The organism is Variovorax beijingensis, from assembly GCF_007828835.1.
Classification (GTDB): Bacteria; Pseudomonadota; Gammaproteobacteria; order Burkholderiales; family Burkholderiaceae_C; genus Variovorax; species Variovorax beijingensis_A.
In genome coordinates, this window is record NZ_VIVL01000022.1 from 1 (window position 1) to 51,024 (window position 51,024).

Consider the following 51,024-nt stretch of genomic DNA (forward strand, 5'->3'; position numbering starts at 1 on the left):
GCCCTGGAACATCGAGCTCGTCGAACCGTAGACCTCTGCGCGCGCATCGATTCCGGCGCCGCGCGCAAGGGCGTGGTTTATTGAGCGCTTACGAATCGTCGGCACGACGGCCGTCGCTCATGCGCAGCCTGACGGCTATACCCTCATGTTGGCGCTGCCGGAGACAAACGTGCTGAACCCGATGGTGTACAAAAACATCAGCTACTCCTCGAAGGATCTCGACCCAGTGGCATTCATAGGCGTCATGCCTTTTGCGCTCGTTGCCAACCCGAGTTCGAAGGCTGCCACTGTTCCGGATCTCGTTCGCGCGGCCAAGCAAAAGCCCGGCTCAGTGTCGGCAGCAAGTTGGGGGATCGGAAGCACTGCGCACGCCGCTATCGCATTGATGGAGCAGACCGCACGCGTGGAACTTCTGCACGTTCCCTTTCCGGGAACGGCTCCTGCGATGACCCAAGTGTTCAGCGGACAGATCGATCTCATGTTCCTGTCGGCGCTGAGTGCCGTTGAGTTCGAAAAATCGGGCAAGGTGAAGGTACTCGGAGTCACCGTGGACAAGCGGATGGACGCCTTCCCTGACGTCCCAACGCTTGCGGAACAGGGCCTCCCTGGAATCGACGTCGCACTGTGGTATGGCATCACGGCGCCCGCCAAGACGCCCTCGGCCATCAAGGATTACCTGGCGAAGGAAATTCTGGAAGTCTTGAAGGACCCCACGGTGCTGCAAGACCTGCGAGGCAGGGGCATGGTGGTCCAGCCCAAAAATGCCGCCGAGTTCTCTCGCTTCATGGCGGCCGAAGAAGAACGATGGTCCAGCCTGATCAAGGCGAAGAACATTCGCATCGACAACTGAGGCCAACTCGCATGGTGATCGATTACCTACTTGTCGGCGGCCAGGTTGTCGCCAGCGAGGGCCAAGCGGAGCCCTTCATCGGCACGGTGGCAATCGCAGGCGAACGAATCGTGTGGGTGCAGCAAGGCATCGTTGACGCACCTGCGCGTCAGAGGATCGACTGTTCCGGCCTGATCGTTGCACCTGGGTTCATCGATATTCATACCCACTCGGATGCTGCGTTTCTCAAGGATTCAGGTGGCCAGAGTCAGATCACTCAAGGAGTCACGACCGAGATTGCCGGCAACTGCGGTCATAGCTGTGCACCTTGCGCCGACCCAATCTTGCTGAGGAAGCACCTTCTCGCGGTGCAAGATTCGACAGAGATCACCTGGAGGACGTTCGCCGAGTACCTCGACGTGCTACAGGCCACGCGCCCCGTATTGAACGTCGCTTCATACGTTGGCCACGGTACGGTTCGCCTTGCTGTTAAGGGAACAGCCAGTTCCGCAGCCGGCGCGGACGAACTCTCGGCGATGGGGAAGTATCTGCGCCAAGCGCTTGACGACGGCGCGATTGGTATCTCCACTGGGCTGGAGTACGCGCCAGGCATGCACGCGACCGCCGTGGAACTCTTGGAGGCAGGTGCGATTGCGGCGGAGTTCGACGTGGTGTACGCCAGTCACGTGCGCAACCGCGACTGGTTGATCGAAATGGGGGTCGGTGAGGCGCTCGGCATCGCTCGCACGACCCAGTCCAAACTCCAGCTGTCTCACATAGCTCCGAAGTACGGCGCGCCGCAGGGCGCGGCGGATCGTCTGCTGGAGATGGTGCGCTGGGCGCGCGAGGATGGCGCCGATGTGGGCTTCGATGTCATTCCCGATGAATGGGGGCCCACGAAAGTCATTGCGTCTCTCCCGGCTTGGGCACTTGAGCTGCCAAGTGACGAACTGCGGTCCCTACTGCGACCCGGACCTTCCCGTGCACGCTTGCAGGAGAACGCATTTCCCAACTGGAAGTTGCTCGCCGACCACCGATGGGACTGGCTGGTTCTCTACCATTGTGGAGCGAACCCGTCCTACATGGGAAAAACCATTCAGCAGATTGCCGTCGAGCGGCAATCCACGCCTTGGGATTGCATCTGCGACCTCCTCCTGGAAGAAGGCGCCGAGATGTCTCGCTTGATGTGGTGCGGACGGGTATCGAGCCAAGCAGACATTGATACGTTGATCCGGCAGCCTGACTGCATGGTGATTTCCGATGGCGTGTCCGTCAGTGAAGTGGGCGCTTTGAAAGACCTGCGGTTCTCGCCGATCGCTTTCTCGTGGGCAGCGTCGTTCCTTCAGAAGTACGTGAGAGATCAGCGCGTCCTGGATATCGTCGAGGCTGTAGGACGCCTGACCTGGACTCCTGCACGGCGTTTCCGGCTGGAGCATCGGGGAGAACTCCGGGCTGGATACTACGCGGACCTAGCAGTCTTCGATCTCGATCGAATCCACTGTCACTCGACGTTGGAGAACCCGAACGTCAGGTCGACAGGTGTGACTCACGTTTTTGTCAACGGCGCAGCCGTGATGCGCGACGCCGCGATGACTGAAGCGCGACCCGGCAAGGTCCTGCGGCGCGGGGCGTAACAAAGCCCGCACCATGGTCATCGCAAGAGCGCGGAGCTTCATTCTGCGAATGGGGCGTTCCGCTCCGCCGGCGCAGGGCTGTCAAAGGGGGCGTCCGTTGGCCGCTCGGACTATCGCTTCTATCTGCTGCACTGATTTCGAATTGCATTCGGTGCGCGCCGCAACCAGCAGCCTCGTGCGCTCGCTCGGATGGGAAGCGCGCGGGTTCGCGTCGGGCCCGGCATTCCTTGCCTCCGGCATGGCGGCCCGTACGCGCTGCCTGGTGTGCGATGTGCAAATGCCGGCCATGGACGGCATCGAATTGCTGGACAGGCTCCGGGGCCAGGGCATTCATGTTCCCACGCTGTTCATCACCGCGTTCGCATCGACCCGTGTGTGCGAGCGCGTGCAGGCCAGCACGGCGCTGTGCCTGATCGAGAAGCCGATCGATGCTCGCGAGCTGCAGACCTGGATCGACCTCGCACTCAAGCACGGCTGACCACCGTCTTGGAGTTCGATCGCTTGGCACGCCGCTTCGGTCAATGCATCGATGCCCCATGCGCCAGCAAGATGGTTCTCAGCGCACGCTTGCCACGCGCGTTCTGAGCTCTATAGGCCTGGCGGGCCAGCTCGACAAAGCGCTCCTCCCCCGGGTCCGGCAACGGCTCGGCGCTTTGCGGCGCATCCAGCCAAAGTGGCTCCTTCCCACAACGGTTCTCGATCTGCCGTGCGAGCTTGTCGGAGATGACACGGCCCTTCTTGATCTGGCTCCACATGCTCGCGGAGATCTGCAGCTTCTCCGCGAACTTTGCCGCCAGGCCAAGCGGCTCCGCCCCATTGGACGCACGCTCCGCAACGAAGTCGCCGAAGAGGATCAGGACGTTGTGGCGACGAATGGCTGGTAGTGACATGCTTGAAGCAGCGGAGCAAATCGTCCGTGCGAAGGACGTGAAGTGAGAAAAAAACACAACACCCAAAAAAAGTGTTGCGCCTCGCAGTAAACCCAGTTTACATTACATCCACCGACGAAATGGATTCGTCCCGTTTCTTCCGCAATCAACTTCGATTCATCGAGAACTCGCCAACCACTGGAACCATCGTGAACGCAAACCTGAGCTCACTGAACAATCGACCCGCATCGGGCCGGGCGTTCGTGCGCGTCTCGTTTTGTGGTGGTCGCAGCCTGACGACATCCAAGATGCATTCGCAGCTGAACGCCCTCCCCGCGATCCCGGCCAGCTTGTGGCTCGGACAGCAATACGAGGATCAGCCGCACCCGGGTGGAGGTAGCGCGTAAGCGCACACCTTCCAAGCTCTCTCACCAGAGGCCCGGATTCCCAAGTGGATTCCGGGCCTTTTTGTTTTTCCGTGCGGAGCGATCCGCACACAACCGCGAACGGCACCTGGTGCCGGCCGCCACGGCAGTGATCGCGCTGCCGTGAACTCACCCGCCGAGTGGCGCCGGTGGGTGATCCTTAAAAATTTGCCGCGAGTCGCGCCCCTCACTGGTGGAGCCAACGACTCGCAAGAACTTGCAGCCGTAGCTCAGCCAGGTAGAGCGCAACGTCGCCAACGTTGAGGCCGAGGGATCGAAGCCCTCCTGCTGCTCCATTTCGGGTGTGCCTTTGCAGCACCTCCAGAGGCCAACCGCGTCGGCGGCCTGGAGGGATGTGCACGGTCGGACCCGACCATGTGCAGCGATGTCGACGTGGGCGCGCAAGCGCTCGAATCGCGTGAAGACACAACCGAAATGGAAACACCCCCCGATGGCGGAATTGGTAGACGCACCGGACTCAGAATCCGGCGACGAAAGTCATGCAAGTTCGAGGCTTGCTTGGGGGACCAGCACAGGGTGTCTAGTTCAATTGGCAGAACGCCGGTCTCCAAAACCGGAGGTTGCAGGTTCGAGACCTGCGATGCCCGCCACGTCATGGCAAGAGAGCTCGCAGTTCGCCCGCATAGCTCAGCTGGTGGCAGCGCTCGCCTTGTAAGCGAGAGGTCGTCCGTCGATCCGGACTGCGGGCTCCATCCCGATCTAGGTCGTATTCGTCTAGTGGCTCAGGACACAAGGTTTTCATCCTTGTAGACGCGGGTTCGAATCCCGCATACGACTCCAGTTTCGCGCAGTAGGGGAGCCCGGTCGTCCCCGGGAGTTTCATACGCTCGAGATCGGCAGTTCGAATCTGTCCTGCGCAACCAGAATGAAGGCGCTTAGCCAAGCGGTCTACGGCACTGGGTTTTGACCCCAGCATTCCAAGGTTCGAATCCTTGAGCGTCTGCCATTCATTCATCTGACTCCCGTGTTTGGCGCAGCCTGGTAGCGCATCTGGTTTGGGACCAGAGGGTCGCAGGTTCGAACCCTGCAACACGGACCAACAAAGAGCGGGATGGGCAATACTGTTGTTCTCCCGTGGAAATCGGCCTCAAAGATTGGGAGGCGCCGGAACCCGTACCCGGACACATTGGAGCATTGGCCGAGAGGTCCAAGGCAGCGGCTTGCTAAGCCGTGGTCGCGCAAGCGGCTCGTTCGTTCGAATCGAACATGCTCCGCCAGGAACGATGGGGATGTCGCTCAACGGGGAGAGCACCTGCTCTGCAAGCAGACGGTTGTCGCATCGAAGCCGACCTTCTCCACCACCATCAGTGATCCGTTAACTCAGTGGCCAGAGTGCCTCCCTGTCCAGGAGGAAGCCAAGGGTTCAACTCCCTTACGGATCGCCACCATCAAGCCGAGATAGCTCAGGCGGTAGAGCGTCGCGTTGAAAGCGCGAGCGTCGCAGATTCGATTTCTGCTCTCGGCACCATCTTCACCGGAAGGCTGGCAGAGCGGCCTGTTGACACTGTTTCGAAAACAGATGGTCGGGTCCGCCGGCACGAGCGTTCGAATCGCTCCGCATCCGCCACGTCCCCAACCACTTTTCTTTCCCGCGTTAGCTCAACTGGATCAGAGCACTGGCCTACGAAGCCGGGGGTTGCACGTTCGAATCGTGTGCGCGGGACCATGCACCTGGAGTGCGAGCAGCATAGGTGACTGCACTGGACTGTAAATCCGGCGTCTCCCGACATACGGGGTTCGAAGCCCTGGCACTCCACCATTGTCGCGAACGACAAGTTATGCCGGAAATCCGCAGTTGACAAGAATTGCCGGAATTCAGTCCAATTTTTCAACGAGGTAGCCAAGCGGTCGAAGGCGCCGGTTTGCAAGTCCGGTGAGCATTGCTCCACATGGGTCCAAATCCCATCCTCGTTTCCATCTCGCCACCCTGCCCTGCTAGCTCAACTGGATAGAGCAGCCGCCTTCTAAGCGGCAGGTGGACCTTCGACTGGTCCGCAGGGCGCCATTCTTGTCTCGGCGACGCGACGTGTGATCTGGATCCGCGCGTGCGCGAGATCGGCGAGTGGTAGGCAGCGGCGCTGTCGTGCGCGCAGTCTTTTGCAAATTTTTCCTCGGTAGCTCAGTTGGTAGAAGCACCGCACTGTTAATGCGGGTGTCCCTGGTTCGAGCCCAGGTCGAGGAGCCAACATCTTTCAGCCGCATAGCTCAGTGGTAGAGCGCCGTCTTGATAAGGCGGAGGTCGATGGATCGTTCCCATCTGCGGCGACCAGTTCAACGGTGCGCGTAGCTCAATGGCAGAGCCGCTGGTTGTGGTCCAGCTGACGACGGTTCGATCCCGTTCGTGCACCCCATTTTCTTCACGCACCTTGCTTCCCCGCATGGCGGAACCGGTAGACGCGGTTGCCTCAAAGCAGCTGTCCGAGAGGGCGTGTCCGTTCGAGTCGGACTTCGGGGACCACCGGCTTCATTCGGTGCAGTAGCTCAGTGGAAGAGCGCGTCCCTCATAAGGACGTGGTCGATGGATCGTTCCCATCCTGCACTACCAGAACAATCGCGGGTATAGCTCAGAGGCAGCAGCAACCGGCTTTTAACCGGTAGGTCGAGATTTCGAAATTCTCTGCCCGCACCATCCACTCATCCAACCGGGCCCCTAGCTCAGAGGCAGAGCAGCGCCCCTACAAGGTCCAACCGGCTGGCCCAACACACAGGAGATTTTAGGACAAGCGCTCGGCCATGAAAGGAGGCCGCCACCATGAAACCCCAAGTACTTCAGCTCGATATCCAGGGAACGCCGCAGGCCTGGATCTCGCTCGAACAGGCCGCATCGCACTACGCCACCGGCGCCGTCGTCTGGGAAGATGGCGCGGCTCCGCTGGCCATGATGCGCGGGGGTTTCAATGTGGCGCGCGGCGCCGAGTCGAGACTGGTGATTTCGCCCATCATCGCTCTCAAGGGCTGCGCGAAGGTCAACCTGTTCGATCACACGCCCGCCTTCAACCGGCGCAAGCTCTTCGTTCGAGATCGCTTCATCTGCGCGTACTGCGCCCAGCGATTCCGTGAGCAGGACCTCACGTGCGAGCACATTCTTCCGGAAAGCCGAGGCGGCGGCTGGGACTGGATGAACCTGGTCGCAGCCTGCCGCGCGTGCAACTCCGAGAAGGCGGACCGGACGCCAGAGGAAGCCGGCATGAAGCTGGTCTATCTTCCCTATGTTCCGAGCCGATGGGAAGACTTTCTTCTGGAGGGACGGAACGTGCGAGCCGACGTGCACGAGTGGCTGGCGAGCCGGCTTCCGAAAGGCTCCAGGCTCAACTGAAAGACGAAGGGGCGCTTCCGCAAGGGAGCGCCCTTTTTTTTGCCCGCCGTTCGCGCCTCAGCGCGCGAACCGCGTGAACACGTAGTCGTGGTTCTTCACCAGCGCCTGGTGGCAGGCAAAGCAGGTCTGGTGCTGCGCCAGGTCCACGGGCTTGCCATCGACGAAGCGGCCGAATCCCCATCCGCCGGTGGCCGCGTATTTCTTCGAGTCCTTCACCATCACCTGCACGGTGGTCGCCGCGCCTGGGACCGACGCGGGCGCGAACTCCGGCGACTGCGCATGCTTCCATGCCAGCTTGGTGAGGATGGTTCCGTCAGGGAACGGCAGCGTGCCTTGGTCGTAGGCCTGGATCGCCTTGGCATTGCCGAGCACCACGCGCAGTTCGTTCAACGGCTCTGCCTCGATCGCCGGCGCGATCAGCTGCCACTGCCGATAGCCCTTGGGAATGGTGACGCCATACAAGGGCGAGGCATCTGAAATCTTCACGTCCTCCGCGGCGCTGGAAGTCGCGGCGAACACGCCGGCCGCCGCCGCGAGCGCAAGCAGGCCGAGGCCGCTGAGCTTCGCCAGCGTGCCTTGGCACGAAGCCAGGCGTGCATGGCGCGTTGTGGCGTCCGGGGCAGACACCTGCTGTGTGTTGTTTCGATTCATGGGACGGACCTTGTGCGTTGGAAATTGCCGCCGGGCGCGAAGGCCCCGCAGCGCCTGAACGCGTGGATTGTTCAGCGCCCCTGTCGCTTCCAAACGGGGTTCCGTATTCCTGTGTATCTGCACGGCCGGACGCCCACACTACGTTTCATCGGCGTGGCCTTCGTGTAATTCTTCATGTCGCCCTGTCCGGCCGACACAGTGGCATACAGACATCCGCAGCACATGTGGAGGCGCGCCCTATAAACGCGGCCGTGCCTTGCCCCGCCGCACTCGTCATGAGCTGCAGAAGGCAATCACTCTTCATTGCCCTTCACTTCAACCGCAGGAAAAACCAAATGAAAAATCTCAGCCGCCGCTTCGCCCGCACCATGGCCGCCGTGGGCCTCATGGCATTGGCTGGCGCCTTCACGTTCAATGCTTCGGCGCAGACCCCAAGCACGGCACAGCAAGCCAAGCCCACCATCGTGCTCGTGCATGGCGCCTTCGCGGAATCGTCGAGCTGGGATGGCGTCATCCGCAAGCTCGAGGCGAAGCACTATCCGGTGATCGCCGCCGCCAATCCGTTGCGTGGCGTCAAGTCCGACGCAGCCGATGTCGCGAGCATCGTCGATGCGGTCAAGGGACCGGTGGTGCTGGTGGGCCATTCCTATGGTGGCTCCGTGATCTCCAGCGCCGCCACCGGCAAGAGCAACGTGAAGGCACTTGTCTTCGTCGCTGCCTTCGCGCCTGAAGCCGGCGAGTCGGCAGCCGATCTCGCCGCCAAGTTCTCCGGCAGCACGCTCGGGCCCGCGCTGGCACCGCCGGTCGCACTCGCCGACGGCGGCAAGGACCTGTACATCCTGAAGAACAGGTTCCACGACCAGTTCGCCGCCGACGTTCCGGCCGCGGCTGCGCGCCTGATGGCCGCGACCCAGCGCCCCATCGCCGAGTCGGCGCTCGGCGAGCCCGCGGGCGCACCCGCGTGGAAGACGGTGCCCTCGTGGTTCGTCTATGGCGACGCCGACAAGAACATTCCGCCCGCGGCGCAGGCCTTCATGGCAGAGCGTGCCAGGTCGGTGAAGACGGTGGTCGTCAAGGGCGCCTCGCACGTCGTGATGACGTCCAGGCCCGAGGTGGTCGCGAAGCTCATCGACGAAGCGGCCAGCCGATAGAGGACGCAGAGATTTCCGTTCACCAGCACAAGGCAAATGACCATGACAGATTCCGACGCATCCAGCCGCCGCGCGGCGTTCCATCCCACCCTGACGCGCCGCGGTGCGCTGGTGGCCACTGCGGGCCTTCTCGCAGGTTCGGCGGCCGCGAGCTTCGCGGCCACACCCGCGGACAGGAGCGCCGCAGCGCAAGGCGACGCGATACGGCCCTTCCGCATCGACATTCCCGAGGAGGCGATCACCGATTTGCGCCGGCGCCTCAGGGCCACGCGATGGCCCGACCGCGAGACGGTCGGCGACACCTCGCAAGGCGTTCAGCTGGCCAGGTTGCAGGCGCTGGTTCGCTACTGGGAAACGGGCTATGACTGGCGCAAGGTCGAGGCCAGGCTCAATGCGCTGCCGCAGTTCATCACCGCGATCGACGGCGTCGATATCCAGTTCATCCACGTGCGCTCCCGCCATCCGGACGCATTGCCGCTGATCCTGACGCATGGCTGGCCCGGCTCGATGCTGGAGTTCCTGAAAACCATCGGTCCGCTCACCGACCCGACCGCCTTCGCAGGCAGTGCCGCCGACGCCTTCCACATCGTGATCCCGTCCATCCCCGGCCATGGCTTCTCCGGCAAGCCCAGGGAGACGGGCTGGGGCCCCGAGCGCGTGGGCCGCGCGTGGGACACGCTGATGAAGCGGCTGGGCTACACGCACTACGTGTCCCAGGGCGGAGACCATGGTTCGGTCATCTCGGATGCGATGGCACGCCAGGCACCGCAAGGCCTGCGGGGCATCCACCTGAACATGCCCGCCACCGTGCCCGCGGAACTGGTCAAGCCCATCAACAACGGCGATCCCGCGCCGGCCGGACTGTCGGCGTCCGAGCGGGCGGCGTTCAACACGCTCAGCGCCTTCTTCAAGACCGGTGCCGCATACGGCGCCATGATGGTGACGCGCCCCCAGACGATCGGCTATCCGCTGGCCGACTCGCCAGCGGGCCTGGCCGGCTGGATCTACGAGAAGTTCGCGCAATGGACCGACAGCGGCGGCGAACCCGAGCGCGTGCTCGGCCGGGACGAGATGCTCGACGACATCACCCTCTACTGGCTCACCGACACGGCAGCTTCTTCCTCGCGGTTCTATTGGGAGAACAACAACAACAACTTCAGCGCGGCGGCGCAGAAGACGCAGGACATCTCGATCCCGGTCGCCATCACCGTGTTCCCGGGCGAAATCTACCGCGCGCCGAAAAGCTGGGCCGGGCGCGCCTATCGAACGCTCTCCTATTTCAACGAAGTCGGCAAGGGCGGCCACTTTGCCGCCTGGGAACAGCCGCAGCTGTTCAGCGAGGAACTGCGCGCGGCGTTCCGGCCGCTGCGACAGCCCGCCTGAGCGCGCGCGCATTGCGCGGCGGCACCGAGCGCCACGGCAAGGACTGGACCCGGGCCAGCCCATCCGCATCAGCCACGGCTACGCCTGGCCGCCCTCGACCGGCAGCGGCGCCAACTGCACGTTGTTGCGGCCGGCCCGCTTGGCGCGGTAGAGCATCTCGTCCGCCTGCTTCACCAGTGCGGCGGCGGTTGTTCCGCCACCCTGGTAGAACGCCACGCCGATGCTCGCGGTGACACGGATCGTCGGCTGCTGCTCGATGTCGAACGGCGCCTGCATGGCCACGACGAGCTTCGCGGCGGCCGACACCGCGATGTCGGCATGGGGCAGCCCCTCCATGATCACCGTGAACTCGTCGCCGCCCAGGCGCGCGCGCACGTCGCTCGAGCGCAGCCCCTGCGACAGCCGGCCCGAGAAAGCCTTCAGCAGCTCGTCGCCGGTCTGGTGCCCGAACTGGTCGTTGATCTGCTTGAAGCCGTCGATGTCCAGGTACATCAGCGCCATCAGCGCCCCCGCGCTGCGGCTGCGGTCCATCGCTTCGCGCAGGCGCGCTTCGAAGCCCGCGCGGTTGGCCAGGCCGGTGAGCGGATCGATCTGCGCCAGGTTCATCAGGCGCTTCTCCTCGAGCTTCTGCCGCGTGATGTCGGTGATCACGGCGTGGAAGCCGACGATCGCATCGGCATTGGCCGCGGGCTGCGGGATGTACTGGGCCTCGTAGCAGTTGTAGCTGTCGCTCTGGCTGACTTCGCTCTGGAAGGTGACGGCTTCGCCGGCCAGCGCGGCACGGATGTGCGGCTTCAAGGATTCGTAGGCCGGCTCGCCCAGCAGCTCCTGCACCGTGTGCCCCTGGATCTGGTCGCGCGAGAGCCCGAACTCGCGTTCATAGGCCAGGTTGTTGAAGCGGTAGCGCTCGTCGGCATCGATGTAGGCCACGCGCATCGGCAGCGCGTCGGCCACGGTGCGCAGGCGGGCTTCGCTTTCCTGCAGCGCTTCCTCGGCCTCGTGATGCGCGGTGATGTCGCTGTCCAGCGTGTAGAGGCCCACCACCTCGCCCGCTTCGTTGCGCTCCGGCACCAGCGTGGCCTGGATGTCGCGGCGCCCGCCGGACCCTGTCACCCGCCGCTCGTAGGTGACCTGGCGCCCGCCCAGGGCCGCGCGGATGTACGGCTCCATCTGCATCCACGCCTCCTCGCCGTAGAACTCGCGCAGGCTGCGGCCGAGCAGCTGCTGCGGCTCGATGCCGAACCAGTCCTGGTAGGCCTTGTTGACAAAGCGGAACCGCAGGTCGCGGTCCAGGTGGGAGATCAGCGCCGGCAGGTGGTCCGTCACCATGCGCAGGCGCTGCTCGCTCTCGCGCAGGGCCTGCTCCGCGGCCTTGGCCGCCGAGATGTCGCGCATCAGCCCCGAGAAATACTCGAGATCGCCGTGCTTGTCGCGGTGCGCGATCACCATGTGGCTGACCGGGAACGGCTGCTTCTGCGCATCCCACACCAGCGACTCACCCACCCAGACGCCGGTCGCGACCGCAGTGGGCACCACCTCCGACCTGAACCGCTCCAGCGTCTGCGGCGGATTGAAGTCGGACACTCTCAGCGTCTCGACCGGGGCATCGAGGTCCACGCCGGTGCGGCGCCGCGCGGCGGGGTTCATGTAGATGAGCCGCCCCTTCGCATCGTTCTGGATGATGTAGTCGGTCGTCGTGTCGAAGATGGCCGTCAGCGTACGAAGGGCCCGCTCGGCGCGGGTGCGCTCCGTGATGTCGGTCACCGTTCCGACGTGGCCCATGACACGGCCTGCGGCCAGCACGGGCCGGCTGCGCAAGGCCACCAGCACCTGCGTGCCATCCTTGCGGTGCAGCCGGCGCGTGGCGTTCAGCGGTTCGGCCGCGCTGACGATGCGGACCCAGTCCTGGCGGACCTTCTCGCGGATCTCCTCGCGCACCAGCGTGAGCCAGCCCTCCTGCGCCTCTTCGCGCGCCAGCCCGTGGATCGCCAGGTACTCGTCGTTCACGTAGGTCATGCGGCCATCGCTGTCGCAGCGGAACAGCCCGACCGGCGATGCATCGGTGACCGCCGCCACCTCGAGCCGCTGTTCGCGCAGCTCGCCCATCAGCGCATCGAATTCGCGCGCCAGGTCGCCGCGCTCGTCGTTGGCGACGACGTCGAGCTTGACCTGGCTGTCCGGTGATTGGCGCAGGGTGCGGATCGCATTGCTCAGCGCTTCGAGCGGGCGCATGACCCAGGCCGTGCCCAGCCACACCAGCAGCGCGCAGCCCAGGCCCAGCCAGAACAACTGCATCCGCAGGTTGCGCCGTGCCTGTTCCAGCGGTGCGTAGGCGGCGTGCGCCGGCACGACCAGGCGCAGGTCCCAGTCGGCGCTGCGCACCGTGGCGTGCGTTGCCAGGTCGCGCTCGGGATCGCTGGCGAAGGCGTCGGTGGCCGTGTCGGCCGGCTTGAGCAGCAGCTTCGGGTCCGGGTGCATGACGATGCGGGGCGACTCGCCGCGCGTGACGATCTCGTAGTGGCCGCCCCGGCCGATGCTGGCGCGGCTGAGATCGCCGAGCACGTTGGCGCGCTGCAGGTTCAGCGCCGCACCCAGCACGCCGACCAGGCGGCCGTCCGCTCCTTCGACGGGAACCGCCATCACCACGGCGGGCTGCCGGCCACCCTTGGTGAGCAGCGGCGCGGAGATGGCGGGCTGGCGCCGATCGCGCACCTGCTTGAAATAGTCGCGGTCGGCCACGTTCGGCGGCTGGCCTGCGGCCGGATGGATCGCGACGATGGCGCCGTCCGGCGTGGCCACCGCGGCGTTGTCGAACATCGCGCGCAAGTCCTTGTCCGCAAGGAAGCGCTGCTGTGCCACGGGGTCGGCGATGCCGGCCGCGCCGAGTTCCCGGGCGGCCCGCGACAGCGCAGCCAGATGAACGCCCAGCTTGTAGTCGAGATCCGCCGCGGCGCTCTCGGTCAGCGCCTGCTGCTGTTCGCGCATCAGGTTGACGTACTCGCTGGAGAGGCTCCGGTACTGCCAGCCGCCCGTTGCACCCACCAGGGCGAGCACGAGCAAGGTGATGAGCAAGGCTGTCTTCGTTCTCAGCTTGAGCCGCACTGGGTTTCCTTCGCTGGGCACGACGGCCCGGTCGTTCGGGACTGCGTTTGCCGATGATAGCAATGGGCTGCGCTATGTCTCCTGCGGAATAGCTGATGTACACCGGGGACGCTCGCCGCCATGGAATGCGGCTCGTAGACTGAGCCGCGGCATTTCAAACCATGGCATCAGGAGACATCGTGGACAACTTCTTGCAGCTCAAAGTGGCCATCGCCGATCACGTCGCAACGCTGACGCTGAATGCGCCACCGGTCAATGCGCTGACGCGCGTGCTCAACGACGAGCTGACGCGCGCGCTGGACCAGATCTCCGAGATGGACGAGGTGCGCGCGGTGATACTGACCGGCGAAGGCAAGGTGTTCTGCGCCGGCGCCGACCTGAAGGGACGCGCCGAAGTCATCAAGGGACCGGGCGACCTGATGGCCCATTCGCGCCGCACGCGCGAATGCTTCCACGCGATCCGCGAATGCGCCAAGCCCGTGGTCTGCGCCATCAACGGTGCCGCGCTCGGTTCCGGCCTTGCCATGGCGGCTTCGAGCGACATTCTCATCGCCTCGGAGAAGGCCTCGCTCGGGCTGCCCGAGGTCGACGTCGGCCTGCTCGGCGGCTGCCGCCATGCGATGCGGCTGTTCGGCCATTCGCGCCTGCGCCGCATGATGCTCACCGGCATGCGCGTGCCGGGCGCCGAGCTGTACCGGCTCGGCATCGTCGAGGCGTGCACCGCGCCCGAGGACCTGATGCCCGCGGCCCGCGAGATCGCCGCCGCCATCGCGTCCAAGAGCCCGGTGTCCACCCGCATGGGCAAGCACACGCTCAACGTGATCGAGGACATGAGCCTGCGCGACGGCTACCGCTACGAGCAGGACATGACGGCGCAGATCGCGAAGACCGACGATGCGAAGGAAGCCCAGCGCGCCTTTGCCGAGAAACGCGCGCCGGTATTCACGGGGCGCTGAACCCTCGGGCCGGCGGAGCCGAAGCGCACCTTGCGCGTCGCTTGCGGGACGGCATCCACCAGCTTGCGATGTTCAAATCTTCTGCATGCGAGCGGTCTGGCCGGGTTGCTCGCCATCAAGAAAGGACGCTCCCCATGTTTGCCGAACCCTCCGCGAAAACCCGCGAGCTGCTCGAACGCCTCAACAAGTTCTTCGACCAGCACATCTATCCGAACGAAGCGCGCTACCACCACGAGATGGACGCCTTCCGCCGCCAGGGCAATGCCTGGCAGGTGTCGCCGCTCATCGAGGAGCTCAAGCCCGTGGCGCGCGCGGCGGGCCTGTGGAACATGTTCCTGCCGCATCCGCACCGCGACGTGCCCGCCATCTCCAATCTCGACTACGCGCCGCTGTGCGAGGTGATGGGCCGCGTGTCGTGGTCAGGCGAGGTGTTCAACTGCTCGGCGCCCGACACCGGCAACATGGAGACCATCGAACGCTACGGCACCGAGGCGCAGAAGGACGAATGGCTGGCACCGCTGCTCGCGGGCGAAATCCGCTCGGGCTTCCTGATGACCGAGCCGGCCGTCGCCTCGTCGGACGCCACCAACATCCAGTGCACGATCCGCCGCGAAGGCGACGAGTACGTGATCAACGGCCGCAAGTGGTTCTCTTCGGGCGCGGGCAGCCCGCGCTGCAAGATCTTCATCGTGATGGGCAAGACCGACCCCGATGCGCCGCGCCATGCGCAGCAGTCGATGGTGCTGGTGCCGCGCGACACCAAGGGCATCACGGTGCTGCGCCACCTGTCGGTGTTCGGCTACGACGATGCGCCGCACGGCCACATGGAAGTGCTGCTGGAGGACGTGCGCGTTCCCGTGTCGAACATCCTGCTGGGCGAAGGACGCGGTTTCGAGATTGCGCAGGGGCGGCTCGGCCCGGGACGCATCCACCATTGCATGCGCTCCATCGGCGCCGCCGAGCGTGCGCTCGAACTCATGTGCGACCGGCTGCGCAGCCGCGTGGCCTTCGGCCGTCCGCTCGCGGAGCAGTCGATCTGGCACGAGCGCATCGCCGAGTCACGCTGCCTCATCGACCAGGCCCGCCTGCTCACGCTCAATGCCGCCCACAAGATGGACACCGTGGGCAACAAGGAAGCCCGCGCCGAGATCGCGATGATCAAGGTGGTGGCGCCCAACATGTCGTGCAAGGTGGTCGACTGGGCGATCCAGGCGCACGGCGCCGCCGGCGTCAGCCAGGACTTCTGGCTGGCCGAGGCCTATGCGCACCAGCGCACGGTGCGCATCGTCGACGGACCCGACGAAGTGCACCGCAACGCCATCGCCAAGCTGGAGCTGGCCAAGCGCGCCGCGCCGGCGCGCGCCTGAACCCGCCGAGGCGCAGCGCGCCCGGGCTCAATCGAGCTTGGCGCCCACCGCCTTGGCCAGCGAGCCCCAGCGTTCCGACTCCGCTGAAATGAACCGTCCGAACTCCGCGGGCTTGCTGCCGACGACCTGCACGCCCTGCTGCTCGAACTGCTGCTTCAGGTCGGGCGAGCGCAATGCGGCGCCCACGGCACCATGCATCTTGTCGATGACTTCGGCCGGCGTGCGTGCCGGGGCGAGCATTCCGTACCAGTTGTAGGCCTCCACCTTCGGCAGGCCGAGCTCGCCGACCGTCGGCACGTCCTTGAGGACCGGAATGCGCACGGCGCTGGTCACCGCCAGCGCGCGGACCTTGCCTGACTGGATGAACGGCAGGGCCACGGGAATGTCGACCATCATCATGTCCACCTGGCCGCCCATCAGGTCGGTCAGCGCGGGCGCCGCGCCGCGGTAGGGAATGTGGGTGATGTTCAACCGGGCCTCGCGCTTGAGCAGCTCCGCCTGCAGGTGCGGCGTGGTCCCGCTGCCGGCCGAGGCGTAGTTGACCTTGCTGGCGTCGCCGGTGGCGGTGGCCTTCAGGTCCGCGAAGGTCTTGAATCTTGAGTCGGCGGCCACCACCAGCACCGCCGGCACCTTCAGTGCCTGGGTCACCGCGACCAGGTCCTTCTGCGGATCGTAGGGCATCGAGGGCGCGATGTGCGGCACGATGGCCAGCGCACCGGCCGAGGAGAACAGCAGCGTGTAGCCATCGGCCGCCGACTTGGCGACCGCGTCGGCACCGAGCAGGCCGCCGGCGCCGCCCTTGTTGTCGATGATGATGGATTGGCCCAGGGAGGCGCTCATCCTGGCGCCGAGTGCGCGGGCCGTCTGGTCCACCGGCCCGCCGGCCGGAAAGGGAACGACCACGCGGATCGGCTTGGCGGGATAGGCCTGCGCCCAGCCCGAGGCGGCGGCCAATGCGAGGGCGAGCGCGGCTGCGGATTTGAAAAGTCCGTTCATGTCGATGTCTCCGATGTCTTCGAATGTCGTGCCCGGACTTTAGGCATGGCACCGGGCCGTGCCACCGCATCCGGGCGCATAGCTGCTATGCGATGCGGGCCGTTATGCGCCGCCGCGCATCACAGCCTTGCGGGCCCGCCTCTAGCCCGCGGCCGGACCGGATTCCAGAATTCATCCAACACAAGGAGAATCCGAATGAGCATGACCAAGGGGCCGCTGTCGCACGTCAAGGTGCTGGACCTCAGCCGCATCCTCGCCGCACCGTGGGCCAGCCAGATCCTCGCGGACCTGGGCGCCGAAGTGATCAAGGTCGAGCGGCCCGGCGCGGGCGACGACACGCGGACCTGGGGACCTCCGTTCCTGAAGGATGCCGAAGGCCGGGATACGAAAGAGGCGGGCTACTATCTGGCCGTCAACCGCGGCAAGCGCTCGATCACCGTGAGCCTCGACAAGCCGGAAGGCCAGAAGATCATCAAGGAACTCGCCATGCGGGCCGACATCGTGCTCGAGAACTACAAGGCCGGCACGCTGGCGCGCCATGGCCTGGACGAGGCCTCGCTGCGCCGGATCAACCCGCGCCTCATCTACTGCTCGGTCACGGGCTTCGGCCAGACGGGCCCCCGGCGCGACCAGCCGGCCTACGACTTCCTGATCCAGGCGATGGGCGGCCTGATGAGCGTCACCGGCGAGAAGGACGGCCGCCCCGGCGGCGGCCCGCAGAAGGTCGGCATCCCGATCGTCGACCTGATGACCGGCATGTACACCGCCGTCGCCGTGCTTGCCGCCCTCGCGCGCCGCAATGAAAGCGGCGTGGGCGACGCCATCGACATCGCGATGCTCGACGTGCAGGTGGCGGCGCTTTCCAACCAGGCGATGAACTACCTGGTGTCGGGCCAGGTGCCGCAGCGCAACGGCAACGCGCATCCGAACATCCAGCCGCAGGACGTGTACGGCTGCGCCGACGGCGACGTGATCCTCGTGGTCGGCAACGACACCCAGTTCGCCCGGCTCTGCGAAGTCTTCGGGCGAAACGACTGGGCCGCGGACGAGCGCTTTGCGACCAATGCGCAGCGGGTCCGCAACATCGGCGCGTTGTCCGCGATGCTGCGCGAGGCTTTCGCAAAGTGGGAGCGCGGGCAACTGATTGCCGCACTCGACAAGGCCGGCGTGCCCTGCGGTCCGATCCACACGGTTGCCGAGGTGTTCGAGGAGCCGCAGGTCAAGGCGCGCGGAATGCTGCGCCATGTGCCGCATCCGAGCGGCGTCGACGCACCGCAGGTCGCGAGCCCGATGCGCTTTGCGCAGGCGGCGCTGCAAACGCCGGCCGCACCGCCGCTGCTGGGCCAGCACAGCGACGACATCCTGTCCGAGCTGGGCTACAGCGCGGCCGGCATCCATGCGCTGCGCGAGGCCGGAGCGATCTGATGGCCGCCGCGATGAAGCTGCACTGGTCGCCCAAGTCGCCCTATGTGCGCAAGGTGATGATCTGCGCCCACGAGCTCGGCCTGCTGCCCCGGCTCGAGCTGGTGCGCTCGGTCGCTGCGATGCGCACGCCCAATCCGGCCCTCATGGCGGACAACCCGCTGTCGAAGATCCCGACCCTGGTGCGCGAGGACGGCTCGGCGCTGTTCGATTCGGTCGTGATCTGCGAATACCTCAACGAGCTGGCCGGCGGGTCGTTGTTCCCGCCGCAGGGCGAGGCGCGCTGGCAGGCGCTGCGCTGGCACGCTTTCGGCGACGGGTTGCTCGACGCGCTGATCCTCTGGCGCAACGAGCGCGAACTCGAGGTGCCGCTGCAGGCGCTGCTCGATGCGTTCGAGCTCAAGACCCGCGCCTCGCTGCAGAGGCTCGACCGCGAAGCGGCGGCCTTGCGCCAGGCACCGTTCTCGATCGGCCAGCTGACGCTCGGCTGCGCGCTCGGCTACCTCGACTACCGTTTCGGCACGCTCGGATGGCGCAGCGCGGCGCCGGCGCTCGCGGACTGGTTCGAGACGCTGCGTGCGCGGCCCTCCTTCGCCGCGACCGAGCCGGCGGAAGGCTGAGCACTTCAGCTCAGCGGTAGAGCACCGCCGGATTGTCCTGGAGCACCTGCCGGACGACGTCGTCGTTGCCGGCCCAGTCCTTGAACATCGCGAGCAGCGCGGCCGTGTCCGGGGCCGGCGCCACGCGCAGGTGCGGCCAGTCGCTGCCCCACACGAGGCGCTCCGGATTGGCCTCGACCAGCTTCTGCTGGAACGCGCGGCCGGCCTGCCAGTCGGGCGCGTTCAGCAGATTGCGGTAGGCGCACAGCTTGACCCATGTGCGGCCCGAGGCCAGCAGCTCGAGCAGCACGCGGAAGCCGGGCGCGTCGACGCCCGCTTCCACGTCGAAGCCGCCCATGTGGTCGATCACGACCGGCACCGGCAGCGCCTTCAGTTCGGCGGCGATGCCGGGCAAGGCCTGGCCGTCGGTCCACAGCTCGGCGTGCAGGCCGGCATCGGCCAGTGCCGGGGCCAGTGCCCGCAGGTCGTCGAAGGAGGCGCTGCCCGCGAAGTTGCTGCCGGCGCCGCTGCGGTGGCTGAAGCGCGCACCGCGCACGCCCTTGCCGTGCAGGCCGTTCAGCGCCAATCGGCTGCCGGGCTGCACGACCACCACGCCGCGCAGGTTCGCATGGGCCGCCAATGCGTGCAGCAGCAGCGCGTGGTCTTCGCCATAGGCGCTCGGATGCACCAGCACGCCGTGGCCCAGGCCGAGGCGCGCCAGCAGCGCCAGGTATTGCAGCGCCACGGCCTCGGGCGGCGTGTAGCTGCGCTCGGACGCCAGCGGAAAGCGGTCGTAGGGGCCGAACAGGTGGGCGTGGCAGTCCCATCCGGCCGGCGCATGCGGCGCGCCGTTCATTCGGCAAGCGCCGCGTGCTGCGGCAGGGCAAAGGCCGGCGCCACGCCTTCGGGCAGCGGAATCTCGTGGCAGTTGAGCGTCATCGCGACCATGGTGTAGTAGCCGACCAGCGCCGTGAGCTCCACCACGGTGCGCGCGCCCAGGCGCGCCATCGCCATGTGGTACGTGGCATCCGAGACCGAGTTGTGGCGGTTGAGCTCGACGGCGTAGCGGTAGACGGCGGCATCGTCCGCCGACAGGCCGGGCGGCTCGGCGCCGGCCAGGATGGCTTCGATCACGGGCTGCTCGATGCCCGCCTTCTCGGCCTCCGCGCGGTGCGCATACCACTCGAAGGGCGAGTTGCAGGCACGGCCCGTGACCAGGATCGCGAGCTCCGACAGCCGCGGCGGCAAGCCCGTGCCGTAGCGCAGCAGCGCGCCGAGCGCCTGCCACTTGTCGGCCAGCTCCGGGTTGTGCAGCGCGGCCCGCAGCGGACCCTGGATCCTGCCGCGCGGGCCGGAGACGATCCTGTCGTGGACCGCGCGCTGTTCGGGGCTCATGGAGTCGGTCGGAAAAAGGGGTATGCGTGGCATGAGGTGCTTCCTTCAAAGTGTCCGGTTCAGGGCGGCAGCGTGCCGATCCAATCGGCAATCGCCTGGGCCACCTCCTCCGGCTGTTCGGGGATCAGTGCATGGCTGGCGCGTGGAACGATCTTCACCTGCACCTTGTCGCCCAGCACGTCCTTGAGTTCGTTACGCGTGGCCGGCGGGCGCCAGGGGTCTTCGGCGCCTTGCAGGTCGAGGATGGGCGCGTGGCTCACCGGCCACCATACCTCCTTGGCCGGCGTGCGGCCGGCGCGGCTGTAGGCCTCGCGCAAGGCCGGGTGCCAGCCCTCGAGCCAGGGCGTGGGATCGTTGCCGGGCGCGAAGAAGGCCTCGCGCAGGCCGCGCAGCCGCGCGTCGCGCGATTGGGCCGGATCGCTGGCGACCGCGAGCGACCGGGCCATGCCGAGCGGGAAGGTGCGCGCCGCGCCCGCCGCGACAACCACGCCGCGCACGAGGCCGGGATGGTCGAGGTCCGCGACCCGCGCCACGAAGTGGCCATAGGCGTGGCCAACCAGCACGGCCCGGCCGCCGGCCAGTTGCCGCACGGTGGTCGCGACATCGCCCGCGAGCACATGCAAGGTGAGATCGTTCATCGGCCCGGCCGATGCTCCCATGCCGCGCGGCTGCGGACGCAGCACCTTGAAGCCGGAGGCGGCCAGGCGTCCTGCAAGGCCGCCGAAATCTTCGGAGTCGCGCTGCGAGGACGGCAGCAGCACCACGGCAGGCCCCTGGCCCTCGACGATGACATCGATGCGAACGGCGCCTTCGCTCAGCAGCACGCGCTGGCGGGCGGCTCGCGCCGGTGCGAAAGGCGCGCAGGCGCCCACCGCGAAGGCACCGGCCAGCGCGCCCAGGGCGGCACGGCGCCGGCGTGATGCGGGGAAATCGAATGGCATGGCCTGTGGTCTCCTTGGCCGCTCGCCTCCAGCCCCCCAGGCAGGACTGCGGCGCGGCCTGTGCGTGGAGGGTAGGCCAGGATGCGCGTGCAACCTATGCACCGGCGGGGAAGGCTGCTATGCAGTCCGGCGCGCGGCCGGCGGTTCTTCAGGCGCTTTCCGCGCCCGGGCGCCAGAGCCCCTGCCGCGTGCTTTCTTCCACGGCCTGCACGATCTGCGCGGCCACGGACAGGACCGCCTTGCCCGGCCCCTTGCTGCGCGCCATGATCATCGAGACGATGCGCTGCAGGCCGGGCGAGACGATCTTCGAAGCCTGCAGGCGGCCCTCCTTCACCTCCGCCCAGACCGCATGCAGCGGCAGCACCGTGTAGAGCCGCTCCTGCGCCACGACCGAGCGCATCAGCGGCAGGGAGTCGGCTTCGAGCACGGGCGACAAGGAAATGTGCTGCTGGCGGGCGAGCGCGTCGAGCGCGCTGCGCAGACCGTTGGGGGCGCTCGGAAGGATGAACGGAAGCCCGTCGAGTGCGCTGAACGGCAGCTCCGGCTTGGCGGTCAGGCGGTCGCCGGCAGGGCCGATCAGGTAGCTGTCCACCGTGGCGAGCGCCTGCTCCTGCTCCGGCAGCACGGCGCCGTAGCGGTAGAGGATCGCGATGTCCACGCGCCCGTCCGCCAGCCACTCTTCCACCTGCCCGCTCGATCCCTCGAGAATCTTGAGCTGGATGCCGGGATGGCGTGCCTGCAGCCGATTGAACAGCTTGCCGACGATCGGATTGGTGACCGAAGGCAGCGAGCCGATGGTGACGCGGCCGGCCGGCTCGCGCGCCTCGCCGCGAATCTCCAGCTGGAGCTGCTCGGCGTCCGAGAGCAGCGCCTTCACATGTGGAAAGAGCCGCTGCCCCACCTCCGACAGCTGCACGCCGCGGCCCGTGCGATTGAACAGGCGCGCGTTGCATTCGCGCTCGAGCGCGTTGAGGTGGCGGCTCAGCAGCGACTGGCTGCTGTCCAGGAACAGCGCGGCGCGCGTCAGGCTTCCCAGTTCGGCAATCGCGAGGAAAGCGCGCCACTTCTGCAGGTCCGAGGCAATGTCGAGCTGGATGTTCGTGGCTTTGCTGGGCTGCATCTCGGCGGAGGAGGGAACGAGGGAGATGGGCCGCATTCTGCCTTTGCCTGCCCGCCCCAGGGTTTGTCCCGACAATGCAAGGACGCAAATGTCGTCCGCGCTACAAACTCCGCGAGCCGGTGTGCCCTAGGATTCGCCAGCCCAAGGAAATTCGCCATGCGCGTTCGATCCGGTTTGTTCTTCGCCCGCGCCGAGGGCCCCGCCCGGCACGGTGGTGACGCATGCTGCCTCTGAAGGATCTCCACGCCTTCTTCGAGCGCTGCATCTGGCCGCGCGCGCTGACGCAGGCCGAGCGGACGAAAGCCTTCGAAGCCCTGTACGTTCGCCGCCATGAAGCGCACTCCTACGTGTGCCGGCGCGACGAGACCGCCGACAGCTGGATCGGCGTGCTGGAGGGTTTTCTGCGCGTCCAGGACACCACGGTGGACGGCCGCCTGATCATGTTCACCGGGGTCGCATCGAGCGGATGGATCGGCGAGGGATCGCTGCTGAAGCCGGAGCAGCGCAAGTACGAGGTCATGGCGACGCGGCCGACCGTCACCGTGCATCTGCCGAGGGCCACGTTCTCCTGGCTGCTCGATCGAAGCATTCCGTTCAACCACTTCATGCTCTCCCATCTGAACGAGCGCCTCGGACAGTTCATCGCGATGGTGAAGTTCGACCGGCTGCTCGAACCGACGGCGCGCGTGGCGCGGGGGATCTCGAGCCTGTTCCATCCAGTGCTCTATCCGAACACCGACTCCACGCTGCGGATCAACCAGGAGGAGATCGGTTCGCTCGTCGGCATCTCGCGCCAGCGCGTCAACGCCGCGCTGACCGAACTGGAAGCCGCCGGCCTCATCCGGCGCGGCTACGGCTACATCACGGTGATGGACCGGCAGGCGCTTGCCAAGTACCCCTGACCGGCCTGCGGTGCATCGTGGGAAACCGAAGGGTTTTTCCTTAGAAATCAGTGGCCCGAATGTCCGTCCCGGAACAGTTGCCCGGGGTCTCGCCTTTCAGAATCACGCAGGCATCGCTCCACGTCGTTGCGGTGCACAGGCTGACAACCGACAAAGGAATCGAGACATGCACTTCTTCTCCTCCTCCAAGGAATCACGGGCCCGCACGAAGCTCCACGCCGTTGCCGCTGCTGCTGCCGGCGCTGCGATGCTGGCCGCTTGCGGCGGCGGCTCCGATCACCGCGGCGCGGTCCCCGTGCTGCTTCCGGTCCCGCCTGCTGCGCAACCCGCAAGCCCGCCACCTGCACCGGCCGTGACGGCCCAGAAGGCCTGCGGCGAGCTGAACGGAAAAACCGTGGCGGGCGCCGCGCTGACGGCCGCCATGCAGGAGGCGGCCGCGGGCGTGCCCGTCTACTGCAAGGTCACCGGCACGATCGCGCCGGCGCTGAACTTCCAGATCTCCCTGCCGCAGGCATGGAACGGCAAGCTCTACTACCAGGGCGGCGGCGGCTACAACGGCGCGATCACGCCGCCCTCGGTGCCGGCGCTGGGCCTGGGCTACGCCGTGGTCGCGAGCGACTCGGGGCACCAGGGCAATGTCCTGAGCGCGGACTTCGCATTGACCGACACCTTTGCCGCGCAGCTGTTCGGCAGCCTCTCGGTGCCCACCGTGATGTCGACGGCCACCGAGACCCTGGCGGCGGCTTATGGAAGCCTGCCGGCCAAGTCGTACTTCGAAGGCTGCTCGAACGGCGGCCGCGAAGCCTTGATGGCGGTGCAGCGCTCGCCGAACCTCTTCGATGGCGTCATTGCGCGCGCACCGGCCTACAACTGGGTCGGGTTCATGGGCGCCTTCAACCGGAACTCCAGGGCACTGGCCGCGCCCGGCGGTGCATTCAGCGCCGCGAAGACCGCGCTCCTGAGCAAGCATGTGCGGGACGCCTGCGATGGGCTCGACGGGCTTGTCGACGGCGTGGTGTCGAACCAGGCCGCCTGCACGCCGGCGCTCGCCAACGTGGCCGCCCTGCGCTGCGCCGGCGGAGCCGACACTGGCGACACCTGCCTGTCGGACGCGCAGCTCGACGTGGTCACGTCCTGGACCACGCAGGCCGCATTCACGGGCAGCCCCACCTTCCGCAATGCGGGCTGGAACCTGACGGGCAACGAGGACGACCCCGGCGCCTGGCGGACCTGGCTCACGGGCGACGGCAATGTCACCATGGCGCTGCAGTTCCTGTTCCAGGACACGACGGTCAAGAACTACCTGGCCCGCGACCGGAGCACGGACTCGCTGGCCTACACGCCCTGGGACCAGAACCAGAATGCCCTCTATGCCATGGCCGCGCTCAACGACGCGACCAACGCCGACATCCGCCCGTTCATCAACAGCGGCGGCAAGCTGATACTGTGGCACGGCGGGAATGATTCCGCGCTCAGCGTGCGGTCGACCACCGAGTACTACGGGAACATGCGAAGCGCCATCGGCGCCGCAACCGCCGACGCATCGACGCGCTTCTATGTCGCACCGGGCGTGAACCACTGCGCCGGAGGACCGGGCGCCGACACCTCGGATCTGCTGACGGCCCTGGACCAGTGGGTGACCAAGAGCGCGGCCCCCTCCACGCTGCTCGCGGAGAAGCGCGATGCGCAAGGGGCGGTGCTGCTGAGCCGGCCGCTGTGCCAGTACCCGCAATACCCGCGCTACACCGGCCCGGCCAACGATGCGGCGGCGGCGAAGCTGGCCGCCAACTACAGCTGCAGTTCCTGAGTTGCGGCTCCGGCGCCGCCCGCCCTCGGACGCAGACGCGGATCAGTTCGGCACCGCCGCGCTGCGCTCCAGCGTCCAGAGGCGGTCCAGCAGCGCCCGCGCGGGTGCACTGCCGATCACGGGCGAGGACAGTTCGATGAACTTGTCTTCGAGCTCGGCATCGCTCAGCGGTTCTTCCGGATCGCCCTTGCGGTTGGGCTGCAGGTGATCGAAGCGGCGGCCGTCGCGCATCGTGATCACCACGCGTGCGGCGCGCCGGCCCGGAAAGGCGGCATCGAGCTCCGGGTCCACCGCGACGCTGGTGCGCTCCATCAACGAACGCGTGGCCGGATCCTGCAGCCGCGCCGGCTCGTACGCCGCCAGCCGCACGCTGCCGTGCGCCAGCGCGGTCGCCACCACGTAGCGCAGGCTGAAGCGCGCTTCGTTGGCCGTGGCCGGCTGCGTGTGGCAGGCAATGTCGAGCGCCGGGCGGTAGGTTGCCACATGCACATGCGCGATCTCGCCGGCTTCGATGCCATGCCGCCGCTTCAGCGCCAGCGCGCCGTCGATGGCCGCGAAGGCATGGCCGCACCCGATGTGGTTCTTGAACGTCAGGCGGGCGATGTGGAAGTCCCGCCCCAGCGTCGCGCCGATCTGCGACCAGTCCGGCCCGTCGCTCATGGCCTGGCCCAGCCCCGCCTCTCCTTCGAGCACGTCGAGCGAACCCGTGACACCGTTGCGCGCAAGCTGGGCGGCGAGCACGCCGGCCTCGGCCGCGCGGCCCGCATGCAGCGGCTTGGACATGGAGTCCATGCGGAAGGCCTGCTGCAGGCCGGACGTGAAGGTGGCGGCCGTGGCCAGCGCGTGCGCGAAGGCGGCTTCGTCGAGGTCCATGAGAACGCCTGCGGCGGCCGCGGCGCCGAAGCTGCCCACCGTGCCCGTGCTGTGCCAGAACCGGTAGTGCGCGCGCCCCATCACGACGCCGATGCGCGTCGACACTTCATAGCCCAGCACCACACCGCGCAGGAACTGCAGCCCGCTTGCGCCGCTGTCATGGCTTGCGGCCAGGGCGGCGGCAATGGTGGCCGCGCCCGGGTGGTACATGGCTTCGCGAAAGCTGTCGTCCACCTCCGCCGCATGGGCGGCCGTGCCGTTGATCAGCGCAGCGGCGCGCGCGGTGGCCGACCGGCCGCGCGCGAGAAAGGCGCGTCCGCGGTCCAGGTCCTCGTTGAGGGCGGCCTCGAGCTGGCGCACCGGCGCCGCGCCGAGGCCGGGGAACAGCGAGGCATACCAGTCGATCACGGCCCGCTTGGCGTGGTGGAGGACTTCGGCCGGCAGATCCTGCCGCCGGAAGTCGGCGGCGTAGCGCGCGAATACTTGGGTGACGTGCATCTCGATGGTTCCTTGAGGATAGGCTTGCCTTGCCTCTTCAGCCGGCCAGCACGACCACGCCATCGGCCGCGCGCACGCCCTGCCCTTGCGGCAGCACGAAGACCGGGTTGATCTCGGCTTCGAGCAGGCGCTCGCCGAGCCGCGCCGCCATGTCCGAGAAGGCGACTATGGCATCGACCAGCGCCTCGACGTCGGCCTTGGGCCGGCCGCGGAAACCATCCAGCAAGGGCCAGGTCTTGAGCTCGTGCGCCATGGAGAGCGCATCCTCGCGGCTCAGGCCGCCCTGGAGCGGCAGCAGCCGCATCGTGGTGTCCTTGAACAGTTCGGCGGTGATGCCGCCCATGCCCAGCAGGATGGCGGTTCCCAGCGGGTCGCGGTGCATGCCCAGGATCAGCTCGGTGCCGCCGCCCACCATTTCCTGCACCAGGAAGCGCCGGGGCCGCACGCCGGCCTTGGCCTCAACCTCGGCGGCCATCGCCTGCAGGCGCGCGCCCACCGTCTCGGCCGTCAGGTTCACCGCGACGCCGCCGACATCGCTCTTGTGCGTGATCTCGGCCGACAGGATCTTGAGCACGATGCGCCCGCCCAGTTCGCGCGCCGCGGCCTCGGCTTCGGCCGGCGTGGTCACCACCACCTCGCGCGCACACGCGATGCCGAAGCGGGTGAACAACTGCTTGGCCTGGGCCTCATCCAGCGAGCCGGTGGGCAGGTCGTCGATGGGCACGGCGGCGGCAGGCGCACGGGATGGATCCGGCTCGCGCCAGCTGCCGGCATTCAGCATGGCAGCGAGCGCACGGGTGCAGCTTTCGGCCGCGGCAAAGGCCGGCACACCGCGCTGCGTGAGCAGGGCCGCGACTTCGGGCGCATGCGGGCTCACGTAGGCGATCACCGGCTTGTCCGAGTGGGGCAGGCAGTCCTGGATGGCGCCTGCCATCAGTTCCGGCATGGCCAGGCTGGAGGAGCCGACGATGATCGCCAGCGCGTCGTAGCTGGGGCTCTCGAGCAGGATGTCGATGGCGCCGCGCAGCAGGTCCGGCTGCAGGCCGGCCAGGGTCACGTCGATGGGGTTGCGGTCGAGCACCGCATGATCGCCGCTCTGCAGCGCGCGCAAGGCCGCGGCGGTTGCAGCATCCGGCGCCGGGGTCTCGAAGCCCTGCATGCCCAGGTCGTCCGACACCAGCGTTCCGGCGCCGCCCGTCGAGGTCAGGATGGCCACGCGCCTGCCGCGGAGCTTCCGGCCCGTGGCCAGCGCGACGGGAATGTCGAGCAGGTCGCCGAAGGTCTGGGCGCGGATCACGCCGACCTGCCTGAACAGCGCGTCGTACATGCGGTCGGCGCCCGCCAGCGCACCGGTGTGCGACACGGCGGCTTTCGCGCCCGCTTCGGAGCGGCCGATCTTGAACGCGACCACCGGCTTGCCCGCGCGCGCGGCCTTCAGTGCAGCGGCACGAAACTTCTCCGGGTTGCGCACGCTCTCCACATAGAGGGCGATGACCCTGGTGTCGGCGTCGTCGGCCAGATGGTCGACAAAATCCGCCAGGTCCAGGTCCACTTCGTTGCTGGTCGAAATCAGCTTCGACAGGCCGATGCCGCGCGCCGCGGCACGCGAGAGCAGCGCGCCGAGGATGCCCCCGCTCTGCGAGACCACGCCGATCCCGCCGACCGGGAAGTGCTCCATCTCGAGTGCACCGCTGGCGGAGAGCACGATGTTGTCGGTCAGGTTGACCAGTCCGATCGTGTTGGGGCCGAGGATCCGCATGCGGCCGGCCGCTTCGATGAGCTGCTGCTGGCGGCGCGCGCCTTCCTCCCCGGTTTCCGTGTAACCGCTCGCAAGCACGATCGCCGCGGCCGTTCCCTTGGCCGCGAGTTCGCGCACGGCCTGGTGCGCTCGCTCGGCGCCCAGCAGCACGATGCCCACATCGGGCGTGCCGGGGATCGAGGCGATGTCCGGATAGCAGGCCAGGCCGCCGATGGCATCGGCACGCGGATTGACCGGGTAGATCTCGCCCGTGAATCCGTGCTTGCGCAGGTAGGCCACGGGCCGGCCGGCCGTCTTGGCCGCATCGGCCGAGGCGCCGATCACGGCGACGCTGCGCGGCTTCAGAAGCCTGGCGATGGCGTTCAGTTCGGTCATTTCGTCGTCCCGTTCTTCGCGCTGCTCTTGGCCAGGAAGGCCATCACCGACTCGCGATGCTCGGTGCTGGTGTAGCAGATGCCCTGCGCCTGGCTGCCCTGGGCGAACACCTGGTGCGCGGACAGTTCGAAGCTCTGGTTGAGGATCGTCTTGCCGAGGGCCAATGCGGTGGCCGACCCCTGGCTCATCTCGGCCGCCCAGCGCTGCGCATCGGCAACCAGGTGCTCGGCCTGCGACCGGCGATCGGCGATGCCCAGGCGCAGGGCCTCTTCGAGCTCGACCTTCCGGCCGCTGAAGATCAGTTCCTTGGCCCTGGAGAGTCCGACCCGGCGCGGCAGGAAGTACATGCCGCCGCCATCGGGAACGATGCCGCGATGGATGTAGGACCAGGTGAAGCTCGCGGCATCCGAAGCGATGATGAAGTCGCAGGCCAGTGCCGTGTCGGCCCCGAGGCCCGAGGCCGCGCCGTTGACGGCAGCGATCGTCGGCTTGGGCATGGTGTGCAGCAGCGACTGGGTGTGGTGCACGCGCTGCTGGCGGCTCCAGCCGTTGAAGCCGACCTCGCCCGCGGGCGCCTGCATCCGCCGCTCCATGCCGGCGACATCCCCGCCGGCGCAGAAGCCCTTGCCGCGTCCCGTGAGCACCAGGGCGCGGATCGCCTTGTCGCCGGCCACGTGCTCGAGTGCGGCGATGAATTCAGTGCGCATGTCGTCGCTCATCGCGTTGCGCTTTTCGGGGCGGTTCAGCCACAGGGTGGCGATGCCGTCCGCGACTTCCAGTTCGATCAGGCTGCTGCTGTTCATTCGATTTCTCCGTTCATTCGGCCGTGATGTTGTTTTCCTTGACCACCTTGCGCCAGCGCGCTTCCTCGCCCTTGGCGTACCTGTCGAAGTCCTGCGGCGAGCCGCCGTTGATGACGAGGCCCTCGGACTCCACCCGCTTGCGGAAGGCGTCCGTCTGCACGGCCTTCTTCGCCGCGGCATTCAGGCGCGCAATCACGTCGGCCGGGGTGCCGGCGGGCGCGTACAGGCCGTACCAGCTGTCTGCGACATAGCCCGGCACGCCGCTCTCCGCGATCGTCGGCACCTTTGCGAGCGAGTGGGCCGCGGATCGCGCGGCGGTCGTCACGGCCAGCGCGCGCAGCTTGCCGCTCTCGACGAAGCTGCCCACCGCCGCGGCGGTCGCGAACATCACGTCGACCTGTCCGCCCAGCAGGTCGGTGATGGCGGGGCCGGCACCGCGGTACGGGATGTGGGTGATGTCGGTCTTGGTGAGATTCTTGAAGAGTTCGCCGGCCAGGTGGGCCGAGGTGCCCGCGCCCTGCGACGCAAAGGACAGCTTGCCCGGATGGGCCCTGGCCGCATCGATCAGGTCCTTCACCGACTTGAGCGGGCTGTCGGCGCGAACCACCAGCACGTTCGGCGAGATGCCTACCAGCATGACCGGCGCAAAGGCTTTCTCGTGGTTGTACGGGAGCTTGGGCTGGAGGCTCGGGTTCACGACGTGCGCCACGGTTGCCATCACCATCGTGTAGCCATCGGGTGCGCTCTTGGCCACCGCGTCCGTGCCGATGATCGTGCCCGCGCCGGGCTTGTTGTCGATGATCACGGGCTGCCCCAGCTCCTGCCCCATCGCGATGGCCATGGTGCGGGCCACCAGGTCGGTGCCGCCGCCGGGTGCGAACGGCACCACGAGCTTGATCGGCTTGTCGGGAAAGGCCGCGCGCGCCGGCATCGCGACGAGGCCGCCGACCGCGCAGGCCAGCGAAAGAAGGATGGCATGCCTGGCGCGTGCCAGCGTCATGGGGTTCTGCATGGTTTGTCTCCGTCAAGAGGAATGTGAGAAGGCAGGCATCGAGGGCGGCGCTGCGGCTCTTCTCATCGACGGGTCCAAGCTTAGGGACGCGGGCGCCGCCGCGCATCCCCACATTTCCATTGCATGGAATTTGAGATAGGCTCCGCCGGCACATCTCTCCCACCTTGCCATGCATGCTCCTGCAGACCCCGCGCCCCGGCGCCAGCACCACGAAGATCCGCTGCTGAACCGCTCCCTGGTGCGGGGCATCGAGATCCTGAGGGCCTTCCGGCCCGGCGCCGACCTGCTGGGCAACGGCGAGATCGCGGAGCGCACCGGCCTCTCGCGCGCGACGGTCAGCCGCCTCGCGCAAACGCTGGTCGAGACCGGGCTGCTCGAGCACGACCGCAGCCGCCGGGCCTACCGGCTGGCCGCGCCGGTGCTGAGCCTGGGCCACGCCATGCGCTCGGGTTCGCCCGTGCTGAACGCGGTGGCGCCGCTGATGCGGACGCTGGCGGAAAAGATGCGCATCAACGTCGGCCTGGCCGCGCCCGACCGGGACGAGATGGTCTACCTGGAGTCCGTGCGCTACAACCGGAAAGTCGCACTGCGCAACGTGGTTGCGGGCCAGCGCGTGCCGATGGAGCTCACCTCGCTCGGCAGGGCCTACCTGGCCGTGGCGCCGCAGGACGAGCGCCGCGCGCTGATGGCAAGGTTCAAGGCGGGGCGGCACTCCGAATGGGGCCGCCTACGCGACGAGATCAAGGCCGCGATCGCGAGTGTCGAAGAGCGCGGCTACTGCGCGGCGTCTTGGCAGCCGGAAGTCGTCGCCATGGCGGCGCCGCTCGTCATGGCGCAGCGGCCCATCTATGTCTTCAATGTCAGCGTCACCACGGCAGCCAGCGTCCAGGACACCGAAGCGGAGTTGAAGGGGCCGCTGCTGGCCCTGCGCGACCGGGCAAGGGCGGTCCTGCTCGCGGCCGAGCCGCCGCCCTCGCGCGCCCGCTAGAAGTCGATCCGGATGTTGGCTTCCTTGACCGCCTGGCCGATCTTCGACAGGTCCTCGCGGATCAGCTCGCGGAACTGCGCGGGATTCGACCTGGCCGCAATGAAGGACAGCTCGGCAAATTTGGCCTTGAGCGCGGGCGTGTCGACCGCCTTGGCAATTTCCGCGTTCAGGCGGTCGACCACCGCTGCCGGCATGTGGGCCGGCCCCCAGACGCCGTACCACGAGAGGAGCTCGAAGCCCGGGATGCCGCTTTCCGCGACCGTCGGAACCTCGGGCATGCTCGGCACCCGCGTCTTGCTCGTGACAGCCAGTGCGCGCAGGCGGCCGGCCTGCACGAAAGAGTGGACGCCGGGCATCGGAGACACCGCCGCCGAGACGTGCCCCCCGATGACGTCGGTCAGCTGCGGCACCGCGCCCTTGTACGCAATGATCGCCATCCTGAGCTTCAGCGCGCGATTGATCATTTCCTCGCTGAGGTGGCTCGTGGTCCCGAGACCCGAGGTCGCCCAGGTGTACTTGTCGGGTTTCGCCCTGGCCAGCGCCGCGAATTCGGCGAGGTTCTTGGCCGGAACATCGTTGTTGACCGCCACGATCAACGGCACGTAGCCGATCTGTCCCACGGGGGTGAAGTCCTTCTCCGCGTCATAGCTCTTCCTGGCGAGGACGAGCGGCAGGTACACCTGGCTCGATGCATTGAACAGCAGGGTGTAGCCATCGGCCCTGGCCTTCCTGACGTTCAGCGACCCGAGCACCCCGGAGGCGCCCGGCGTGTTCTCGATGACGATCGGCTGGCCCAGCTGCCGCTGCAGCTGGTCGGCCACCATGCGGCCCACGGTGTCGATGGAGCCTCCGGGCGTGTAGGGAATGACCATCCGGATGGGCTTGCTCGGATAGTCGTCCGCACTGCTGAGCTGGGCGCCGGCGACGGCCGCTCCCAGCAGCGCGAACCTGGACAGCGAGATGATCTTTTTCAGCATGCTGTGTCTCCTTCTCTTGGATTTCTAGATGCCGCGCGCGAACTCGGCGATCGCCGCGCTCATGGCCTGCGGCTGCTCGGGCGCCATCGCATGCCCCGCGTCGCGGATGACCCGGACCGTGACCCGCTCGCCCAACAGGGGCTGCATGACATCGGGAATGACGACCGCGTCGTGCTCGGCCTGCAGGTCCAGGATCGGCGCCGTCTTTCCACCCGAGAAGTAGTCGTCGATCGGCGTGTTCTCGCGCGCGCGGCCCTGCGCTTCGTGCGCGGCCGGAAACCAGCCGTCAAGCCACACGCTCGGGTCGTGCCCGGGTGCGAAGAAGGCCTTGCGCAGGCAGGCGAGGCGTTCGGCCTGCGAGAGGGACGGATCCCCGGCGCCGTCGATCGCGTCGCGCAGGCGGCTGTATGGCCTCTCGGTCGAGCCCGGCGGCAGCTTGCCCGCCGACGCCGCGGCCATGACGATGCCGCGCACCAGGTCCGGACGATCGGCCGCCAGCGCACGCGCCGGCTGGCTGCCCCAGGCATGGCCGACGATGACCACCGGCCCGGTTTGCGCATGGTCGAGAACCGCGGCCACGTCGCCCGCGAAATCGTGCATGTCCAGGTTCTCCATCGGCCCGCGGCTGCGGCCGACGCCTCTGGGCTCGGGCCGCAGCACACGGAAGCCGGCGTCGCACAGCAGGTCCGCGACCACGTCGTAGTCCCGCCCCGAGCGCGCGAGCGAAGGCAGGATGCAGATGACCGGGCCGGCGCCCTGGTCGTGGAATTCGATCTCGACCGTTCCGTTCGAATTCCGGGGCCGGCAGGAGAGCAGCTTGCTCGCCGGCTGCTCGCGCCTGGCGGGATGGAGTGGGGTGTCGGTGGGCATGACCGGCAGTCTCGGCGGGCCCGCCGCAGCCCGTAAGCAATCCTGGCCTATACCAGCTATGCCTGTTGGCTATTCGACCTGGGGGCGCCGGAAATCCAGTTCCTGGAGCAGCTGCGCCGTGCCGCGCACGAGCCGGGTGGCCGGGCGCGCCGTCGGCGTCGCGAGGACCAGCGCATTCCAGATGGCGGGCGGCCCGATCGGCGCGCGCGGCAGGGCCTCGTCGTCGGCGGCACTCAAGGCGCTCTCCGGAAGGATCGTGCACCCGACGCCGGTCGCGACGAGCGCGAGAACGGTGCGCACCGCACCCACCTCCGCGAGCACCTGGAGCTCGACGCCGCGCGGGCCCAGCACCGAGTCGAGCAAGTGCCGGATCGCGTTCGGCGCGCTGGGCAGCACCATGGGATAGTTGGCGAGCGCCGGCAAGCCGACGCGGGCGGGCAGCTTGCTCCTGGGCGGCGCCACCAGCAGGAGCTTCTCGCGCATCAGCGGCTGGAACGAAAGCTGGGCCGAGGGCGCGGGATCGAAGAGCAGCGCCAGGTCCAGCCGCCCTGCGACGAGCGACTCGCGCAGCGCCACGCTCAGGCCTTCGAGCACGGTGATGACGGCGCGCGGGAACCTCTGCCTGAAGCGCCGGATCAGGGGCGCGCTCAAGCCCAGGGCCACCCGCGGCGGCATGCCGACCACGATCCGGCCGCCCGGGCTTTCCTCCATCTCGCCGAGCTCGTCGCGCGCGCGGCGCGAGATCTCGAGCATGGCGCGCGCGTGAACCAGCAAGGCTTCGCCCGCATCCGTGGGGGTCACGCCGCGCCCGGTTCTGACCAGCAGCCGCTGCCCGAGGTCCGCTTCCAGCAGCGCGATCTGCCTGCTCAAGCTGGGCTGCGCCAGGTCGAGCACCACGGCCGCACGGCTGAAGCTCCCCGCATCGACCACGGCGACGAAATACTGAAGCTGGCGCAGTTCCATAGCCGTTGAGCATAGCTGATATAGGGACGACATCCTTCCGCCCAAGGCCCGCAGCCGGGAAACTGCATGCATGACCTCCACCCTCCCCTCCGGGGCCTGCAATGCCCATTGCCATGTGTTCGGGCCCCGCACGCGATTTCCCTACGCCGAGGACGCCAGCTTCGTTCCCGGGGCCGATGCGCCGAAGGAAGCCCTTTACGCACTGAACGACCGGCTCGGGCTGCAGCGCTGCGTGGTCGTGCAGTCGGCCTGCCATGGCTTCGACAACCGGGCCACCGAAGACGCGGTCGCCGCGCGGCCTTCGAGCTACCGCGGCATCGCGCTGCTGCCGACCCACGTCGGCGATGCGGAGCTCCGGCGCCTGGACGCAGCGGGTTTTCGCGGCGTCCGGTTCAACTTCATGGGCCACCTGGGCCGCCACACCCCCATCGAGGAGGTGCTGTCGCTCGCGGGCCGCTTTGCGCCGCTCGGCTGGCATCTGCAGATCCACGGCGATCCGGCCCTGCTCACGGATCTGGCGCCGGCGCTGCGCCGTTCACCGACGCCGGTGGTGATCGACCACATCGGGCGCATCGATGCGTCGCGGGGCCTGGACCAGCCCGACTTCCGCGCGCTGCTCGGCCTGATGGCGCACGAACACTTCTGGGTCAAGGTGAGCGGCATGGACCGCATCACGCGGCAGGGTCCGCCCTATGCCGACGCCCTGCCCTTCGCGCGGACGCTGGTCGCGGAATTCGGCGACCGGGTGGTGTGGGGCAACGACTGGCCGCATCCCAACCACGCGGGCCCCGTGCCCGACGAACAGCAGCTCGTCGACCTCATTGCCGAGATGGCGCCGAGCGAATCCGCGCGCCACGCGCTGCTGGTCGACAACCCGCAACGCCTTTACCGATTTGGAGACCAGCCATGAGCCCGCGCTTCGAGAACAAGGTGGCCATCGTGACCGGCGCCGGCTGCGTCGGCGCCGGCTGGGGAAATGGCCGCGCGATTGCCGTGCGCCTGGCCGAGGAAGGTGCCAAGGTGCTGGCGGTGGACCGCGACCGCGCACGGCTCGAAGAAACGCTCGAGCTGGCCGGCCGGGCCCGCGCATCGATCACGCCATGGCTGTGCGACGTCACGAGCAACGAGAGCGTCGCGGCCATGGCGGCCGCCTGCCTGGACAGCTACGGCACCATCGACATCCTCGTCAACAACGTGGGCGGCTCGGCCGCGGGCGGGCCGGTGGAGCTGGCCGAGGAAACATGGAACCTGCAGGTCGACGTGAACCTCAAGAGCGTGTTCCTCACCTGCAAGCACGTGCTTCCCACGATGCTTGCGAAGGGTGCGGGATCGATCGTCAACATCTCCTCCACCTCGGGCCTGCGCTGGACCGGCAGTGCGCAGGTCGCGTACGCCGCGACCAAGGCCGGCGTCATCCAGATGTCGCGCGTGATCGCGGTCCAGCACGCGGCGCAGGGCGTGCGGGTCAACAGCGTGGTGCCGGGCCAGCTGCACACGCCGATGGTCGAGACGCGGCTGGCGAAGCAGCGCGCCGGCGGCAACGTCGATGCCCTGCTGGCCCAGCGCCAGAAGCGCATTCCGCTCGGTTTCATGGGCGACGGCCGCGACACCGCGAGCGCGGTGCTGTTCCTGGCGAGCGACGAGGCCCGGTTCATCACCGGCACCGAACTGATCGTCGACGGCGGCATGACCGCGCGCTGCGACTGAGGCTCGAGCCCCTGCAAGAAAGACGGAGACATCCATGATCAAGCGCTACCTGCTCGCAGCGGCATTCGCCGCGCTGCCGATGCCCGCCGTGCACGCGCAGCCGAAGACGACGCGGATCGTCGTTTCCTTCACCTCGGGCGGCCCTGTCGACGCGGTCGCGCGGACCCTGTCCGAACGGCTCGGCAAGGAGCTGGGCCGCACGGTCCTCATCGACAACAAGCCGGGCGCCAATGGCGCGATCGGCGCCGTCGATGTCATGAAATCGGCGCCGGACGGCAGCACGCTGTGGTTCACCAGCGTGGGCGCGGCGGCCATCAATTCTTCGCTCTACGAGAAGCTTCCCTACGACATGCAGCGCGACTTCGTGCCGGTCTCGCTGGTGGTCAACAACGTCGAGCTGCTGGTGGCGCAGCAGGGCAATCCGGCCCGGGACGCGGCCGAGTTCGTGGCCGCGACGAAGAAGCGCGCCGATCCCACGCCGATGGGCTCCTCCGGCACCGGGAGCATCCCGCACCTGGCGATCGAGCAGCTGGCCGATGCGAGCGGCGCGAAGCTGCTTCATGTGCCCTACAAGGGCGCCGCTCCCGCCATCACGGACCTGATGGGCGGCCAGATCAGCGGCTTCTTCGGCGACGTGCCGGGGCTGCTCGGACACCTGCAGGGCGGGCGGCTCAAGGCGCTCGGCGTGGCGTCGGGCAAGCGGCATCCTTCGCTGCCCGAGGTGAAGACGCTGGAAGAGCAAGGCATCCAGGGCGTCGACACCAACAACTGGTATGCGCTGTTCGCGCCCGCGAAGACGCCGCCGGAAATCGTCGCGGCCGTCAACAAGGCGGTGCGCCGTACGCTGGCCGATCCGGCGGTGCGCGAGAAACTGCTGAAGACCGGCACCGAGCCGGTGGGCTCCACCCCGCAGGAACTCGCGGCCATCCAGAAGCGCGACACCGAGAAGTGGGCGAAACTGATCCGCGCCAAGAACATCAGGGCCGAATGATGACGACGAGCACATCCATCCGCGTACCCCTCGTGCAGCCCGGCACCCATCCGGAACTGGCCGAGGTCGAAGCCCGCATCATGGCCGAGCGCGGCCGCGTGTCGCTGCTCTACCAGGTGCTGCTGAACAGCGGGCCGATCGCCTCGGGCTGGGAACGCATGCTCACGGCGGTGCGCAACCAGACCGGCGTGCCGGCCGACCTTCGCGAGCTGATGATCCTGCGGGTCGCGGTGCTCAACGGCGCAAGCTTCGAGTACGACGCGCACGTGCCCCATGCGCAGAAGGCGGGCGTGAGCGCCGAGAAGATCGACGCGGTGCGCCAGGACGTGCTGTCCGGCGTGTTCGCGCCGCTCGAGCGCCTGGTGCTGGAGCTGACCGATGCCATGACCCGGCAGGTCGTGGTGCCGGACGAACTCATGGGCCGCGTGCAGCAGCACTTCGACGCCAAGGGCGTGGTGGAAGTCGTGGCGACCGTGGCGGCCTACAACATGGTGTCGCGCCTGCTTGTCGCGCTGAATGTGGCGCATTGAACGAGGCCATTCGAATGCAGGACCTCTGGCTTCTCAGGCATGACGCATCGCTGGCGGGGCCGCTGGCAGGTTCGTGGCTGCGCGAAGCGCGACCGTGGCAGGCCGTGGACGGGCACCTGGCCTATTTCTATGTTTCGAGCCCCAAGCCGCCCGCGGAAGGCGGCTTGGGCGGGTGGCGGCGGCTCGCCTGCCTGCAGGAAGTGCCGGGTGCCTCGGCCGGCCGCGTCGCCACGCACCACTACGTCGTGGAGACGGACGTGCTGCCCGAACTCGAGGACGAACTCAATGCCTGGTATGCGCAGGAGCACCTGCCCGGCCTCGCCGCCGTGCCCGGGACCGTCCGGGCCGCACGCTACATCGACCTGGCGGGCTCGCCGCGCTACTACGCCTGCTACGACCTTGCGGACCCCGGGGCCCTGGGCAGCCCCGCGTGGCTGGCGGTGCGCGCGACGCCGTGGAGTTCGCGCGTGCGGCCGGCTTTCCGCAACACGCGGCGGACCATGTTTCGCCGGGCGGCGGCCGCGTCCTGAGCTTCTTCGCGCGGCCACGTCCGAGCGCAGCGCCGCGGCCTTCGAGAACCTCCACCACCTGGCCGATGGCGAGACGAAGCACCAGGCACGCGAGGACCGGCTGGCCAAGGCGCCGGCGACCGGCGTGCCCCGATGCCCGGCCCGCGTTCACATCCGGCCGCCGCGGAATTCGCCCGGCGTCATGCCCTTGATCCGGCGGAAGTGCCGATTGAAATTCGAGATGTTGTTGAAGCCCACCTCGTAGCAGATGCTGCTCACCTGCTGGCGCGTCGACGCCAGCAGGCGGCAGGCCCTGGCCACGCGCAGGCCGTTGACGAAGTCGGTGAAGGTCTGGCCGGTGGCGCGGCGGAAGCTGCGCGAGAACGCGTTCTCGCGCATGCCTGCGATCGCGCCGACCTCGGCCAGCGACAGCGCCTCGGCGTAGTTGTCGCGGATGTAGTCGATCGCCTTGTGGATGCGCAGCGCCCGGCCGTCCTCGTCGAAGCCGGCATCGGCAAGGAAGACATCGGCCAGCAGGCGGTAGTCGCGCCATTGCGCGAGCTCGTTCAGCAGCGCGATGAACTCGGAAAATCGCGCAAGCCCGCGCAGCGTCTCGATGCGGCGCAGGCGCGCGAGCGTGTCCGCGCCAAGGCCGACGAACTGCACGCCCTGGCGCGCGCGCGCCAGCAGCGGGCCGGCATCGCCGAGCTCCGGAAAAAGCGCCATGCCGCGGCGCAGCAGCTCGTCGCTGAAGCGCAGCACCAGTGCGCCAGCGGCGTCGCCGCCCGGGGGCGCGCGGTGCTCGAACGCGAGGCTGCGCGGCAGCCGCGGACCGAGCAGCACGACGGTGCCGGGCGCGAAGCTGTGCGTCTCCTGGTCCGCGCCGCCGCCGATGCGCAGGCGCGCAGGCCTCGCGCCGATCAGGTGCAGCTCGTGTTCATGCAGGCAGCGCGGATTGCTCTCTTGCGGCGAAGGCGCGCAGGCGCCCTCGCAGTGAACCGTGGCGCAGGCATCGAACACCTGCTGGGGAGCGAAGGCCTGCGGCGTCGTGTTCAGCAAAGCCGGATCTCCAAAAAGGGGCTGGGCGAAGCGCAGCCGTCAGCCTTTGCGCACCGGCGGCGGCACCGCCGTCTGCTGCTGGAACGCGGCCAGCAGCCGGTATTCCTCGCCGAGCTTGCGCGGCAGCGAGAGGAACACCGGCAGCAGCTGCCGGTAGAGCGCGGCGTTCTTGGCGTTGGGCGTGTGGCGGTGGGTCGCGCCCACCATGCCCGCGACCACGTCCAGCGAATCGACATGGCCCAGCGCATAGAGCCCGAGCACCGCGGCGCCGAGGCAGGAGCTCTCGAAGCTCTCGGGCACCACCACCTCGCGGTCGAACACGTCGGCCATCATCTGGCGCCACATGCCCGAACGCGCGAAGCCGCCGGTGGCCTTGATGCGCGCGCTCGGGCCCGCGATCGATTCGACCGCCGGCAGGATGCTGTGCAGGTTGAAGATCACGCCCTCGAGCACCGCGCGGATCATGTGCTCCTTGCGGTGGTGGATGCCCAGCCCGAAGAAGGAGCCGCGCAGGTCCGCGTTCCAGTAGGGTGCGCGTTCGCCGGTGAGGAAGGGATGGAACACCAGCCCTTCGGAGCCCGCCGAGACCCGCTCGGCGATGCGCGTGAGCACCTCGTAGGTGTCGATGCCCAGGCGCTTGGCGGTTTCGGCCTCGGCCGAGGCGAACTCGTCGCGCACCCAGCGCAGGATGATGCCGCCGTTGTTCACCGGCCCGCCCACCACCCAGCGCCGCTCGGCCAGCGCATAGCAGAAGGTGCGGCCCTCGGGATCGGTCATCGGGTGGTCGACCACGGTGCGCATCGCGCCGCTGGTGCCGATGGTCACGGCCACTTCGCCGGGCGCCATCGCGTTCACGCCGAGGTTGGAGAGCACGCCGTCGTTGGCGCCGATCACGAACGGGGTGTCGCGCGCCAGGCCCAGCTGCGCCGCGGTGTCCGCCGCCAGGCCCTCGATGTGCCAGGTGGTCGGCACCGGGCGCGGCAGCTGGTCGGCGCGCACGCCGGCCAGCGCGAGCGCGCCCTCGTCCCAGTCGAGCCGCTCGATGTCGAACAGCCCCGTGGCCGAGGCGATCGAATGGTCGACCTGCCACTGGCCGAAGAGCCGGAAGAACACGTACTCCTTGATGCCGGCGAAGCGCGCGGCGCGCGCGAAGAGCTCGGCGCGCTCGTGGCGCAGCCACACCAGCTTGGCCAGCGGCGACATCGGATGGATCGGCGTGCCGGTGCGGCGGTAGATCGCCAGGCCGTCCCACTGGTCGCGGATGCGCCCGGCCCAGGCCGAGGCGCGGTGGTCGGCCCAGGTGATGCTGCGCGTGAGCGGCGCGCCTGCGGCGTCGACCAGGATCAGGCTGTGCATCGCCGCGCTGAAGGACACCGCGAGCACGTCGGCGGGCGCGGCCTTGCTCTGCTTCACACAGCCGGCAATGGCCGCGAGCACGGCCTGGAAGATCTGCTCCGGGTCCTGCTCGGCGGCTGCGGCCTCGGGCTGCAGCAGCGGGTACTCGACTGCGTCGTGCGCCAGCACGCGCCCGGCCGGCGTGAAGGCCACCGCCTTGGTGCTGGTGGTTCCGATGTCGACCCCGATGACGATGCGGCCCATGCTTGTCCCTTGGCTTACACGACCATGCCGAGCAGCATGATGAACACGATGGCCACGACCGAGATCAGTGTTTCCATCACGGTCCAGGTCTTGAAGGTCTCGGCCACCGTCATGTTGAAGTACTGCTTCACCAGCCAGAAGCCCGCGTCGTTGACGTGCGAGAGGATCAGCGAGCCGGCGCCGGTGGCCAGCACCAGCAGCTCGCGGTTCACGCCCGGCACCATGGTGGCCAGCGGCGCGACGATGCCCGCGCCGGTGATGGTGGCGACCGTGGCCGAGCCGGTGGCGATGCGGATCAACCCCGCCACCAGCCAGGCGAGCAGGATCGGCGAGACCTGCGCATGCAGCGCCATCTGCCCGATCGCGTTGCCCACGCCGCTCGCGACCAGCATCTGCTTGAAGCCGCCGCCCGCGCCGATGATCAGCACGATCGCCGCGGTGGGCGCGAGGCTGTCGTCGACGAACTTCATGATCTGCTTGGCGGTGAAGCCGCGCGCGGTGCCGAAGGTGTAGAGCGACAGCAGCAGCGCCGCCAGCAGCGCGGTGATCGGGTGGCCGATGAAGTCCATCCAGTGGCGCACCACGTTCTTGTCGTCGAGCGCCACGTCGGCGAAGGTCTTCAGCAGCATCAGCCCCACCGGCAGCAGCACCGTGAGCAGCGTGATGCCGAAGCCGGGCAGATCGCGCGCCTCGGGTTCGTGCGCCAGCTGCTCCATCAGCTCGGGCGAGGCCTCGCCCGGCACGTACTTCGAGATGAACTTGCCGAAGATCGGCCCGGCGATCATCGCGGTGGGCAGGCCCACGAGGAGGCCGTAGAAGATGGTCTTGCCGATGTCGGCGCCGAACACGCCAATGGCCAGCAGCGGCCCCGGATGCGGCGGCACCAGGCCGTGCACCACCGACAGGCCGGCCAGCAGCGGGATGCCGATGCGGATCAGCGACACGCCGGTGCGCCGCGCCACGATGAACACCAGCGGGATCAGCAGCACGAAGCCGATCTCGAAGAACAGCGGGATGCCCACCAGGAAGGCCGCGAACATCATCGCCCAGTGCACGCGCTCGCGGCCGAAGGCGTCGATCAGCGTGCGCGCGATGCGGTCAGCGCCGCCCGACTCGGCCATCATCTTGCCGAGCATGGTGCCCAGGCCCAGCACGATGCCCACGAAGCCCAGCACCCCGCCGAAGCCCTCCTGGAAGGACTTCATCACCAGGTCCACGGGCATGCCCGAGGTCAGGCCGAGGAAGCCCGCGGCCAGCGTCAGCGCGATGAAGGGGTGCACGCGCCAGCGCGTGATCAGAAGGATCAGCCCGAGGATCGCCACCAGGGCGTCGACGAGCAGGAACACCTCTTTGCTCATTCCGAACATGTGTATGTCTCCTGAATCCGGCCGCTTCGGGAGCGGCCGGTGGTGCCAGGGATAGCGCTATCCCGCACAATCCAAAAAAAGCCAGCGCTGGGGGTGTTCTCGGGTTTTTCCGGAGCACCAATGGCTGGGACAGCGCTATCCTAGGACAGCGCTGTCCAATTGCAGCTTGGTATTAACCCTTAGAACTTCAATCCATGGCCGACGCAACCGACCGCCCCCGTCCCCGTTCCTCGAGCCAGGTCACGCTGGACGACGTGGCCCGCGTCTCGGGCGTGAGCCCGATCACCGTGTCGCGCGCACTGCGGGGCGCGCGCAACGTGGCGCCCGAGCTGAAGGCCCGCGTCCAGGCGGCGGTCGACCAGCTGGGCTACGTGCCCAACGTGGCGGCCCGCGCGCTGGCTTCGGCGCGCAGCTCCCACGTGGCGGTGCTGATCCCCTCGCTGACCAACCAGCTCTTCGTGGAACTGCTCGAGGCGGTGCAGGACGCGCTCGCGCCGCACGGCTATCAGTCGCTCATCGGCGTGACCCACTACGACCCCGCGCAGGAAGAAGCACTGCTGCGCAGCTACCTCTCGCAGCGCCCGGCGGGCCTGCTGCTGACGGGCTTCGACCGCAGCGCCGCAGCCGCGCAGATGCTCGAGCGCAGCCATGCGCCCTGCGTGTACATGATGGAAACCTCGGCCGCGCCCGGCATCCACAGCGTGGGGTTTTCGCAGCGGGACGCGGGCCGCGCCATCACCCGGCACCTGCTGCAGCGCGGCCGCCGGCGAATTGCCTATGCCGCCGGCCAGCTCGATCCGCGCGTGCTGCTTCGCCTGGAGGGCTACCGCGAGGCGCTGCGCGAGGCGGGCTGCCACGATCCCGCGCTCGAACTGCTGGTGCCGGGCCCGACCTCGATGGCGCTGGGCGGCCGCCAGTTCGAGGACCTGCTCGCGCGCCACCCGGACCTGGACGCCATCTTCTACTGCAACGACGACCTCGCCCAGGGCGGGCTGCTCGCCGCGTTGCGCAGCGGCGTGCCGGTGCCGCAGCGCGTGGCGATCGCCGGCTTCAACGACCTGGGCGGCAGCGACCAGATGCTTCCGCCGCTGACCACCGTGCGCACCCCGCGGCACGAGATGGGCGAGCGCGCGGCCGGCATGCTGCTCGCGCTGATGCGCGCGGAGACCGTGGCGGAACGCACGGTGGACCTGGGGTTCGAGCTGGTGGTGCGGGAGAGCAGCTGATGGCACGGCAGAATGCGCTATGACGGCTGCAAAAGCATGCGTACCGAATTCCGATGAAGTTCAATGATCTTGCCCGCAAGGCCGCCAAGGGCTCCGGACCGCTGTCCTATGGTGGCTCGGTTCATCCGGAAGACTTGATTCGGTTTTCGCTGGCGTATGGCGCTGTCGGCGCTGATGAGATTGAACGGCTCTGCGAGCAGCACGGATGGCACGAAGACGGTCTGCTTGAAGACGGCACAAGGGTGGCGCCGCTCGCGCGCTGGGCTGCGGCCTGCGTCGCCTACGGCCGCGGCGGCGTTGCTTCTTTGCAGCACTTGCTGACCGATCGGACGCTCGCGACGTTTGCCATTGCGGTTCTTGAGGAAGTTCGCACCGAGTCTTGCGTAACGGCGCTGTTGGACTACTGCATGTCGACAACCGCCGTTTCGGACGAACCAGACGATCCGTTCTGGCGAGCGCTCGGCGCATTGAACGCGTTGACCAGCTTCGACGACGGCCTCGTGCCACCGCAAGATCAGCAGGAGAAGCTGAGAGACCTGGTGATCGAGACATTCGCCAGTGCCACCACATCGCATCAGCAGACACTTTGTCTATGTGCCTTGAGAGGGGCTCCAATCGAAGGATCACTGGAGTGGGCGGAGGCGCAGACGGTGACCGACCCGGGCGTGAGGCGCGCAAAAGCTGCCGCGTTAAAGTCGCTCCGACGCCGTCTTTCCGGCGCTTACAAGCCGCCCAGTGCCGAGCAGAAACGTCAGATCCGCAGGCAGCGAGCCCTCGATGTCTAGAGCGCTTCCGGCTAAGACCAGTCATCCACCATCACCTCCCAGCGAAGATGAGCCGTGTGACCATTTCGACAGCGCCGTGCGACCCTTCGGCCTCGCTGGTGAGTGACGTTCGCCGCATTACAAAGCTAGGTGTTCTCGACGTGCGTGACCGTCTTTCCGCCGGGGAACCCTTGTTCGACCAGGAGCTTTTTGGCAACCGAACAGAAGACGTCTTTGCGAAAGCGCGGGCGCTGCTTTCGGCGCTGGAGTACGGCGGGCATCAGCCTCTTGTCAGTGAGGCTGGCCGGCCTATCACTCCGCAGATTCTGCGAAACATCTTCCAAGCGTCCGAGGAGGAGGCCGAGGAGCTTCGCCGGCTTGATGACTTGGGACATGTGTAGGCGGAGGCAGAATTCGGCCATAAGCAGAACTTCAACGACCGCCCCCAGCTGACCCGCATTCATAACTCGACCGACCATGCAAGCCCTCGAAGTTCTGCGCAATGGACAGCCCCTGGTGGTGGCGGGCACGGAGGACGCGGTGCTCCTCTCCTTTTCCGTGCACATGAGCATCGATGGCGAGCATCCCGCGACGCTCGACATGCGAGGCATGAGAGACCTTGGCAATGGCCGCCAAGCGCACCTCGAATGGATTCAAGAACTCCCTCTCGGCGTAGGGGACGAGATTTGCGTGACGCTCCTCGAGGTCGAAGAGGTAACGCCGCCGGCTGAAGACATCGCGTCCGACTCGGATGAGCACATTGCCGCGCACGCCGCTTACGAGTCTCAACTTGCATCTGGCCTTCCGGTACCCCGCGCCTTGGAGCGCAAGCAACCCGACGCCTCGCTGGAGATTTTGGTCGGCGACGCGCCGGTCGTCGCCACTTTTGATGGCGGTCGAGAGTTGGTGACCATGCGCGTTGATTGGAATCGGTGGCGTCCGGAGCGGTGCCGCCTCTCTTTGCGCAGTTTCTCCGTCAAAGAAGGGCTGGCGCGAGAAGAGGGAAAGGATTGGCTCACCGCATCTGCCGCGAGGGACCAAGTGGTCCTTGTTCGTCTCGGTCCTGGCCACGCCTAGGAAAATCCAACCAACAGCCGTCACCGGCCAAAAGCGGAAGTACGTCACGCAGCTCAGTTTTACCAAGCGCTCCGACGCGGATGGCGACGCCAGAGCTACTGTCGGTCATTGGAGGCCACTAGCATGACTTACAGTGCTTTTCCGTCTACCACTATCCTTGTATTCAATGCCATCAATCTCAATCTCGGGCCCTAAGAATTCAATACTGACGCTCAAAGAGACTGGATGGGTGAAAGGCGCTCCGCTCCAGTTCGAGGCTGCGACGCTTGGCGAAGCTATTCAGCATTACGAAGCCTCATTCCGATGCGCAATCCGGCCTTGCGAGAAGGTGCTGCCCGGGCAATCTGAATTGAAGTATTTTGAGTTCTCAGACATGAGCAATGAGTTCGACGGTCTGGTTGACATTCATGTGTTGCGCGATGGTCTGGAAATTTGTCCGAAGCAAGATCTCTCGTTCCTGCTGGAAGAGTCTGACCATATGGAAATCGGACTCTTGGTATGCTGAATGCTCAGCGCTCAGTTGACTCCGTCGCTACGTGACCGGCTAAAGTCGGCCAGAACCGGCCGTTCACCGCGGTGGGAAAAAGCTCGGACAGAAGTGGGCTCCCAAAAATTTGCATGATGCAAATCATCGTCTCTTCGCTTGAAGATGTAGGATTTCTTAGAGCAGATGTTGCTGATGCGGCGGCTGGATTGACGCGTCTCGGCATTGCCACTGACTCCCAGATGGGATCGTTCTACCTTCGATACGACGGACCATTGTCAAGTGAGAACACGGGTTTCGTGCTGCTAGATGTTGCTGGTGCACGACCTCAGGAATCCATCGAGGCTTCCACAGCATTGGTCCGTCGCAAGTTCGGCTGGCCAGAGCGATATGTGGTTCTGACTAGCTTTCTGGGCGGGGGCGTGATGGTCTACGATATTTCGACCGAACAGGTCTACGGCGTCGACTTTGAAGGCGGCGACGCTCTGCTGAAGAACGGCCAGCTCGAGCCTCGCTACCCGTCGTTCCTAGAGTTTCTGCGCTTCTTCTTTGGCGACGCATCAGCTATCGTCTGAGGCCTGCATGCGGCCAGAACCAGCCATTCATGAGTGAGTTAGATCAGTGCCTATGACACGTTCACGAACACCCATCGAGGCCGCCGCCGGCAAGCTGATTGCGGCAATTCAGAAGGAGTGGGGCGTCGATGCCGGAGAGCCGGAGTCGCCGGAAAGCGAGAACGTGATGCACTCCGCGCACGAACTGCTACAAGCCGCTTCCAAATTTGGTTCGATCGCAAGCGTCATCGGCTCGGGCTCCGTGTCGACGTTCCTGGGTGAGGAGTGGGTGGGGGCTCACCCGAGAGTCCTGCCATTCATTGCAGCCCTCGAAAGCACTGAATGAGTCGCGGACGGAAGGGCCAGGAGCAGTCCTTCGTTGCCCGGGCACCACTAAGCAATGGTTAGCGCGTGCATGCTGATGATTGCTCAATCAGAATCCGCCAAAAAGTAGACTTTCCAGGTCTCATTCCGTCTCACTTCGGGGCCAAACCAATGCGCTCTCTATGCTTGTTCTTAGGCCTGACGCTGATTGCAATCGGCCAGAACAGTCTGCAGGGATCTTCACACACGACCAGTGCCAAGGCCGCTCTCCCGAACATGGTGTTTGGCATGTTGCAGTGGCTTAGCGTCGGCACCGGAGCGTGGGTAGCGACGATCATTGGCATACTTCTGGCTGCATACGCTCTTGTGCCGCGCAGGCGGTCGGGCTCGTCGGTGGGTTAGGAAGGCCGGACGTTCATCGATACGGCAGAATTTGTCTAGGAGCGGACCTTCCTCTTACTCGTGACCACTCGAGAAACACGTGGCCGTACAAGGACAACAATCGCATGACTCTTTCGCAGTATGAGCACTTGGTTATTCGAGATCCAGGCCCAGCCCCAACTGCTGTGGAGCTGGCGCAGCTCGAGTCTGTGCTGGGCGCAAGTTTGCCCCGATGGTTTAAGCAATACCTTCAAGTCGCCAACGGTGGCTATCTGGAGTACGTGGTTGAGATCGCGACGGGGAGCGGAGAGACCGAACCAATTTCGTTCTGCGGTCTCTTTTCCACGACCTCATCGGCTGGGGAGATATTCGCCGACGAGATAGCGCTCCATCGCGAGAATATGGAGGAGTCCTTTTCGGACTACCTACTCGACGGCAGCGAGACTCGAGAGCTTGCAGGTCTCGGAATCTCTGGAGGAGAGCTGAAGTTCGAGTTCGACTCGCAGGTTGGTGGCCTTATGGCCCAGACGGAATATTTGACTCCGCGCTTCTTGACCGAGACGGAGATAGAAGCCTTGCGGGGCTACACCGTCGGCCAGTGGAGCGATGGCATCGGTTCGAATTTCTTCCAGGAGCGGATGGCAGATGGCTTCGCGCCACAGGTTTTGATTGCCAATGAGCAGGCTGTCCGCGTCGAGCAATTCGACTAGCAGTCGCCAAGCGGCCATGACCAGTCGTTGGTACCGCAAGAGAAAATCAATCAGATAGCGGACGTTCAAGCCCTGCGACTACGGTTATCAAATGAATTCCGACAGCAAACGCAACGTTGCCAACATAATCATTCTTCTGGGTCTGGTCCCCGCCGTTTTGTGGCTAGGACTTTTCGCGATCAGTAGAGCACTGACCCCGTGGGCGGCCGCCGGCATCATCTGGCTCGGGGTTCCTCTGTGTTTTCTGAGCCTCCTGATTGCCGGCAGTGCGTGGGTATGGGCGCGCGATCTTGCAAAAGCCAATCCTGAAGAATGGCGAGGTGCTCACCGTATCCCTGGATGGATCGCGACCGGTGTCGGTGGCCTTGCAGTCGGCGCGGTGCTCGCCATCAACATCCAAAGTTCTAGGACGCCTGACGAACTTCCGTCTCGATCAGTCCAGTTGTCGGCGAAGGAAAGTGCAGAGATCGAACGGCAGGCGAGATCAATGATTGAACAGCTGACCGGCAAACCTCAATCGCCGGCCTCACCCGTTCGCTAGTGGCGAATGCGGCCATGATCGGTCATTGACAACACCCAACCGAAAGATGGCCAAGTTCTACGTGGGCGCGAAGCTAGACGCAGTTCTCCACTTCATTGAGGGTGCGGTTTCGCTCGGCCTCATCTCCGGGGCCGCCCTGGCTGCCATCGTTGGGCAATTGGTCCTGGGAGGCATACTTGCCATGCTGGCAATCGGGATGTTCCTGCGCTTCAAGCGCGGGCGGGTGCGCGAGTAAAGGTGCTGCCCGTTGTCGGCCACAACCAGCCGTTCGTCGCCGAGGCAGAATCTGCACAAGAGCGGACATTGGAGGGGTGATGGAATCGAGGTACCAACTCGTCGCGGAGGCCCATCAATGGGCCATAGACAAGCTTGTCGTTGGGGAGCGTTTCGGAGCCTTGCTGGTTTCGAATCACTCGTCGGGAAAGAAGATGACGCGCTACGACCTGGCGTCCCAAGAGGATGCGCTCGCTGCGTGCGAGCGGGAACTCGCTTCTGCGCTCAGCGACGCGAATGAATACGCGCTCGTCTACGACGCATTGCTCAAGAGCAAAGAGGGCACCGCGCCGGCGCTAGTCTTTCGCATGGAGCGCAGGGGTGGTGCAGGTGCAGCCCAGTTCGCGCAACGTTATCAGCTCAAGAAGAAGCTGCTTGTGGGTTCCGTGTCCTACGTACCACTCGAGGACTTTCAGCCCCTTGGTGCTGGCCCAGCGTGGCTTGTCTAGCCAGATGTCACCGCGACGGTGTCGGTCGGAACGCCGAAGCTCTGCGCACCAAAAGGCACCATCGGGACCCGGGGGCGGAGCCGGCCATCACCTGACATTCACCGATGAGGCCCAATTCGCTTGGAAGCCGACGTTCGAGGCGATTACACGACAGTTTCGGGCCAACTTGGAACTGAACCCGTTGAAGCGCGTGCACGCCAACTAAAGGCGCGTCAACAATCGCCAATCGGTCGGTGGTGGCCAACATCCCGGGCAATCAAGGCATGACGGACAAGCTAGACAAATACAGCGAGGCCCTCACTTCACTTCTGCATGAGGCGATTCGCTGCTCGCCCGAATCTTGGACCCGCGGCGTGCTTACGATTGACTGCGACGGTCACCGCATCAACTACGGGCTCAAAAACGACCAGTCGGACGACAAGGCGAGCATCTCCCAAGACCTTGCGCAGCTCTGCGAGCAGTACTGGGCGGTTTTTCAGGAGCACGGCGAAGCCTGGTTGGAATCGACTATCGAGTTCTATCAAGAAGGTGGGACATGGAAATTCAATGCGAACTACAAGCGACCCGAGAAGGTCCGAGCGACTCCCAAATCCTCATGGAAGTTCTGGCAGTAGGTTGAACTACGCCTCCCGGCCAACATCGGACGTTCAGTCGTCGGCCAAAATCCAGTCATGAACCGACGTCGGCCCAATTCCCATGGTCATTGACGAACTCCTCAGTCTGCTCCCACGCCCTGCCCAGCTGACCGAGCAAGGCACCACGGGTCAATGGGGTGCCGTGACGTCCAAGCTTGGTGGCCCGTTGCCGACCGACTACATGCAGTTCATTGACCACTACGGTTCAGGGACCATCAATAGTTGCTTGACCGTTCTCAACCCTTTCAGCGCGAACCCGCACGTGAACCTGCTGGACCAGATGTTCGTTCAGCTCTCGGCGCTACGCGAACTCCGGACCAGCTATCCGGAGAGCTTCCCATTCCCGCTCTTCTTTGAGCCAGGCGGCCTCCTGCCCTGGGCTATTTCGGATGACGGCGATTTGTTCTGCTGGAGCACCGTCGGCGGGAGTGGTTTGTGGGAAGTCGTCACGGTGCCGCGCAGTGATCCGCCCGAGCATTTCAAAATGAGCATGGCGCAGTTTCTTGCGCGAGGACTGTCTGGCCAAGTCAAGTCATCAGCGCTCCCCCCGCACTTTGCCTCGGCAGCGGGCTCATTTGAATCGCATGCCGCTTAGGGCAAAGCTCGGCCACAACCAGACGCTCGCCGCCCGGACCGGATTGAGTTGCGACTTGCAATCTGGCATCCCGGAGCCGTGAATAAATTCACGAACACGCAGGCATTTGTGCAACAAAAGACCCTGGCGGCTCACCGATGGCAGACATTTGACGGCATGCGCAAGGAAGACTCCAGCGACCCTTGGTTGAATCAATCTCGCACGCCATTGACGGCTTGGGAGAAGGCGCTGCGGCCGTTGGGGCCCTCAAATCGAGGGTTGTTCCTGCTCGCGGCGGCTGCGGCTGCACTTGCGGCGCTCGTGGCGTTAAACGATTGGCGCGACTCAGGCCCTTTGCGGATTCCCGCGGAGCGGCAAGCAGCGCCAGCTGCGCCGCCCTCAAAGAATGCTTCCCCGGCGCTACGGTACGATCAGCGTGAGCTGAAGCCTGAATCAACATCGCGCGTACAGCGCTTCGCGAAATGCATATCGCCTGCGGGCGCGGCAACCTATACGGACGGATCTTGCCCAGCTGACGCACGGGCCAGCGAAGTGTCGGTGACGCCTGATGTCAACTTAGCCGAGGGGATGTCCCAGGATGCCAGGCAGGCGTCGATGCGCCGGAACAGCGCCATCGCCCAATCCGTCCTAGAGCATGAACGCCAGGTGGCGATGAATGTCGACAGCTCCTCCACGGAGTGCGCTCAGCTCAATGCGTTGATTGCCTCAATCGACGCGGCCGCTCGCCAACCTCAGTCTGGCCTTGAACAGGACCGACTCAAGGACCAGCGCAGGCGCGCGAGAGACCGGCAGTTCGCCCTGCATTGCAGATGACCTTCGAAGGCAGAAGGCGGCCAAAAAACGGACCTTCTCAAGAACCTTAGGGTGCATCTCCGATGAACAACTTCCCTGCGTTTGGGTTGCTGCTGGCGTTCGCGGCCGCGGCGCTGTTGCTCGCCGCCTTGGTCATCGTTGGCTGCCTTATCGCTGCGGCAATGTATCCCCGCGGCCATCCGTCGGCAGACCGATTGCGAGCGTTCGCCGGGCGCTTGCCTCGCCTGGTCGCCCGTGGCGTGATGCTTCTTGACGGGTTCGCCTTCGTACTCGTCTTGGCGATGTTCGCGGTTCTGACAGTAGTCTTTTCCTGACCTCGCCAGCTAGGACGGAATGCGGCCGAGGCCGTGTGAAAACGGGTTGAATAACTGACGGTGCTCGCCTAGATTGTGGCAACGCTACTGAAGGGCAACCACATGAAGCGATTCATCG

At 66.5% G+C, this 51,024-nt stretch carries 51 protein-coding genes and 21 tRNA genes; 54 read left to right on the plus strand and 18 right to left on the minus strand.

The features are described 5' to 3' along the window. The first annotated feature begins 94 nt into the window (after window positions 1-94). From FB547_RS32095 to FB547_RS32105, 3 genes are all read left to right on the plus strand, one after another. Window positions 95-850, plus strand: coding sequence for a tripartite tricarboxylate transporter substrate binding protein (locus FB547_RS32095; RefSeq protein ID WP_261380474.1), 756 nt, complete (start codon window positions 95-97; stop codon window positions 848-850). Window positions 851-861: 11 nt separating this feature from the next. Further along, entirely contained in the window at window positions 862-2,463 is a 1,602-nt protein-coding gene (locus FB547_RS32100; protein ID WP_186454316.1) for an N-acyl-D-amino-acid deacylase family protein, read from the plus strand. A gap of 151 nt (window positions 2,464-2,614) precedes the next feature. Next, window positions 2,615-2,941 (plus strand): response regulator transcription factor, encoded by a 327-nt coding sequence (locus FB547_RS32105; protein WP_261380472.1) that lies wholly within the window; start codon window positions 2,615-2,617, stop codon window positions 2,939-2,941. Window positions 2,942-2,981: 40 nt separating this feature from the next. Here FB547_RS32105 and FB547_RS32110 read toward each other — a convergent pair whose 3' ends face one another. Then, window positions 2,982-3,353: a hypothetical protein gene (locus tag FB547_RS32110; protein ID WP_145747654.1), complete on the minus strand. Its 372-nt coding sequence runs from the start codon at window positions 3,351-3,353 to the stop codon at window positions 2,982-2,984. A 623-nt stretch (window positions 3,354-3,976) separates the two neighbouring features. Between FB547_RS32110 and FB547_RS32115 the strand changes: the two genes are divergently transcribed. The 22 genes from FB547_RS32115 (at window position 3,977) to FB547_RS32220 (ending at window position 7,094) form a co-directional block, all read left to right on the plus strand. Further along, a tRNA-Gly gene (locus tag FB547_RS32115) sits at window positions 3,977-4,053 on the plus strand. Window positions 4,054-4,202: 149 nt separating this feature from the next. Then, window positions 4,203-4,287 (plus strand) — tRNA-Leu (locus tag FB547_RS32120). A gap of 5 nt (window positions 4,288-4,292) precedes the next feature. Then, window positions 4,293-4,368, plus strand: a tRNA-Trp gene (locus FB547_RS32125). 26 nt (window positions 4,369-4,394) lie between these two features. Continuing rightward, window positions 4,395-4,470 (plus strand) — tRNA-Thr (locus FB547_RS32130). Window positions 4,471-4,481: 11 nt separating this feature from the next. Further along, window positions 4,482-4,558: transfer RNA gene (locus tag FB547_RS32135), tRNA-Glu, on the plus strand. A 4-nt stretch (window positions 4,559-4,562) separates the two neighbouring features. Beyond that, window positions 4,563-4,641, plus strand: a tRNA-Met gene (locus tag FB547_RS32140). 6 nt (window positions 4,642-4,647) lie between these two features. Next, window positions 4,648-4,724, plus strand: a tRNA-Gln gene (locus FB547_RS32145). Window positions 4,725-4,740: 16 nt separating this feature from the next. Continuing rightward, window positions 4,741-4,817: transfer RNA gene (locus FB547_RS32150), tRNA-Pro, on the plus strand. Between the two features lie 89 nt (window positions 4,818-4,906). After that, a tRNA-Ser gene (locus tag FB547_RS32155) sits at window positions 4,907-4,995 on the plus strand. A gap of 92 nt (window positions 4,996-5,087) precedes the next feature. Beyond that, window positions 5,088-5,163: transfer RNA gene (locus FB547_RS32165), tRNA-Asp, on the plus strand. Window positions 5,164-5,170: 7 nt separating this feature from the next. After that, window positions 5,171-5,246: transfer RNA gene (locus FB547_RS32170), tRNA-Phe, on the plus strand. Between the two features lie 120 nt (window positions 5,247-5,366). Then, a tRNA-Arg gene (locus FB547_RS32175) sits at window positions 5,367-5,444 on the plus strand. Window positions 5,445-5,451: 7 nt separating this feature from the next. Then, window positions 5,452-5,537 (plus strand) — tRNA-Tyr (locus FB547_RS33445). A gap of 71 nt (window positions 5,538-5,608) precedes the next feature. Further along, window positions 5,609-5,695 (plus strand) — tRNA-Cys (locus FB547_RS32180). Window positions 5,696-5,707: 12 nt separating this feature from the next. Continuing rightward, window positions 5,708-5,783, plus strand: a tRNA-Arg gene (locus FB547_RS32185). 103 nt (window positions 5,784-5,886) lie between these two features. Beyond that, window positions 5,887-5,963: transfer RNA gene (locus FB547_RS32190), tRNA-Asn, on the plus strand. Between the two features lie 9 nt (window positions 5,964-5,972). Next, window positions 5,973-6,047, plus strand: a tRNA-Ile gene (locus FB547_RS32195). An 8-nt stretch (window positions 6,048-6,055) separates the two neighbouring features. Further along, window positions 6,056-6,129 (plus strand) — tRNA-His (locus FB547_RS32200). Window positions 6,130-6,150: 21 nt separating this feature from the next. Then, window positions 6,151-6,236, plus strand: a tRNA-OTHER gene (locus FB547_RS32205). 12 nt (window positions 6,237-6,248) lie between these two features. Continuing rightward, window positions 6,249-6,323, plus strand: a tRNA-Met gene (locus FB547_RS32210). Between the two features lie 8 nt (window positions 6,324-6,331). Further along, window positions 6,332-6,407: transfer RNA gene (locus FB547_RS32215), tRNA-Lys, on the plus strand. A gap of 123 nt (window positions 6,408-6,530) precedes the next feature. Beyond that, window positions 6,531-7,094: an HNH endonuclease gene (locus tag FB547_RS32220; protein ID WP_145747655.1), complete on the plus strand. Its 564-nt coding sequence runs from the start codon at window positions 6,531-6,533 to the stop codon at window positions 7,092-7,094. A 57-nt stretch (window positions 7,095-7,151) separates the two neighbouring features. Here the strand turns inward: FB547_RS32220 and FB547_RS32225 are convergent, their stop codons facing one another. Then, window positions 7,152-7,745, minus strand: a complete 594-nt coding sequence (locus FB547_RS32225) for a cytochrome P460 family protein (RefSeq protein ID WP_145747656.1) — start codon at window positions 7,743-7,745, stop codon at window positions 7,152-7,154. Window positions 7,746-8,080: 335 nt separating this feature from the next. Between FB547_RS32225 and FB547_RS32230 the strand changes: the two genes are divergently transcribed. Further along, the gene (locus FB547_RS32230) at window positions 8,081-8,896 is read left to right on the plus strand and encodes an alpha/beta fold hydrolase (RefSeq protein ID WP_145747657.1); all 816 of its coding nucleotides are present in this window, start codon (window positions 8,081-8,083) and stop codon (window positions 8,894-8,896) included. Between the two features lie 42 nt (window positions 8,897-8,938). Then, a complete protein-coding gene (locus tag FB547_RS32235) occupies window positions 8,939-10,279 on the plus strand; it encodes an epoxide hydrolase family protein (RefSeq protein WP_145747658.1) in 1,341 nt (446 codons plus the stop codon). Window positions 10,280-10,357: 78 nt separating this feature from the next. Here FB547_RS32235 and FB547_RS32240 read toward each other — a convergent pair whose 3' ends face one another. Continuing rightward, window positions 10,358-13,351 carry a PAS domain S-box protein gene (locus tag FB547_RS32240; RefSeq protein WP_261380473.1) on the minus strand — a complete coding sequence of 998 codons (2,994 nt, stop codon included), beginning with the start codon at window positions 13,349-13,351 and terminating at the stop codon, window positions 10,358-10,360. A gap of 209 nt (window positions 13,352-13,560) precedes the next feature. Here FB547_RS32240 and FB547_RS32245 point away from each other — a divergent pair, with 209 nt between their 5' ends. Together FB547_RS32245 and FB547_RS32250 are read left to right on the plus strand one after the other, a co-directional pair. Further along, window positions 13,561-14,337, plus strand: a complete 777-nt coding sequence (locus FB547_RS32245) for an enoyl-CoA hydratase/isomerase family protein (protein WP_145747660.1) — start codon at window positions 13,561-13,563, stop codon at window positions 14,335-14,337. 134 nt (window positions 14,338-14,471) lie between these two features. Continuing rightward, entirely contained in the window at window positions 14,472-15,704 is a 1,233-nt protein-coding gene (locus FB547_RS32250) for an acyl-CoA dehydrogenase family protein (protein WP_145747661.1), read from the plus strand. Window positions 15,705-15,731: 27 nt separating this feature from the next. Here the strand turns inward: FB547_RS32250 and FB547_RS32255 are convergent, their stop codons facing one another. Further along, the gene (locus tag FB547_RS32255) at window positions 15,732-16,700 is read right to left on the minus strand and encodes a Bug family tripartite tricarboxylate transporter substrate binding protein (RefSeq protein ID WP_145747662.1); all 969 of its coding nucleotides are present in this window, start codon (window positions 16,698-16,700) and stop codon (window positions 15,732-15,734) included. 195 nt (window positions 16,701-16,895) lie between these two features. Here FB547_RS32255 and FB547_RS32260 point away from each other — a divergent pair, with 195 nt between their 5' ends. Together FB547_RS32260 and FB547_RS32265 are read left to right on the plus strand one after the other, a co-directional pair. Continuing rightward, the gene (locus FB547_RS32260) at window positions 16,896-18,125 is read left to right on the plus strand and encodes a CaiB/BaiF CoA transferase family protein (protein WP_145747663.1); all 1,230 of its coding nucleotides are present in this window, start codon (window positions 16,896-16,898) and stop codon (window positions 18,123-18,125) included. After that, window positions 18,125-18,742 carry a glutathione S-transferase family protein gene (locus tag FB547_RS32265; protein WP_145747664.1) on the plus strand — a complete coding sequence of 206 codons (618 nt, stop codon included), beginning with the start codon at window positions 18,125-18,127 and terminating at the stop codon, window positions 18,740-18,742. Before FB547_RS32260 ends, FB547_RS32265 begins: the two co-directional genes overlap by 1 nt. A gap of 10 nt (window positions 18,743-18,752) precedes the next feature. Here FB547_RS32265 and FB547_RS32270 read toward each other — a convergent pair whose 3' ends face one another. The 4 genes from FB547_RS32270 to FB547_RS32285 form a co-directional block, all read right to left on the minus strand. Continuing rightward, window positions 18,753-19,577 (minus strand): amidohydrolase family protein, encoded by an 825-nt coding sequence (locus FB547_RS32270; protein ID WP_145747665.1) that lies wholly within the window; start codon window positions 19,575-19,577, stop codon window positions 18,753-18,755. Next, a complete protein-coding gene (locus tag FB547_RS32275; RefSeq protein ID WP_145747666.1) occupies window positions 19,574-20,149 on the minus strand; it encodes a carboxymuconolactone decarboxylase family protein in 576 nt (191 codons plus the stop codon). The genes FB547_RS32270 and FB547_RS32275 overlap by 4 nt, the downstream gene beginning before the upstream one ends. A gap of 26 nt (window positions 20,150-20,175) precedes the next feature. After that, window positions 20,176-21,057 (minus strand): alpha/beta fold hydrolase, encoded by an 882-nt coding sequence (locus tag FB547_RS32280; protein ID WP_145747667.1) that lies wholly within the window; start codon window positions 21,055-21,057, stop codon window positions 20,176-20,178. A gap of 148 nt (window positions 21,058-21,205) precedes the next feature. Next, window positions 21,206-22,177: a LysR family transcriptional regulator gene (locus tag FB547_RS32285; RefSeq protein ID WP_145747702.1), complete on the minus strand. Its 972-nt coding sequence runs from the start codon at window positions 22,175-22,177 to the stop codon at window positions 21,206-21,208. 221 nt (window positions 22,178-22,398) lie between these two features. On the opposite strand from FB547_RS32285, the gene FB547_RS32290 reads away from it, so the two are divergent. After that, window positions 22,399-23,079, plus strand: coding sequence for a Crp/Fnr family transcriptional regulator (locus tag FB547_RS32290; protein ID WP_145747668.1), 681 nt, complete (start codon window positions 22,399-22,401; stop codon window positions 23,077-23,079). A gap of 166 nt (window positions 23,080-23,245) precedes the next feature. Continuing rightward, window positions 23,246-24,886 (plus strand): tannase/feruloyl esterase family alpha/beta hydrolase, encoded by a 1,641-nt coding sequence (locus FB547_RS32295; protein WP_145747669.1) that lies wholly within the window; start codon window positions 23,246-23,248, stop codon window positions 24,884-24,886. Window positions 24,887-24,928: 42 nt separating this feature from the next. Here the strand turns inward: FB547_RS32295 and FB547_RS32300 are convergent, their stop codons facing one another. The 4 genes from FB547_RS32300 to FB547_RS32315 are packed head-to-tail and all read right to left on the minus strand — an operon-like array spanning window position 24,929 to window position 30,206. Next, the gene (locus FB547_RS32300) at window positions 24,929-26,257 is read right to left on the minus strand and encodes an MmgE/PrpD family protein (protein ID WP_145747670.1); all 1,329 of its coding nucleotides are present in this window, start codon (window positions 26,255-26,257) and stop codon (window positions 24,929-24,931) included. 37 nt (window positions 26,258-26,294) lie between these two features. After that, entirely contained in the window at window positions 26,295-28,391 is a 2,097-nt protein-coding gene (locus tag FB547_RS32305) for an acetate--CoA ligase family protein (RefSeq protein ID WP_145747671.1), read from the minus strand. Continuing rightward, a complete protein-coding gene (locus FB547_RS32310; RefSeq protein WP_145747672.1) occupies window positions 28,388-29,194 on the minus strand; it encodes an enoyl-CoA hydratase/isomerase family protein in 807 nt (268 codons plus the stop codon). Before FB547_RS32310 ends, FB547_RS32305 begins: the two co-directional genes overlap by 4 nt. A 13-nt stretch (window positions 29,195-29,207) precedes the next feature. Further along, window positions 29,208-30,206 (minus strand): Bug family tripartite tricarboxylate transporter substrate binding protein, encoded by a 999-nt coding sequence (locus FB547_RS32315; RefSeq protein WP_145747673.1) that lies wholly within the window; start codon window positions 30,204-30,206, stop codon window positions 29,208-29,210. Between the two features lie 169 nt (window positions 30,207-30,375). On the opposite strand from FB547_RS32315, the gene FB547_RS32320 reads away from it, so the two are divergent. After that, window positions 30,376-31,194 (plus strand): IclR family transcriptional regulator, encoded by an 819-nt coding sequence (locus FB547_RS32320; protein WP_145747674.1) that lies wholly within the window; start codon window positions 30,376-30,378, stop codon window positions 31,192-31,194. On the opposite strand, the gene FB547_RS32325 is transcribed toward FB547_RS32320, so the two are convergent. The 3 genes from FB547_RS32325 to FB547_RS32335 all read right to left on the minus strand — a co-directional run bounded on the left by FB547_RS32325 (window position 31,191) and on the right by FB547_RS32335 (window position 34,004). Continuing rightward, on the minus strand, window positions 31,191-32,171 hold the full coding sequence (locus FB547_RS32325; RefSeq protein ID WP_145747675.1) for a Bug family tripartite tricarboxylate transporter substrate binding protein: 981 nt from the start codon (window positions 32,169-32,171) through the stop codon (window positions 31,191-31,193). The genes FB547_RS32320 and FB547_RS32325 overlap by 4 nt on opposite strands. Window positions 32,172-32,195: 24 nt before the next feature. Next, the gene (locus FB547_RS32330) at window positions 32,196-33,041 is read right to left on the minus strand and encodes an alpha/beta fold hydrolase (protein ID WP_145747676.1); all 846 of its coding nucleotides are present in this window, start codon (window positions 33,039-33,041) and stop codon (window positions 32,196-32,198) included. Window positions 33,042-33,110: 69 nt separating this feature from the next. Beyond that, window positions 33,111-34,004, minus strand: a complete 894-nt coding sequence (locus FB547_RS32335; RefSeq protein WP_145747677.1) for a LysR substrate-binding domain-containing protein — start codon at window positions 34,002-34,004, stop codon at window positions 33,111-33,113. Between the two features lie 70 nt (window positions 34,005-34,074). Between FB547_RS32335 and FB547_RS32340 the strand changes: the two genes are divergently transcribed. Genes FB547_RS32340 through FB547_RS32360 form a run of 5 tightly spaced genes read left to right on the plus strand, consistent with a single transcriptional unit; the run spans window position 34,075 to window position 37,762 of the window. After that, a complete protein-coding gene (locus FB547_RS32340; RefSeq protein ID WP_145747678.1) occupies window positions 34,075-34,914 on the plus strand; it encodes an amidohydrolase family protein in 840 nt (279 codons plus the stop codon). Continuing rightward, the gene (locus tag FB547_RS32345; protein WP_145747679.1) at window positions 34,911-35,711 is read left to right on the plus strand and encodes an SDR family NAD(P)-dependent oxidoreductase; all 801 of its coding nucleotides are present in this window, start codon (window positions 34,911-34,913) and stop codon (window positions 35,709-35,711) included. The genes FB547_RS32340 and FB547_RS32345 overlap by 4 nt, the downstream gene beginning before the upstream one ends. 34 nt (window positions 35,712-35,745) lie before the next feature. Then, entirely contained in the window at window positions 35,746-36,702 is a 957-nt protein-coding gene (locus tag FB547_RS32350) for a Bug family tripartite tricarboxylate transporter substrate binding protein (protein WP_145747680.1), read from the plus strand. Continuing rightward, window positions 36,699-37,232, plus strand: a complete 534-nt coding sequence (locus FB547_RS32355) for a carboxymuconolactone decarboxylase family protein (RefSeq protein ID WP_145747681.1) — start codon at window positions 36,699-36,701, stop codon at window positions 37,230-37,232. The genes FB547_RS32350 and FB547_RS32355 overlap by 4 nt, the downstream gene beginning before the upstream one ends. A 14-nt stretch (window positions 37,233-37,246) precedes the next feature. Then, a complete protein-coding gene (locus tag FB547_RS32360) occupies window positions 37,247-37,762 on the plus strand; it encodes a DUF4286 family protein (RefSeq protein WP_145747682.1) in 516 nt (171 codons plus the stop codon). Between the two features lie 147 nt (window positions 37,763-37,909). Here FB547_RS32360 and FB547_RS32365 read toward each other — a convergent pair whose 3' ends face one another. From FB547_RS32365 to FB547_RS32375, 3 genes are read right to left on the minus strand one after another with little or no spacing between them, the layout of a single operon-like run. Beyond that, window positions 37,910-38,800 carry an AraC family transcriptional regulator gene (locus FB547_RS32365; protein WP_145747683.1) on the minus strand — a complete coding sequence of 297 codons (891 nt, stop codon included), beginning with the start codon at window positions 38,798-38,800 and terminating at the stop codon, window positions 37,910-37,912. A 39-nt stretch (window positions 38,801-38,839) separates the two neighbouring features. After that, the gene (gene gntK, locus FB547_RS32370; RefSeq protein WP_145747684.1) at window positions 38,840-40,399 is read right to left on the minus strand and encodes a gluconokinase; all 1,560 of its coding nucleotides are present in this window, start codon (window positions 40,397-40,399) and stop codon (window positions 38,840-38,842) included. Between the two features lie 14 nt (window positions 40,400-40,413). Then, window positions 40,414-41,766 carry a GntP family permease gene (locus tag FB547_RS32375; protein WP_145747685.1) on the minus strand — a complete coding sequence of 451 codons (1,353 nt, stop codon included), beginning with the start codon at window positions 41,764-41,766 and terminating at the stop codon, window positions 40,414-40,416. Between the two features lie 194 nt (window positions 41,767-41,960). Here FB547_RS32375 and FB547_RS32380 point away from each other — a divergent pair, with 194 nt between their 5' ends. The 15 genes from FB547_RS32380 to FB547_RS32450 all read left to right on the plus strand — a co-directional run bounded on the left by FB547_RS32380 (window position 41,961) and on the right by FB547_RS32450 (window position 50,906). Next, window positions 41,961-42,992, plus strand: a complete 1,032-nt coding sequence (locus tag FB547_RS32380) for a LacI family DNA-binding transcriptional regulator (RefSeq protein ID WP_145747686.1) — start codon at window positions 41,961-41,963, stop codon at window positions 42,990-42,992. 53 nt (window positions 42,993-43,045) lie between these two features. Next, window positions 43,046-43,777 (plus strand): hypothetical protein, encoded by a 732-nt coding sequence (locus FB547_RS32385; RefSeq protein WP_145747687.1) that lies wholly within the window; start codon window positions 43,046-43,048, stop codon window positions 43,775-43,777. A 47-nt stretch (window positions 43,778-43,824) separates the two neighbouring features. Next, a complete protein-coding gene (locus FB547_RS32390; RefSeq protein WP_145747688.1) occupies window positions 43,825-44,157 on the plus strand; it encodes a hypothetical protein in 333 nt (110 codons plus the stop codon). A 76-nt stretch (window positions 44,158-44,233) separates the two neighbouring features. Beyond that, on the plus strand, window positions 44,234-44,833 hold the full coding sequence (locus FB547_RS32395) for a hypothetical protein (RefSeq protein WP_145747689.1): 600 nt from the start codon (window positions 44,234-44,236) through the stop codon (window positions 44,831-44,833). A 229-nt stretch (window positions 44,834-45,062) separates the two neighbouring features. Further along, window positions 45,063-45,338 carry a hypothetical protein gene (locus FB547_RS32400; RefSeq protein WP_186454318.1) on the plus strand — a complete coding sequence of 92 codons (276 nt, stop codon included), beginning with the start codon at window positions 45,063-45,065 and terminating at the stop codon, window positions 45,336-45,338. A gap of 116 nt (window positions 45,339-45,454) precedes the next feature. Beyond that, the gene (locus FB547_RS32405; RefSeq protein ID WP_186454319.1) at window positions 45,455-45,892 is read left to right on the plus strand and encodes an SMI1/KNR4 family protein; all 438 of its coding nucleotides are present in this window, start codon (window positions 45,455-45,457) and stop codon (window positions 45,890-45,892) included. Window positions 45,893-45,944: 52 nt separating this feature from the next. Continuing rightward, window positions 45,945-46,217 carry a hypothetical protein gene (locus FB547_RS32410; protein ID WP_145747692.1) on the plus strand — a complete coding sequence of 91 codons (273 nt, stop codon included), beginning with the start codon at window positions 45,945-45,947 and terminating at the stop codon, window positions 46,215-46,217. A 484-nt stretch (window positions 46,218-46,701) separates the two neighbouring features. Beyond that, window positions 46,702-47,286 carry an SMI1/KNR4 family protein gene (locus FB547_RS32415; protein ID WP_145747693.1) on the plus strand — a complete coding sequence of 195 codons (585 nt, stop codon included), beginning with the start codon at window positions 46,702-46,704 and terminating at the stop codon, window positions 47,284-47,286. Between the two features lie 91 nt (window positions 47,287-47,377). After that, window positions 47,378-47,827, plus strand: coding sequence for a hypothetical protein (locus tag FB547_RS32420; protein ID WP_145747694.1), 450 nt, complete (start codon window positions 47,378-47,380; stop codon window positions 47,825-47,827). 46 nt (window positions 47,828-47,873) lie between these two features. Beyond that, window positions 47,874-48,062: a hypothetical protein gene (locus FB547_RS32425; protein WP_145747695.1), complete on the plus strand. Its 189-nt coding sequence runs from the start codon at window positions 47,874-47,876 to the stop codon at window positions 48,060-48,062. A gap of 193 nt (window positions 48,063-48,255) precedes the next feature. Then, window positions 48,256-48,549 carry a hypothetical protein gene (locus FB547_RS32430; protein ID WP_145747696.1) on the plus strand — a complete coding sequence of 98 codons (294 nt, stop codon included), beginning with the start codon at window positions 48,256-48,258 and terminating at the stop codon, window positions 48,547-48,549. A gap of 233 nt (window positions 48,550-48,782) precedes the next feature. Beyond that, a complete protein-coding gene (locus FB547_RS32435; protein ID WP_145747697.1) occupies window positions 48,783-49,163 on the plus strand; it encodes a hypothetical protein in 381 nt (126 codons plus the stop codon). Between the two features lie 82 nt (window positions 49,164-49,245). Continuing rightward, on the plus strand, window positions 49,246-49,779 hold the full coding sequence (locus tag FB547_RS32440; RefSeq protein WP_145747698.1) for an SMI1/KNR4 family protein: 534 nt from the start codon (window positions 49,246-49,248) through the stop codon (window positions 49,777-49,779). A 78-nt stretch (window positions 49,780-49,857) separates the two neighbouring features. Further along, window positions 49,858-50,592, plus strand: a complete 735-nt coding sequence (locus FB547_RS32445) for a hypothetical protein (protein ID WP_145747699.1) — start codon at window positions 49,858-49,860, stop codon at window positions 50,590-50,592. A 62-nt stretch (window positions 50,593-50,654) separates the two neighbouring features. Beyond that, window positions 50,655-50,906: a hypothetical protein gene (locus FB547_RS32450; protein ID WP_145747700.1), complete on the plus strand. Its 252-nt coding sequence runs from the start codon at window positions 50,655-50,657 to the stop codon at window positions 50,904-50,906. The last annotated feature ends 118 nt before the right edge of the window (window positions 50,907-51,024 follow it).

Bases quoted from the DNA above. Each gene is read 5' to 3' on its own strand.
- FB547_RS32100 (WP_186454316.1), top strand. From the start codon at position 862: ATGGTGATCGATTACCTACTTGTCGGCGGCCAGGTTGTCGCCAGCGAG.
- FB547_RS32110 (WP_145747654.1), bottom strand. From the start codon at position 3,353: ATGTCACTACCAGCCATTCGTCGCCACAACGTCCTGATCCTCTTCGGC.
- FB547_RS32220 (WP_145747655.1), top strand. From the start codon at position 6,531: ATGAAACCCCAAGTACTTCAGCTCGATATCCAGGGAACGCCGCAGGCC.
- FB547_RS32225 (WP_145747656.1), bottom strand. From the start codon at position 7,745: ATGAATCGAAACAACACACAGCAGGTGTCTGCCCCGGACGCCACAACG.
- FB547_RS32230 (WP_145747657.1), top strand. From the start codon at position 8,081: ATGAAAAATCTCAGCCGCCGCTTCGCCCGCACCATGGCCGCCGTGGGC.
- FB547_RS32235 (WP_145747658.1), top strand. From the start codon at position 8,939: ATGACAGATTCCGACGCATCCAGCCGCCGCGCGGCGTTCCATCCCACC.
- FB547_RS32250 (WP_145747661.1), top strand. From the start codon at position 14,472: ATGTTTGCCGAACCCTCCGCGAAAACCCGCGAGCTGCTCGAACGCCTC.
- FB547_RS32255 (WP_145747662.1), bottom strand. From the start codon at position 16,700: ATGAACGGACTTTTCAAATCCGCAGCCGCGCTCGCCCTCGCATTGGCC.
- FB547_RS32260 (WP_145747663.1), top strand. From the start codon at position 16,896: ATGAGCATGACCAAGGGGCCGCTGTCGCACGTCAAGGTGCTGGACCTC.
- FB547_RS32265 (WP_145747664.1), top strand. From the start codon at position 18,125: ATGGCCGCCGCGATGAAGCTGCACTGGTCGCCCAAGTCGCCCTATGTG.
- FB547_RS32270 (WP_145747665.1), bottom strand. From the start codon at position 19,577: ATGAACGGCGCGCCGCATGCGCCGGCCGGATGGGACTGCCACGCCCAC.
- FB547_RS32275 (WP_145747666.1), bottom strand. From the start codon at position 20,149: ATGCCACGCATACCCCTTTTTCCGACCGACTCCATGAGCCCCGAACAG.
- FB547_RS32280 (WP_145747667.1), bottom strand. From the start codon at position 21,057: ATGCCATTCGATTTCCCCGCATCACGCCGGCGCCGTGCCGCCCTGGGC.
- FB547_RS32285 (WP_145747702.1), bottom strand. From the start codon at position 22,177: ATGCAGCCCAGCAAAGCCACGAACATCCAGCTCGACATTGCCTCGGAC.
- FB547_RS32290 (WP_145747668.1), top strand. From the start codon at position 22,399: ATGCTGCCTCTGAAGGATCTCCACGCCTTCTTCGAGCGCTGCATCTGG.
- FB547_RS32295 (WP_145747669.1), top strand. From the start codon at position 23,246: ATGCACTTCTTCTCCTCCTCCAAGGAATCACGGGCCCGCACGAAGCTC.
- FB547_RS32300 (WP_145747670.1), bottom strand. From the start codon at position 26,257: ATGCACGTCACCCAAGTATTCGCGCGCTACGCCGCCGACTTCCGGCGG.
- FB547_RS32305 (WP_145747671.1), bottom strand. From the start codon at position 28,391: ATGACCGAACTGAACGCCATCGCCAGGCTTCTGAAGCCGCGCAGCGTC.
- FB547_RS32310 (WP_145747672.1), bottom strand. From the start codon at position 29,194: ATGAACAGCAGCAGCCTGATCGAACTGGAAGTCGCGGACGGCATCGCC.
- FB547_RS32315 (WP_145747673.1), bottom strand. From the start codon at position 30,206: ATGCAGAACCCCATGACGCTGGCACGCGCCAGGCATGCCATCCTTCTT.
- FB547_RS32320 (WP_145747674.1), top strand. From the start codon at position 30,376: ATGCATGCTCCTGCAGACCCCGCGCCCCGGCGCCAGCACCACGAAGAT.
- FB547_RS32325 (WP_145747675.1), bottom strand. From the start codon at position 32,171: ATGCTGAAAAAGATCATCTCGCTGTCCAGGTTCGCGCTGCTGGGAGCG.
- FB547_RS32330 (WP_145747676.1), bottom strand. From the start codon at position 33,041: ATGCCCACCGACACCCCACTCCATCCCGCCAGGCGCGAGCAGCCGGCG.
- FB547_RS32335 (WP_145747677.1), bottom strand. From the start codon at position 34,004: ATGGAACTGCGCCAGCTTCAGTATTTCGTCGCCGTGGTCGATGCGGGG.
- FB547_RS32340 (WP_145747678.1), top strand. From the start codon at position 34,075: ATGACCTCCACCCTCCCCTCCGGGGCCTGCAATGCCCATTGCCATGTG.
- FB547_RS32345 (WP_145747679.1), top strand. From the start codon at position 34,911: ATGAGCCCGCGCTTCGAGAACAAGGTGGCCATCGTGACCGGCGCCGGC.
- FB547_RS32350 (WP_145747680.1), top strand. From the start codon at position 35,746: ATGATCAAGCGCTACCTGCTCGCAGCGGCATTCGCCGCGCTGCCGATG.
- FB547_RS32355 (WP_145747681.1), top strand. From the start codon at position 36,699: ATGATGACGACGAGCACATCCATCCGCGTACCCCTCGTGCAGCCCGGC.
- FB547_RS32360 (WP_145747682.1), top strand. From the start codon at position 37,247: ATGCAGGACCTCTGGCTTCTCAGGCATGACGCATCGCTGGCGGGGCCG.
- gntK (WP_145747684.1), bottom strand. From the start codon at position 40,399: ATGGGCCGCATCGTCATCGGGGTCGACATCGGAACCACCAGCACCAAG.
- FB547_RS32375 (WP_145747685.1), bottom strand. From the start codon at position 41,766: ATGTTCGGAATGAGCAAAGAGGTGTTCCTGCTCGTCGACGCCCTGGTG.
- FB547_RS32380 (WP_145747686.1), top strand. From the start codon at position 41,961: ATGGCCGACGCAACCGACCGCCCCCGTCCCCGTTCCTCGAGCCAGGTC.
- FB547_RS32385 (WP_145747687.1), top strand. From the start codon at position 43,046: ATGAAGTTCAATGATCTTGCCCGCAAGGCCGCCAAGGGCTCCGGACCG.
- FB547_RS32390 (WP_145747688.1), top strand. From the start codon at position 43,825: ATGAGCCGTGTGACCATTTCGACAGCGCCGTGCGACCCTTCGGCCTCG.
- FB547_RS32395 (WP_145747689.1), top strand. From the start codon at position 44,234: ATGCAAGCCCTCGAAGTTCTGCGCAATGGACAGCCCCTGGTGGTGGCG.
- FB547_RS32405 (WP_186454319.1), top strand. From the start codon at position 45,455: ATGCAAATCATCGTCTCTTCGCTTGAAGATGTAGGATTTCTTAGAGCA.
- FB547_RS32410 (WP_145747692.1), top strand. From the start codon at position 45,945: ATGACACGTTCACGAACACCCATCGAGGCCGCCGCCGGCAAGCTGATT.
- FB547_RS32415 (WP_145747693.1), top strand. From the start codon at position 46,702: ATGACTCTTTCGCAGTATGAGCACTTGGTTATTCGAGATCCAGGCCCA.
- FB547_RS32420 (WP_145747694.1), top strand. From the start codon at position 47,378: ATGAATTCCGACAGCAAACGCAACGTTGCCAACATAATCATTCTTCTG.
- FB547_RS32425 (WP_145747695.1), top strand. From the start codon at position 47,874: ATGGCCAAGTTCTACGTGGGCGCGAAGCTAGACGCAGTTCTCCACTTC.
- FB547_RS32430 (WP_145747696.1), top strand. From the start codon at position 48,256: ATGACGCGCTACGACCTGGCGTCCCAAGAGGATGCGCTCGCTGCGTGC.
- FB547_RS32440 (WP_145747698.1), top strand. From the start codon at position 49,246: ATGGTCATTGACGAACTCCTCAGTCTGCTCCCACGCCCTGCCCAGCTG.
- FB547_RS32450 (WP_145747700.1), top strand. From the start codon at position 50,655: ATGAACAACTTCCCTGCGTTTGGGTTGCTGCTGGCGTTCGCGGCCGCG.